Source organism: Undibacterium sp. Jales W-56, assembly GCF_025548535.1.
Lineage (GTDB): Bacteria > Pseudomonadota > Gammaproteobacteria > Burkholderiales > Burkholderiaceae_D > Undibacterium.
This window is the reverse complement of record NZ_JAJLQW010000007.1, coordinates 173,015-221,901: the sequence shown is the minus strand read 5'-3', so window position 1 is coordinate 221,901 and position 48,887 is coordinate 173,015. Positions and strand designations below refer to the sequence as shown.

General features: G+C 51.6%; 46 protein-coding genes, 2 tRNA genes and 1 riboswitch (1 of these 49 cut by a window edge). Of the genes, 26 read left to right on the top strand and 22 right to left on the bottom strand.

The genetic code is table 11. The features are described from left to right. Window positions 1-188 precede the first annotated feature (188 nt). The 7 genes from LPB67_RS17960 (at window position 189) to LPB67_RS17925 (ending at window position 7,433) form a co-directional block, all read left to right on the top strand. Window positions 189-776, top strand: coding sequence for a GspH/FimT family pseudopilin (locus LPB67_RS17960; protein WP_262838681.1), 588 nt, complete (start codon window positions 189-191; stop codon window positions 774-776). A gap of 139 nt (window positions 777-915) precedes the next feature. Next, window positions 916-1,485: a GspH/FimT family pseudopilin gene (locus tag LPB67_RS17955; RefSeq protein ID WP_262838680.1), complete on the top strand. Its 570-nt coding sequence runs from the start codon at window positions 916-918 to the stop codon at window positions 1,483-1,485. A gap of 15 nt (window positions 1,486-1,500) precedes the next feature. Further along, on the top strand, window positions 1,501-2,058 hold the full coding sequence (gene pilV / locus LPB67_RS17950; RefSeq protein WP_262838679.1) for a type IV pilus modification protein PilV: 558 nt from the start codon (window positions 1,501-1,503) through the stop codon (window positions 2,056-2,058). Beyond that, window positions 2,055-2,972 carry a PilW family protein gene (locus tag LPB67_RS17945; protein WP_262838678.1) on the top strand — a complete coding sequence of 306 codons (918 nt, stop codon included), beginning with the start codon at window positions 2,055-2,057 and terminating at the stop codon, window positions 2,970-2,972. Before pilV ends, LPB67_RS17945 begins: the two co-directional genes overlap by 4 nt. Before the next feature lie 22 nt (window positions 2,973-2,994). After that, a complete protein-coding gene (locus tag LPB67_RS17940) occupies window positions 2,995-3,507 on the top strand; it encodes a PilX N-terminal domain-containing pilus assembly protein (RefSeq protein WP_262838677.1) in 513 nt (170 codons plus the stop codon). A gap of 20 nt (window positions 3,508-3,527) precedes the next feature. Then, window positions 3,528-6,986: a pilus assembly protein gene (locus LPB67_RS17935; RefSeq protein ID WP_262838676.1), complete on the top strand. Its 3,459-nt coding sequence runs from the start codon at window positions 3,528-3,530 to the stop codon at window positions 6,984-6,986. A gap of 24 nt (window positions 6,987-7,010) precedes the next feature. Further along, window positions 7,011-7,433: a type IV pilin protein gene (locus tag LPB67_RS17925; protein ID WP_316685289.1), complete on the top strand. Its 423-nt coding sequence runs from the start codon at window positions 7,011-7,013 to the stop codon at window positions 7,431-7,433. A 291-nt stretch (window positions 7,434-7,724) separates the two neighbouring features. On the opposite strand, the gene nrdR is transcribed toward LPB67_RS17925, so the two are convergent. Together nrdR and glyA are read right to left on the bottom strand one after the other, a co-directional pair. Then, on the bottom strand, window positions 7,725-8,201 hold the full coding sequence (gene nrdR, locus LPB67_RS17920) for a transcriptional regulator NrdR (RefSeq protein ID WP_262838675.1): 477 nt from the start codon (window positions 8,199-8,201) through the stop codon (window positions 7,725-7,727). A gap of 260 nt (window positions 8,202-8,461) precedes the next feature. Then, complete coding sequence (gene glyA, locus LPB67_RS17915) at window positions 8,462-9,712, bottom strand: serine hydroxymethyltransferase (RefSeq protein ID WP_262838673.1); 1,251 nt, start codon at window positions 9,710-9,712, stop codon at window positions 8,462-8,464. Window positions 9,713-9,825: 113 nt separating this feature from the next. Then, window positions 9,826-9,961: riboswitch (ZMP/ZTP riboswitch) on the bottom strand. Window positions 9,962-10,401: 440 nt separating this feature from the next. On the opposite strand from glyA, the gene LPB67_RS17910 reads away from it, so the two are divergent. The 14 genes from LPB67_RS17910 to LPB67_RS17845 all read left to right on the top strand — a co-directional run bounded on the left by LPB67_RS17910 (window position 10,402) and on the right by LPB67_RS17845 (window position 26,280). Further along, window positions 10,402-11,154: an SDR family NAD(P)-dependent oxidoreductase gene (locus tag LPB67_RS17910; protein ID WP_262838672.1), complete on the top strand. Its 753-nt coding sequence runs from the start codon at window positions 10,402-10,404 to the stop codon at window positions 11,152-11,154. A gap of 119 nt (window positions 11,155-11,273) precedes the next feature. Next, window positions 11,274-11,672: a tol-pal system-associated acyl-CoA thioesterase gene (gene ybgC, locus LPB67_RS17905; protein WP_262838671.1), complete on the top strand. Its 399-nt coding sequence runs from the start codon at window positions 11,274-11,276 to the stop codon at window positions 11,670-11,672. Window positions 11,673-11,796: 124 nt separating this feature from the next. Continuing rightward, on the top strand, window positions 11,797-12,492 hold the full coding sequence (gene tolQ, locus LPB67_RS17900) for a protein TolQ (RefSeq protein ID WP_262838670.1): 696 nt from the start codon (window positions 11,797-11,799) through the stop codon (window positions 12,490-12,492). A 6-nt stretch (window positions 12,493-12,498) separates the two neighbouring features. After that, window positions 12,499-12,939 (top strand): ExbD/TolR family protein, encoded by a 441-nt coding sequence (locus LPB67_RS17895; protein WP_262838669.1) that lies wholly within the window; start codon window positions 12,499-12,501, stop codon window positions 12,937-12,939. Then, window positions 12,939-14,921, top strand: a complete 1,983-nt coding sequence (locus LPB67_RS17890; RefSeq protein WP_262838668.1) for an autotransporter assembly complex protein TamA — start codon at window positions 12,939-12,941, stop codon at window positions 14,919-14,921. The genes LPB67_RS17895 and LPB67_RS17890 overlap by 1 nt, the downstream gene beginning before the upstream one ends. A 30-nt stretch (window positions 14,922-14,951) precedes the next feature. Beyond that, window positions 14,952-19,286 (top strand): translocation/assembly module TamB domain-containing protein, encoded by a 4,335-nt coding sequence (locus LPB67_RS17885; protein WP_262838667.1) that lies wholly within the window; start codon window positions 14,952-14,954, stop codon window positions 19,284-19,286. A gap of 151 nt (window positions 19,287-19,437) precedes the next feature. Beyond that, window positions 19,438-20,343 (top strand): cell envelope integrity protein TolA, encoded by a 906-nt coding sequence (gene tolA / locus LPB67_RS17880; protein WP_262838666.1) that lies wholly within the window; start codon window positions 19,438-19,440, stop codon window positions 20,341-20,343. A gap of 6 nt (window positions 20,344-20,349) precedes the next feature. After that, on the top strand, window positions 20,350-21,621 hold the full coding sequence (gene tolB / locus LPB67_RS17875) for a Tol-Pal system beta propeller repeat protein TolB (RefSeq protein WP_262838665.1): 1,272 nt from the start codon (window positions 20,350-20,352) through the stop codon (window positions 21,619-21,621). A gap of 94 nt (window positions 21,622-21,715) precedes the next feature. Then, window positions 21,716-22,252 (top strand): peptidoglycan-associated lipoprotein Pal, encoded by a 537-nt coding sequence (pal, locus tag LPB67_RS17870; RefSeq protein ID WP_262838664.1) that lies wholly within the window; start codon window positions 21,716-21,718, stop codon window positions 22,250-22,252. Between the two features lie 170 nt (window positions 22,253-22,422). Further along, window positions 22,423-23,193, top strand: a complete 771-nt coding sequence (ybgF, locus tag LPB67_RS17865; protein WP_262838663.1) for a tol-pal system protein YbgF — start codon at window positions 22,423-22,425, stop codon at window positions 23,191-23,193. A 91-nt stretch (window positions 23,194-23,284) separates the two neighbouring features. After that, window positions 23,285-23,360 (top strand) — tRNA-Lys (locus tag LPB67_RS17860). Window positions 23,361-23,483: 123 nt separating this feature from the next. Further along, a tRNA-Lys gene (locus tag LPB67_RS17855) sits at window positions 23,484-23,559 on the top strand. A gap of 121 nt (window positions 23,560-23,680) precedes the next feature. Next, window positions 23,681-24,610 (top strand): class I SAM-dependent methyltransferase, encoded by a 930-nt coding sequence (locus LPB67_RS17850; RefSeq protein ID WP_262838662.1) that lies wholly within the window; start codon window positions 23,681-23,683, stop codon window positions 24,608-24,610. 212 nt (window positions 24,611-24,822) lie between these two features. Continuing rightward, window positions 24,823-26,280 carry a Ppx/GppA phosphatase family protein gene (locus LPB67_RS17845; RefSeq protein WP_262838661.1) on the top strand — a complete coding sequence of 486 codons (1,458 nt, stop codon included), beginning with the start codon at window positions 24,823-24,825 and terminating at the stop codon, window positions 26,278-26,280. Between the two features lie 18 nt (window positions 26,281-26,298). Here LPB67_RS17845 and LPB67_RS17840 read toward each other — a convergent pair whose 3' ends face one another. The 11 genes from LPB67_RS17840 to LPB67_RS17790 all read right to left on the bottom strand — a co-directional run bounded on the left by LPB67_RS17840 (window position 26,299) and on the right by LPB67_RS17790 (window position 36,136). Next, on the bottom strand, window positions 26,299-26,871 hold the full coding sequence (locus tag LPB67_RS17840; protein ID WP_262838660.1) for a GNAT family N-acetyltransferase: 573 nt from the start codon (window positions 26,869-26,871) through the stop codon (window positions 26,299-26,301). 314 nt (window positions 26,872-27,185) lie between these two features. Then, window positions 27,186-27,800 carry an alpha-ketoglutarate-dependent dioxygenase AlkB family protein gene (locus LPB67_RS17835; protein WP_262838658.1) on the bottom strand — a complete coding sequence of 205 codons (615 nt, stop codon included), beginning with the start codon at window positions 27,798-27,800 and terminating at the stop codon, window positions 27,186-27,188. Between the two features lie 23 nt (window positions 27,801-27,823). Beyond that, the gene (locus tag LPB67_RS17830) at window positions 27,824-28,333 is read right to left on the bottom strand and encodes a DUF1993 family protein (protein ID WP_262838657.1); all 510 of its coding nucleotides are present in this window, start codon (window positions 28,331-28,333) and stop codon (window positions 27,824-27,826) included. A 238-nt stretch (window positions 28,334-28,571) separates the two neighbouring features. Further along, window positions 28,572-29,360, bottom strand: coding sequence for a head GIN domain-containing protein (locus LPB67_RS17825; protein WP_262838656.1), 789 nt, complete (start codon window positions 29,358-29,360; stop codon window positions 28,572-28,574). 149 nt (window positions 29,361-29,509) lie between these two features. After that, window positions 29,510-30,334, bottom strand: coding sequence for a DUF2726 domain-containing protein (locus LPB67_RS17820; protein ID WP_262838655.1), 825 nt, complete (start codon window positions 30,332-30,334; stop codon window positions 29,510-29,512). Between the two features lie 272 nt (window positions 30,335-30,606). Continuing rightward, on the bottom strand, window positions 30,607-31,503 hold the full coding sequence (locus LPB67_RS17815; RefSeq protein WP_262838654.1) for a neutral zinc metallopeptidase: 897 nt from the start codon (window positions 31,501-31,503) through the stop codon (window positions 30,607-30,609). 242 nt (window positions 31,504-31,745) lie between these two features. Continuing rightward, a complete protein-coding gene (locus tag LPB67_RS17810; RefSeq protein ID WP_262838653.1) occupies window positions 31,746-32,084 on the bottom strand; it encodes a single-stranded DNA-binding protein in 339 nt (112 codons plus the stop codon). Window positions 32,085-32,099: 15 nt separating this feature from the next. Then, window positions 32,100-32,471 (bottom strand): hypothetical protein, encoded by a 372-nt coding sequence (locus tag LPB67_RS17805; RefSeq protein WP_262838652.1) that lies wholly within the window; start codon window positions 32,469-32,471, stop codon window positions 32,100-32,102. 67 nt (window positions 32,472-32,538) lie between these two features. Further along, window positions 32,539-33,270, bottom strand: coding sequence for a flagellar brake protein (locus LPB67_RS17800; RefSeq protein ID WP_262838651.1), 732 nt, complete (start codon window positions 33,268-33,270; stop codon window positions 32,539-32,541). Between the two features lie 207 nt (window positions 33,271-33,477). Next, the gene (locus LPB67_RS17795) at window positions 33,478-34,761 is read right to left on the bottom strand and encodes a sensor histidine kinase (protein ID WP_262838650.1); all 1,284 of its coding nucleotides are present in this window, start codon (window positions 34,759-34,761) and stop codon (window positions 33,478-33,480) included. Next, window positions 34,751-36,136: a sigma-54-dependent transcriptional regulator gene (locus LPB67_RS17790; RefSeq protein ID WP_262838649.1), complete on the bottom strand. Its 1,386-nt coding sequence runs from the start codon at window positions 36,134-36,136 to the stop codon at window positions 34,751-34,753. Before LPB67_RS17790 ends, LPB67_RS17795 begins: the two co-directional genes overlap by 11 nt. Window positions 36,137-36,486: 350 nt before the next feature. Between LPB67_RS17790 and LPB67_RS17785 the strand changes: the two genes are divergently transcribed. From LPB67_RS17785 to LPB67_RS17775, 3 genes are all read left to right on the top strand, one after another. Continuing rightward, window positions 36,487-37,773, top strand: a complete 1,287-nt coding sequence (locus LPB67_RS17785) for an efflux RND transporter periplasmic adaptor subunit (protein ID WP_262838648.1) — start codon at window positions 36,487-36,489, stop codon at window positions 37,771-37,773. A gap of 133 nt (window positions 37,774-37,906) precedes the next feature. Then, window positions 37,907-38,452, top strand: a complete 546-nt coding sequence (locus LPB67_RS17780; RefSeq protein ID WP_262838647.1) for a GNAT family N-acetyltransferase — start codon at window positions 37,907-37,909, stop codon at window positions 38,450-38,452. Between the two features lie 63 nt (window positions 38,453-38,515). Next, window positions 38,516-39,037, top strand: a complete 522-nt coding sequence (locus LPB67_RS17775; protein ID WP_262838646.1) for a WbuC family cupin fold metalloprotein — start codon at window positions 38,516-38,518, stop codon at window positions 39,035-39,037. Window positions 39,038-39,056: 19 nt separating this feature from the next. Here LPB67_RS17775 and LPB67_RS17770 read toward each other — a convergent pair whose 3' ends face one another. From LPB67_RS17770 to LPB67_RS17750, 5 genes are all read right to left on the bottom strand, one after another. Beyond that, window positions 39,057-39,278: a hypothetical protein gene (locus LPB67_RS17770; protein WP_262838645.1), complete on the bottom strand. Its 222-nt coding sequence runs from the start codon at window positions 39,276-39,278 to the stop codon at window positions 39,057-39,059. Window positions 39,279-39,364: 86 nt separating this feature from the next. Continuing rightward, window positions 39,365-39,799, bottom strand: coding sequence for a hypothetical protein (locus LPB67_RS17765; protein ID WP_262838644.1), 435 nt, complete (start codon window positions 39,797-39,799; stop codon window positions 39,365-39,367). Window positions 39,800-39,929: 130 nt separating this feature from the next. Continuing rightward, window positions 39,930-40,604 carry a TonB family protein gene (locus tag LPB67_RS17760; protein ID WP_262838643.1) on the bottom strand — a complete coding sequence of 225 codons (675 nt, stop codon included), beginning with the start codon at window positions 40,602-40,604 and terminating at the stop codon, window positions 39,930-39,932. Window positions 40,605-41,011: 407 nt separating this feature from the next. Further along, window positions 41,012-41,368 (bottom strand): TfoX/Sxy family protein, encoded by a 357-nt coding sequence (locus LPB67_RS17755; protein WP_262838642.1) that lies wholly within the window; start codon window positions 41,366-41,368, stop codon window positions 41,012-41,014. 45 nt (window positions 41,369-41,413) lie between these two features. Then, window positions 41,414-41,797 carry a glutaredoxin family protein gene (locus LPB67_RS17750; protein ID WP_262838641.1) on the bottom strand — a complete coding sequence of 128 codons (384 nt, stop codon included), beginning with the start codon at window positions 41,795-41,797 and terminating at the stop codon, window positions 41,414-41,416. A 305-nt stretch (window positions 41,798-42,102) separates the two neighbouring features. On the opposite strand from LPB67_RS17750, the gene LPB67_RS17745 reads away from it, so the two are divergent. Beyond that, window positions 42,103-42,834, top strand: coding sequence for a flagellar brake protein (locus tag LPB67_RS17745; protein WP_262838639.1), 732 nt, complete (start codon window positions 42,103-42,105; stop codon window positions 42,832-42,834). Window positions 42,835-42,986: 152 nt separating this feature from the next. Here the strand turns inward: LPB67_RS17745 and LPB67_RS17740 are convergent, their stop codons facing one another. Then, a complete protein-coding gene (locus tag LPB67_RS17740) occupies window positions 42,987-43,439 on the bottom strand; it encodes a DUF4124 domain-containing protein (protein ID WP_262838638.1) in 453 nt (150 codons plus the stop codon). Window positions 43,440-43,480: 41 nt separating this feature from the next. Beyond that, on the bottom strand, window positions 43,481-44,962 hold the full coding sequence (locus tag LPB67_RS17735) for an aminoacyl-histidine dipeptidase (RefSeq protein WP_262838637.1): 1,482 nt from the start codon (window positions 44,960-44,962) through the stop codon (window positions 43,481-43,483). A gap of 276 nt (window positions 44,963-45,238) precedes the next feature. Here LPB67_RS17735 and LPB67_RS17730 point away from each other — a divergent pair, with 276 nt between their 5' ends. After that, entirely contained in the window at window positions 45,239-47,437 is a 2,199-nt protein-coding gene (locus tag LPB67_RS17730; RefSeq protein WP_262838636.1) for an OsmC domain/YcaO domain-containing protein, read from the top strand. Between the two features lie 54 nt (window positions 47,438-47,491). On the opposite strand, the gene LPB67_RS17725 is transcribed toward LPB67_RS17730, so the two are convergent. Together LPB67_RS17725 and LPB67_RS17720 are read right to left on the bottom strand one after the other, a co-directional pair. Further along, window positions 47,492-48,031, bottom strand: coding sequence for an REP-associated tyrosine transposase (locus LPB67_RS17725; protein ID WP_262838635.1), 540 nt, complete (start codon window positions 48,029-48,031; stop codon window positions 47,492-47,494). A 489-nt stretch (window positions 48,032-48,520) separates the two neighbouring features. After that, window positions 48,521-48,887 carry the 3' portion of a retron Ec67 family RNA-directed DNA polymerase/endonuclease gene (locus LPB67_RS17720; protein ID WP_262838634.1) on the bottom strand. Its footprint extends 1,481 nt past the window's final position, so 367 of the gene's 1,848 nt are visible here — the last part of the coding sequence; its start codon lies beyond the right edge, outside the window; it ends in the stop codon at window positions 48,521-48,523.

Here is a 48,887-nt window from a genome sequence, read left to right as displayed (position 1 = left end):
CGGGGGCTTTTGCTTTTACAGAACGGCAATCTCCGGACTTCTATACTGTCCATCCAGTCCAGAAGTGACATTGATATCTTGTGCGATCAGACTAATCAGTTTGTTTCAGTCGTTTGATTAATTAATTGATAGAAAGAAAACTAAAGGTTATCCTAAGCAAATTGTTTATAAGATAAAGGGATGTCGAAATGATTCATATCAAATTAAGCATGTCTAAACATGCATATGTGAAATCTGGCTTTACATTGATTGAGTTGGCTATAGTCATCACAATAATAGCGATTCTTTTAATGATTGCAATCCCCGCCATGCGTAATATTTTGATTGAAAATCGTCTCTCTGGTAACGTCAATGAATTTATAGCGGCACATAATCTGGCTCGGTCAGAGGCCATTAAACGTGGTCGATTAGTTACCGTTTGTCGCAGCATCAATGCCGAGTCTGGAAGTAATGCTTGCCATAAAACCGCCAGCGGGGATAGAGATGGGGATGACTGGGGCGTAGGTTGGTTGGTGTTTGTCGAGAATAGTACCGCAACCGGAATTGGAACTGTGAATGCAGGTGAAGAAATTTTGTTGCGCCAAGGCGCCCTTCCCGACAAAACCTATAGCCCGGCCTCTGCTAAATCGATCACCTATAACACAGCAGGAGAACCTCTTGGAAGCATGGCGGGTAGTAATTTTAGATTCAATGTCGATGGCAAATTTGATCGAACGATTTGCATTGCACGTACCGGACGAATTCGTGTAATCCGCGACGCTGTCGCTTGTGTCTGAACAAATTTATCAATAATCAGCCGCAGAATGATTAAAAGTACCACTCATCCCAAGCAATCGACACTCCATCGGCTCAATATTGCCCAAGTTGTATGTTTGGACTAGCCTACATCCAAGTTTTCAGCCTCTAAGCCATCAAATGCAAAATCCGAATTGCTTTCAATTAAAGAAAATTCTAAAAAATCAAGGGTTTACCTTGGTTGAGTTGATGGTTACGATAACTATCGCGGTGATTTTGCTGGCGATAGCCGTTCCAAATATGACTTCATTCATAAATAATAATCGCGTCTCAACTGCAGTCAATGAATTCGTCGGTGCGACAACATTAGCTCGATCTGAGGCGATCAAGCAGGGCAAATTGGTGACTATCTGCCGTAGTACAAATGCCATGTCTTCTACTCCAACCTGCGATGCCAGCGCACTTGATTGGACCTCCGGTTGGTTGGTCTACGTAGAAAATAGTACTAGCACTAACATCGGTGTCTATCAGGCAACTGAAACAATTCTTTCTCGTCAAGCCGTGTTTCCCAATACAATTTTGATCCCATCTAGCGTGACCAGCATCACATTTAATAGCAGTGGTCAGCCTATTACGACAGCAACCAGTACATTTAATTTTAGTTTTAATAATTTATATGGGCGAGAGGTTTGTATGGAGCGAACCGGTCGCGTGAAAACCATTCCGGGTGGTAGCGCAACGAATTGCTAAGACATTAAAAACATGATGAATATCTCTTTTCAAAAAAAAATGAGTCCTATTTTTTCACATCAACTTGGTGTTGGCATGATCGAAGTACTGGTCGCACTGGTGATTACCTCTTTTGCCATGCTGGGTCTGGCCGGTCTGCAAGTCACCTCATTACGCTTCCAAAAAACTGCGCATTATCGTTCGCTCGCCAGTTTAAATACGGCAGACATCGCCGACAGGATGCGGGCTAACGTGGCGGGAGCCAAGGCAAATAATTATGTGACGACGGATCCTTATCTTGCAAACCCAAGTTTAGCGGCCGGAGCATGTCCCACAAGCTCCGCCACTATCGCGGACGTGGCGACCAAAGATTTGTGCGAATGGCGACTCAATCTGAAAAATACGGTCAACGGTGGCTGGGGAGAAGTCTCTGGCGACGTACTCAAAGGTTTTACGATTACGGTGTATTTCAAAGAACCCAGTAAAAATGACAAAACAACTGGCGGAATAGTGCAAGAAAGCACTCCTGATGCTAATTGTACCGCTTCAGTCGGGATGGATGTACGTTGCTTTAAAACGGTATTTTTGCCATGAAAAAAAACATTCTACCTTCGCCTGATTTTTGCCGGCAACAAGGTTTCACCTTGATTGAGCTGATGGTCTCCATCACTGTAGGACTAATCATTCTTATATTTATCAGCAGCATGTTTGTCAGTAGTAAGGGTAGCTACAATATCAATGATGACAATTCTCGTCTGCAAGAGGATGGGCGTTATGCAATGGGGCTGATTGGCCGTAGCATCATGCAAGCCGGTTACGGCAGAATAGTCACCGCAACAACGACCGATTTTGTAAAAGCAGATGGTAGTCCGGCACAGGGATTATTAGGTTGCAATTTCGGCTTTAATATCCCTACCGATACATCCTTGGCTCCGGCTTGCGCAACTACAGCGAGTACGCCGGGAATTCAAATCAGGTATAGGACCGACGATCAATACGATGCAAACACGGGTACAGGTGCTGATTGCAACGGTCAAAACGCCGCTAAAAAAAATGCTAACGGATCAGATAATAAAACGGCGACCGATCCTGGCATTGTTACCAATCGTTTTTACCTGGATAAAAAAGCGGGTGAAACGACAACCTCTCTTTATTGCAATGGCAGCGGTAACTTTGCCAATCCCCAGCCCATCCTTAGCAATGTAGAAAACATGGTTATTACCTATGGCGCCGATACTACTGGCAACTTTACACCTGATCAATATACGACCGACGCCACGGTGATCGATGCATTGCCTGTTAGTGCTCAAAACAGCAAAGATAGCTGGAATCAGGTGATCAGTGTCAAGGTTTGTTTGCTGGTAGCCAGTGCAAACAATGTTGCCCCAAGCTTTCAAACCTATACCAAATGCGATGGAACTTCACAGACAGCGACTGATAAAAAATTGCGTTCGACGTTCACCAATGTTTTTACTATTCGCAATAACGCCACCCCAAGTTTGAAATGATCAGAAGTCGGTGAAGAATATGATGAACACGAAATTTAAAAAAAGATGGATTCAAACAGGGATTGCTTTACCAGTCGTCCTGATTTTTTTGATTGTCATGATGCTACTGGGAGTTACCGCGATCCGTAATGTCACCTTAGGTGAAAAAGTGGCCGGTAACCAAAGGAATCAGCAATTGGCTTTTCAAGCGGCAGAGCAAGCATTGCGTTTTTGTGAGAATCAGTTGCAAACCACACCTATTGGCGTGCCGCTGATTCAGCCAGCTACTACTGGTCCTGAGGATTGGGAAGTCGATAACAACTGGAAGGGCACCAATAACGGAATATCAACGGAGATTATTTCGATAAACGATGCTAATAAACAAGGTCTGGTTGCGCCGCCGCGATGTATGGTGGAAGACGTATCCAAGACCCTGGCATTAGACGTGGGTGAAGAGGTCAGGGATAAAACTGTTCGCGCCTACCGGATTACTGCGCGTGCCAGCGGCGGTGCTGATACAGCGGTTGTGATATTACAGAGTTACTTAAAATTTTGATTGAGATCGGAGAAGCCTCCATGTTGCAATTACTACCTTCGAAGCGTGCCAGCGTGCGCTCATTGCTGAGGCAATTGTTGTCTGGATTTTGCATCAGTATCTTGGCGGTATCCGGCACCGCGGTCGCTGCGGTATCGCAAACGCCATTATTTCTGGTGATTCCAGCCAAGCCGAATATTATGTATACGTTGGATAATTCCGGGAGTATGTCTTGGGGTGATTTGACTGGGAATGACGGTCTTACCAATTATGATAAAGCATCGATGTTCTATTCAACCACCAGGGCTTTTTATTCCAGTGCCTATAATTTAATTTATTACAATCCTGCGACGACCTATACGCCAGGAGTGAATTATAAAGGTGTCTCTCTGGGTAACAGCACGCCATCGTCTGCCATTAATGATCCTTATACGGCGCCAACAGGCGGCACGTTAGACTTGACCACGATTTGTTATGTGGCTCCGGCATCGCCTGTCGCGCCGCGTCAGTGCAATTCCTATACCGCTACTACAAAATATACGCAAAAAGTAGCGAGGTATGCGTACTATTACAAATGGGATGGAACGACCACGATATTCACCACTGTCGGCCCAGTGAGCTACAGCAATCCTGAAACAACTAATGATGCTGCTTTTCCCAGCCGTGTAGATATCCTGCCTGGTAACACCTACTCGAAAGCGACGACGCGTACGGATTGCGCTGCCAACTTCTGTACCTATGCGGAGGAAATTCAGAATTTCGCGAATTGGTATTCGTATTACAGTACCCGCATCAAGATGCAAAAATCCGTGATGTCCCAGGTGTACGCCATTCTGGATCCGGTGCAGACGATTCCTTACACGCCGCAATATCGGGTTGGATTCAATACGATTAACCCCATAGACAACGCCGGCAACGTTGGCTATAACAACACGGATGTGACCGACGGCGCTGACTGGCTGACCATCCGCGATTTTGATGAGACACAGAAGCAGAAATTCTACAATACCTTGTTTGCCATTCAACCCAATCAAGGTACGCCGTTGCGTACGCAAATGGATCGTATCGGTAAGCTGTTTGAGGGGACGCTGTCAGGTTTTGATTACACCAATGATGATCCCTACCGCACTAGTACAACGGACGCGACGTTACTAAGCTGCCGCTCCAGTTATCACATCTTGTCTACCGACGGTTATTGGAACGAAAGTAATACGGCAGCCGGCTTCCCAACCGTCGGCAATACCGATGGTGTGGATAGCGGGTTTTCAACCAGGGCCATCGGCGCCTACGATGCCTTGGGTTCCAGTAATTCTCTGGCCGACGTTGCGCTGTATTACTACATGACAGATCTGCGTCCGAGCTTGCCAGATAATTTGCCGGGCAGTCCTACGGATCCGGCCAAATGGCAGCATGTGCAGACTTTTACCATTGGTCTGGGTGCTAATGGCACGCTGAAATATCAATCTAACTACGCCACGGCGACGACCGGCGATTTTGCCGATATCAAGGCTGGCAAAAAGGATTGGCCTATCCCCGTGGCTAACGATCCGACCGCGGTGGATGATTTGTGGCACGCTGCCGTGAATGGTCGCGGCCAGTATTTCAGTGCGGGTGATCCGACCACGCTGACTTCAGGTCTGACAACGATCTTGAAGCAAATTGCCAATCAAACCGGAGCTGCTGCCTCCGTGGCGACTACCGGTAGCTATGTGGGCGGAGCGACATCGATTTATGCCCCCGGCTTTGAGTCGGCAAAATGGACCGGGCATTTGGTGTCCTACGGCATTAATCCTGCTACGGGTGTGCAAGGTGCAAAAAATTGGGACGCCGCCGATCTATTGCCAGTATGGAATACTCGTAATATTGTCACTTGGAATCCTACTAGCAAAGCCGCCGTGACATTTGATTGGGCGAATTTAACGTCGGGAGTTGGAAGTCAGCAATCTGCGTTGGGTAATTCTGACGTATTGGATTATCTGAAAGGTAACGGCGCCAAAGAACAAACTGCAGCAGGACAAGGTCCGGGGATTTATCGCTATCGTGAAAAAAAATTGGGCGATATCGTTAACTCAGCACCGCAATTTGCTCAGGATGAGGATTTCGGTTATGCAACGGTACCTACGGTTGGTGCCACTTATGCGGCTTACCTTACTAGCAAATCGTCCAATACACCGATGTTGTATGCAGGGGCGAACGACGGCATGCTGCATGCATTCAACGCCAATACCGGTGTCGAGACATTTGCGTATATTCCCAATTCGGTCTACGGCAACCTGAAAAGCCTCAGTGATCCAACTTATGTGCATCAATATTTCGTCGATGGTCCATTAACGGTAGGCGATTATCACAATGGTACGAGCTGGAAGACGGTGCTGGTAGGTTCTACCGGAGCCGGCATGACCAGTAGTATTTTTGCGCTTGATATTACAACGCCTGGCAGCCTTGGAACCGGCAGCGTCATGTGGGAAAAGACCGCAGCCGATATCGGTCTGGCCGATTTGGGCAAGGTGATGGGTAAGATGGTGATTGGACGTCTGCCAAGCGGTGATTCAGTCATTATGCTCGGTAACGGATATGACAGCGCGACTGGTAAGGCTGCGCTGTTTCTGATCAAGATGGCAGACGGCAGCGTATTGAAAGAATTTGATCTGGGCGGTACGGTAGCCGCGCCAAACGCATTATCGGCGCCGGCTCCCTTGTTTAACCGTAATCATGAATTGATTGGAGCGTATGCAGGTGATGTGAATGGGAACCTGTGGAAATTTGGTTTTGTCGATCCCCCTCCTGCTAGCCAAACTACTCTGTCCTATCAAAATCCCGTCACATTATTCATCACGAATAAGGACGCGACGAATACGAAAAATATTCAACCTATCGCCCAAAAGCCGCATATCCAGGTTCATCCCAAAGGCGGTTATCTGGTCAGTTTCGGCACCGGCAAGTTTGTCGAGAATGCGGACAAGACAAGTACTGACATCCAAAGTATTTATGGGATTTGGGATAAGCCAGGTGCCGGTGCTGCAGGACACGCAAATCTGGTGCAGCAGACCTTGACGGCGGCGACTGGCGGACGCACCTTGACTACCAACACCATCGACTGGGCTAGCAAGCGCGGCTGGTATATCGATTTACTCACTTCAGGTGAACGCGTGGTAGGTGATCTGTTATTCAGGGATAGTACTATTCTACTGGAGACGACCTTTGTGCCTACGAGCGATTCTTGCCAGGGCGGCGGAACATCGCAAATCATGGGCTTCTATGGCTTAACCGGTGCTGCGTCATCTACGCCTCTATTTTATAAAAATGACGGCGTAACACCGTACAGCAATCTCAGCTCGGTTGCAATTTCTGGAACACAAGCGAATCCAGTCGCCATCAAATTGACGAGCGGTACGACTGTTTTGAAATTTAATAATCTGGATGGAAGCCAGGGGCAAATTATGTATCGCTCCAGCGTGCCTCCGTTCAGAACCTGGCGTGAAATTATTTTCAAGAATTGATTTTGCACAGTTTAGGAGAGAAATATGCAATACAAAAAGCAAGATGGATTCACCTTGATTGAAATCATGATCGCGGTCGTGATTGTGGCGATTCTTGCTGCAATCGCAGTGCCAAATTACGCTGCTTATGTCAAGCGCGGCAGACGCGCTGACGCAATGGCGACTTTACTAAAAAATGCCAATTGGATGCAGCAGAAATTTACCATCGATAATGCTTATCCGGCCAGTGCAACTGTCTTACCTTTTGCACAATCACCGGAAGCTGGGACCGCGAAATACAACCTCAGCATTGTGGTGCCGGCAACCGCAAACACTAGCCAATACACACTGCAAGCGGTTCCTGTCAGTACCGACGAATGCGGAACCTTTACCATCGATCAGACCGGCCTGCGGGGACAGACGGGGACTGCCAATAAATCTGTAACGGATTGCTGGGCGGGTAAATAAATCGCTCTTTGTTCTAGGCGAAGAAGGGGTTGAGTTGGATGAAAGTCTTGAGGCAAAGCGCAATAAGCATGCGCTTTGCAGGGTATTAATGACTGGAAATGGGCATCAATACTGCGAATGAGCATTTGATCAGATTGATTTGAGTTCGACCTGAATACCATCTGGCATTCAGGTCGTTTTGTTTTGGCTTGTCATTAATAGAGCTATGTCAGATGATTCAAAGTCTTGCGCCATGGTCAATATGGGTTTTGCGGGCATCCTGCTTGCTACATTTTCTTAACGCTACCGTATTTACGATTTCTTCAAGGGCTTGCGTTCGTTAGTTTTAAACTCTTCTATGACATTCTGGAATTCCGCGAGGTCTTCAAAGCTTTTGTACACCGAGGCGAAGCGGATGTAGGCGATTTTATCGAGTCGCTTTAGTTCGCGCATGACCAGCTCGCCGACGTAACCGGAATTGATTTCGCGCTCTCCGGTGGACAGCAGTTTCTCTTCGATATGCTGGATTGCGGTATCTACGGCTTCAGCGGAGACCGGGCGTTTGCGCAGCGCCAGCGTCAGGCTGGCACGTAGCTTGGCTGGTTCAAATTCGGTTCTGCTGCCGTTCTTTTTGACGATTGATGGCATGATCAGTTCGATGCGCTCATAGGTGGTAAAACGCTTGTCGCAATTGGCGCAGCGGCGGCGGCGGCGGATGGTGTTGCCGTCTTCCGGGACGCGGGTGTCGATCACCTGGGTATCATCGTTGTGGCAGTAGGGGCATTTCATGGTTCTGATTCCGGATGTTGAAGTAACGGTGTAATGCCATGTATTTTATATACTCCCTTGCAATCATACATAAAACGACTGCTTCCGCGCCAAAGTATTGCGTTACTTCTAAATACATGGTGGGAGTATGTTGCTATTTGGTACGCTTGTACCGGTAACAATCGCTCTGGTCTTTCCTGATGTGTGCAATTTGAAATGATTCATCGTCATATACAAAAATGCCACTCGATCGAGTGGCATTTGGATATAAACCTCAGGTTTTACGCTGCGTAGACGGGGAAAGCGTCAGTCAGTTTTTTGACTTCGACTTTGACCCGTTCTATGGTCGCTGCATCGTTCGGATTATCCAGCACGTCGGCAATCAGATGGCCGACTTTGACGGCTTCCGCCTCTTTAAAACCACGCGTCGTGAAAGCCGGGCTGCCGAGGCGGATGCCGGAGGTGATCATCGGTTTTTGCGGATCGTTAGGGATGCCGTTTTTGTTGCAGGTCATGTGGGCGGAACCGAGGATGGCTTCGGCTTCTTTACCGGTTAAACCCTTAGGACGCAGATCGACCAGCATCACGTGCGATTCGGTACGGCCGGAGACGATGCGCAGGCCGCGCTCGGTCAGTGTCTGTGCCAAAGCGGCGGCGTTTTTAACGACTTGCTGCTGGTAGGCTTTGAATTCCGGCGTCAGCGCTTCTTTGAACGCGACGGCTTTACCAGCGATCACATGCATCAACGGGCCGCCTTGCAAGCCTGGGAAAATCGCGGAATTGATTTTCTTGGCAATCGCTTCGTCGTTCGACAAGATGATGCCGCCGCGTGGGCCGCGCAGGCTCTTATGCGTGGTCGATGTGACTACGTCGGCGAACGGCACCGGGTTGGGATACACGCCGGCAGCGATCAGGCCTGCATAGTGCGCCATGTCGACCATGAAATAGGCGCCGACTTCTTTGGCGATTTTGCTGAAGCGTTCGAAATCGATACGCAGTGCGAAAGCGGATGCGCCGGCGATGATCAGCTTGGGCTTGGTTTCGCGTGCGAGTTTTTCCATCGCATCGTAATCGATATCTTCTTGTGCGTTGAGTCCGTAAGAAACTACCTTGAACCATTTGCCTGACATGTTCAAAGGCATGCCGTGGGTCAGGTGGCCGCCTTCTGCCAGGCTCATGCCCATGATAGTGTCGCCTGGATTCAGCAGGGCGAAGAACACGCCCTGATTGGCCTGGGAGCCGGAATTCGGCTGCACGTTGGCGAAATTCGCGCCGAACAATTGCTTCAGGCGGTCTATCGCCAGTTGCTCGACGACATCAACGTGTTCGCAGCCGCCGTAGTAGCGTTTGCCCGGATAGCCTTCGGCATATTTGTTGGTGAGTTGCGAACCTTGCGCCTCCATCACGGCAGGCGAGGTGTAGTTTTCCGAGGCGATGAGTTCGATGTGCTCTTGCTGGCGGTGATTTTCTTGTTGAATCACGGCATACAAGTCGGGATCAATATTGGCGAGAGTATGATTTTTTGCGAACATGACAAGCTTCCTGTTGAGATAGAAGGTGAATCAGTGAATGTAATGGATCAGGCGCCAGTGCCAGATAAAGCGCAAAGACAAATGGAGCGGGCAGCCTTGATCGTTCTTACCATCCAGGCTACCCAGGCGCACGGCTATTGAAATCTCACGCTTCCCGATGGATCTCCATCTTCGCCGTTAGTCGCTGCCGGTATGCCAGAGGGCAATGCAGATGCAATTAAGACGTTTTCGCCAGTCACGTGAGACGAAATGGTCCGCAAATTTTACGTCAAGCCTTCTGATTGAGCAAGAATAGCCTGCGATCTGCGTAGATTAAGTGAATTTTTGACTGAGGGCTTACGCAAAAACCAAAACCTCTCACCACAGAGGCGCGGAGACACAGAGAAAAGCAAGAGGAAAGACTCCATGGCGTTTCGATATTCAAATGAACCCGCAAGCCGGGTGCGTCTGCTGGCACGAAATGTCTCTGCAAGCCGCATCCAGCCTGCGGTTTCAAACTGAGTTGCGGTAGACAGCGGGTCGTTTTGCGTCAGTCCTCATTTAGACGGAGATTGCTTTCAGGCAGGGAAATCTGGTGACGCTAAACGGACTGCGTCCGGTGCCGTCAGACGGATGCAGCAAAACCGCATAGAATAACGCCTGATGTTAAAAATTCAGCGTACCCATTCCAATAACGATAAGAGGCAGTCATGATCGTCTTAATTACAGGCGCCAGCTCCGGCTTTGGCGAAGCAATGGCAAGAAAATTCGTCAGTCACGGCCACAAGGTGATTGCCGCCGCCCGTCGTACAGACCGGCTGGCGGCATTGCACGCTGAACTGGGCGCAGCCTTATTGCCGGTCACAATGGATGTCACCGATACAGGGTCGATTCAGAACGCCCTGGCGCAATTGCCGCTTGCCTGGCAGCAGATCGATGTCCTGGTCAATAACGCCGGACTGGCGCTCGGCACCGAACCGGCACACCAGGCCAATCTGGAGGACTGGGAAACCATGATCGATACCAATACCAAGGGTTTGGTCCGGGTCACGCGGGCGATTTTGCCGGCAATGGTGCAACGCGGCAGCGGTCTGGTCATCAATATCGGCTCTATTGCCGGTTCTACGCCGTATCCAGGTGGTAATGTCTACGGCGCAACCAAGGCATTCGTGGATCAATTCACCTTGAACTTGCGGGCCGACCTGGTTGGCACCGGTGTGCGTGCGACCAATATTGCGCCTGGTCTTTGCGGTGGCACCGAGTTTTCGAATGTGCGCTACAAGGGCAATGACGATGCGGCAGCCAAAGTCTATGAAGGCACCGTGCCTTTGACGGCGCTAGATATTGCCGAATCCGCCTATTGGGTGGCGACGCTGCCGCCGCATGTGAATATCAACTACATCGAAATGCTGCCGACTTGCCAGGGCTTCGGTGGCTTTAATATCAAACGTAACGCGATATAAACCATAATCTGCCATTGCATCATACTGACCAGGAGTATTTTTATTTACCGTTATAAATAATGCGCAATCGGCATTAAAAATAAAGATACTCCCTTATTTATATCAAATTACCTATTTCTATGCTGCGAGAATTCAACTGGTTTGTACGCGTCTATTACGAAGATACCGATGCAGGCGGGATCGTGTTTTATGCGAATTACCTGAAGTTTTTTGAACGTGCCAGGACCGAATGGTTGCGCGCTGCCGGCATTAGCCAGCAAGTCATGAGTGCGCAGCATCAAGTGATGTTTGTCGTCAAAGGCACCGCCGTCGAGTATCATGCTCCCGCCAGGCTGGACGATGAACTCAGGCTCACCGTTGTGGTCGAAAAGCTGGGACGTGCCTCGGTGCAATTTATCCAGGAGGCCTGGTGCGGCGATCGCTTGCTGGCGAGCGGCAAAATCAAAGTCGGCTGCGTGAGTGCCAGCGCGGTACGTCCGGCACCGATCCCGCACGATATTCTGGAAAAAATCGCTTGAAGGAATAGTTAAAACCGGTGACGAGTTGGGCCACCCTTAAGCCACACATAAGCCATGCCTGAGCCGCCCGGCATAACGCAACACCGTACTGACAATTTTTGTACAAATCCAAAGTAAAGAAACCATGACTGTTACTCAAGACTTATCGTTCATTACCCTGATTGCCAATGCGTCGATTCTGGTGCAACTGGTTATGCTGCTCTTGCTCGGCGTGTCCGTCACCAGCTGGAACTATATTTTCAGCAAAATGTTTGCGATCAAAAGAGCGCGTAAGCAGACCGAAGAATTTGAACGCAACTTCTGGTCCGGCGGCAATCTCGGTGAACTCTATCAGGTCGCGACATCGAACCGTCGCTCCAGCGGCGACAAGACCGGTGCGCTGGAACGTATTTTTGAGGCCGGCATGAGCGAATACCACAAGGTCAAGGCCGCCAATAAAGCCACCCTCGACGCCAGCGCCATGCTGGACGGTGCACGCCGTGCGATGCGCGCTGCGTATCAGCGCGAGATGGATCATCTGGAGGCGCATTTATCGTTTCTGGCATCGGTCGGCTCGGTCTCTCCGTATGTCGGCCTGTTCGGTACCGTGTGGGGGATCATGAATGCCTTCCGCGGCCTGGCGAATGTGCAGCAAGCCACGCTGGCAGCGGTCGCGCCCGGCATCGCCGAGGCGCTGATTGCGACTGCGATTGGTTTGTTTGCCGCGATTCCGGCGGTGCTGGCCTACAACCGCTATTCGCACGACATCGACCGGCTGGCGATTCGCTTTGAAACCTTTATCGAAGAGTTCTCGAATATTTTGCAAAGACAATCCCGTTAAGCATTCATGAGTTCTCTGCGTGGCGAACGTAAACGCAAATTCAAGGCAGAAATTAATGTCGTCCCCTACATCGACGTGATGCTGGTGCTACTGGTGATTTTCATGGTGGCAGCACCGATGACGAATCCCAGCGTGATCAATCTGCCGACCGCGGGACAATCGACCCAGCCGCCATCGGACTATATAGAAATCACTCTGGACACCAATAAATACGCCATCAGTATCAATACCAGGGGCAGCAGTAACGGCAATAGCAAGCGAGAGTCGCAAGAAACTGCGGTGAATCATCAGCAGTTGATGCAGAAACTCAAGGAATATCACGATGCCAAGCCGGAGTTATCCGTCATGGTATCGGCGGATAAAGAAATGAAGTACGACGAAATCATTCAAGTCATTTCCGAAGCGAAAAAACTCGGCATCAATCGGGTTGGTCTGGCGACCAAGTGATGCCTGTGCGTTCCGTTGTTGTCTGTTGCAGCTTGGTGGTATGGAGTGCCGGGTTCAGCGATTGCCTGGCATCGGAGCCGCCCGCGTTCAGCGCAGTAGCCGACGTGGACTTGCATCCGGTAAAAACGCCATCAGAAATTCCGCCAAAGAATTTAGAAAAAATATCAGAAAAAGCGCTAGAAGAAACATCCGCGACTGAGCTCCAGACTAACGCTTCCAGCCCGGCAAAAAGCGATGAACCGCTAGCTGAATTTGCAGAAGATGCCAGCGTCGTTTCGGCATCCGCACAACGTTTCCAAATCGGTGACGCCAGCGGCGATTGGCTGGCCCTGATCAAGCAGCACATTCCCGAGCTTGCATCGAATACCGATCCGCAAAACGTAACCCCGACCTTGCTGCGCAAATTGCGGCTCGATATCGGCAATATCCTGGCCACGGAGGGTTATTTTTCTCCTGTCATCTCATTCGATGCGCGTGACAAGCTGAACGGCGGACATTCAAACCAGAGCATGGTGATTTACGTGAACATCGATGCCGGTAGCCGGACGCTGGTAAAAGACGTCAAGCTACAGTTTTCCGGAGCACTGGCTGACGCGGCCAAAGCGGGCCAGGCGGATGCGCTCAAACGTCAGAATGAATTGACGGCAGACTGGGGCTTGGCGACAGGAGCGGCGTTCCGCGATGAAGAGTGGGACAACGCAAAAACCGCACTCACTGAAACACTGCGCGCCGACGTCTATGCCGCAGCGTCCATCGTTAACAGCAACGCGACGATTGATGCCGATAGCAACTCGGCGACGCTGGCAGTGGAGATCGACAGCGGACCGCCATTCACTCTGGGCGAGATCACGGTGACGGGCTTGCAGCGTTTTCCTGCCTGGTTGCTGGAGCGTTATCAGGCACCCAAAAAAGGCGAGGCTTATTCGCGTTCACGTTTGCTCGAATATCAGCGCGCCTTGCAAAACTCCGCTTATTTTTCCACGGTTACCGTGAATGTCGATACCGATCCCGCCAAGGCAGACAGTGCGCCTGTCGAAGTGAGTGTCGTTGAGCGCAAGGCAAGGGATCTGGGCTTTGGTGCCGGCTATAGCAGCAACACCGGTTTTCGTGCCGAAGTGTCTTATCGTGACCGGGATATTTTGAGCAAGGCATGGGACTTGCGCAGTGCCGTGCGTATCGAACAAAAACGTCAGCTTGGTTATGCCGATATCTACCTGCCGCCGCGAGATGCGCAATTTTTAGATTCCTTTGGCGTGCTAGCGGATCGACAAGATATCTCAGGATTAGTGTTAACCCGGACGGCTTTGGGCATCAAGCGTACCAGCACCCGCAATCATCTGGAACAACGCATCGGTGTCAATTTATTGCGTGAAAAAGTTGAAATCGATGGCGGCCCGCTCCGCTTTAATAAGGCGCTGGTGACCTCAGTGGGGTGGACCTGGCGCGATGTCGACGATAGTTTCGCACCGCGTAAAGGCCAGATCGCACAACTCGACCTGGCGTTTTCAGAAAAAGCTTTGCTATCGGATCAGCGTTTTATCCGTACCTATGCGAAGTATCAGCGCTGGATCCCGGTAGCACAACGCGACAGCATTATCTTGCGTGCGGAAGTGGGCCAGGTGCTGTCGCAAAGTCGTGATGGTATCCCTGAAGAATATTTGTTTCGCACCGGCGGTAGCAGCACGGTTCGCGGTTACGCCTATCAAAGTCTAGGTATCCAGAATGCCGGAGCCGTTACTGGCGGCAAAGTCATGGGCGTCGCGAGTGCCGAGTATGTGCATTGGACTAAATCAAACTGGGGCGCAGCCGCTTTTCTCGACCTCGGCGATGCGGCCGATAATTGGCGGGATCACAGCGCCAAGCAAGGTTACGGCATAGGCGGGCGGTATAAGACTCCTGCGGGACCGGTGGCGCTCGATCTGGCCTATGGAAAAAACATCAAAAAATTCCGCCTCGATTTTTCGATTGCGATTGCATTTTGATGATGCAGATAATGTCACTATGAATGCGCCATGAATCAGGATGCTCCACAGTCAGAACGAGACCGGCAAGCCAGTGCGGCGCATACTGCCGAGGCATCTGCCATGCAAGGCAAGGCGGATGGCGGCGCCGTGAAAAAAAATAAATCAGCATGTTTCGGTCGCCGCTTATGGTGGCTGGCGCTCTTGCCGGCTTTATTGGCGATAGCCGCGGGATGGGTTGGCTGGACACAATCGGGCACAGCAACCTTACTGAATCTGGCGCAAGTGGCAAGCGCAGGGCAGCTCAGTTTTACCGATGTCAGCGGCCGCCTGCTGGATGAACTGCGCATTGGCGAGCTGCGTTATCAAACCGCGACACTGCATGTGAAGGCGGGCGGAGTTGCCATGCGCTGGCAGGCTCCGGCACTGCTGCGCGGCAAGCTATCCGTGCAAAGCCTGCAAATCGCGGCGCTGCAAATTGAGACGCTGGAAGATAAAACGCCGGCCAGCCTGCCGGCAAATCTCAATGCAGGTATCGATATCGCGCTTGAGCAGGCGGCGATAGGCAGATTAAGCATTGCCAGTTTTGTGGTCGATGGCCGCAAGTTCAAAGTCGCACCTGTCATCACGCTGACAGGAATTACTGCGCTGTTGCAATCGAATCAAAGCCAGCATCACTTGCAGGCCAGCGTTAAAACGGATTTCGGCCAGGTCGGCACGCGAATGACGATTGCGACCCAGCGCCCTTTTAAAACGCAGGCAGAATTCGATTATCGCGGGCAACCGGATGTACAACTGCCGGAGATCGGCGTGGCTGGAAGTCTGTCCGGATCTCTAGAAGAATTGCGGGTGAATGCCAAAGCGAAATTGAGCGAGCCGCTAGCAAGCACAGGCGCTAATGCCGTAGTCGGCAAGGCAAAAATGGCTTCTACCTTGCAAGGCGAACTGAGCGCGGTGCTCGCGCCTTTTTCCAGACAGGCAGTGCGTACTTTACGCGCGACTATCTCGGGCTTTAATCCGGCTGAGTTTGCGGCGCAGGCACCGGTGGCGCATTTAAATATTGCCGCTGATTTGCAGCCAGTAGTTTTATCCGCGGATTCGAAATCGACCACGAAAAAATCTGTCAGCGCGGCATCAAGCACCTCAACCGAGCTGAATTTGGCTGGCAAGATCCAGGTCAGCAATTCGCAGCCCTCTCGATTTGACCAGAACGGTTTGCCATTCACAAAATTGACTTCGGCTATAGCCTGGAGCGGCGATCATTTTTCGCTCGATCAGACGCAGATGCAATTGGCCGGAAAAGGGCGAGTGGCCGGCGCTGCGCAGGTACAGTTATTGTCATCAGGCCTGCCTTTGATCGATGCACGTTTCGATGTATCAGATGTCGATCTGGCGCAATTGGACAGACGTATCCAGCCCACGCAATTGAAGGGCCATATCCAGGCGCAATCGAAGCCGGATCATCGAATTAACTTCCAGGCACAATTGAGCGATCCGCGCGCCAGCCTGAACGCCGAGGCCAGCTACCAGCCAGAATTAAAAACAGAACCCAAAAAAGTAGGGACAACGACAGAGCAAGCCGCGCTGGTGCGTTTAACCAAGTTCGATCTGACCTCCGCCGGTTCGCGCTTGCAAGCGCAAGGCGAGATCGTGTTAAGCGGCGCGCTGCGATTTAATGCCAAAGGCAGCATGCAGCATGTGGATCCGGCACGCTGGGTCAAGGTGCCAGCAGGGAATATCAATGCCGATTTTTCCGCCTCCGGACAACTACAACCAAAACTTGATGTAGCGCTGCATCTAAGTGCTTTGCAAGGGCAATATGCCGGACAGAACCTGGCTGGCGTGATTGATGGCCGCTGGCAGCAAGATCTTGCTTTGACCATCAACCAGCTTGATCTGCATTGGGGTAAAAACACCTTGACCGGGCAAGGCATCTGGGGCAATGACAAGGATCAGTTGCAACTGGCGATCGAGATGCCGGATCTGGCTGCGATCTCGCCCTGGTTGCCTGCGCAGCAGACCCTGGCGGGCACTGTGAAAGCGCAACTGCGCTTGCACGGCACAATGACTGAGCCTGCCGGCATGCTCGATGTCAGCGCGCAGCGACTACGCTACGGCCGGCAATGGGAGATCGATAGCGTACAAGCGAAGGTCGATTTGGCACGCGGCATTCAAGGTGCATTTGATGGCGATGTCCAGGTCAAAAATCTGCGCAGCGATCTCGCCAGACGCACTGCCACCGATACGCTGAATGCGAATAAAGACGCGGGTTTGCCAATGTTGGCCGAGCAAATCAGCTTGCTGTTAAAAGGGACGCGCGCTGCGCATACGATCGATCTGAATAGCCGCTTTACGGCAACGCGCAGCCTGAGCGTACGGGCTGCCGGCAGCCTGGGTGGAGCGATAAATCCGGCAACAAAAAATAACGATGAACCATTGCAATGGCAGGGACAGATTCTCAGCGCGAATTTGACCGGCAAGCCCGACCTGAACTTACTCGCACCAGTCAAATTGCGTGCATCCAGTCAGGCCGTGAGTTTAAGCGATGTTGCCTTGTCGGGAACGATGGGTCGTTTGAATCTGACGCAGTTCGACTGGTCGCCCGATGGAATCAAGACGCAGGGTAAATGGGCCGCAATGGATGCGATCGCCTTGGCGCACCTGATCCGCCCGCAATACGCGGTCGAGGGCGATTTATTGCTCGATGCAGCATGGAATCTGCAACTCAAGAACCATCTGCAGGGCGAGCTTCACATGCAGCGCCAGAGTGGCGACGTGCGTATCAATGATGCCGACGGTACCGGTAAAGCGATTCCCCTGGGCATCCGCGATCTGCAGATGCAGCTTGCTTTAGGGGGCGTCGTTGCCGGTAGTGACGCCACCAGACTAACGCTGAATGCGAGTGCCGACGGTGCGCGGCTGGGGCGCTGGCAAATTCAGGCAAGCTCCGCCATCGGCAAGCAATCGGGCGGCTGGACCCTGCCTCCTGATGCGGCTCTTGCCGGTCAGGTGAAGGCCGATATTCCTGACGTGCAGTGGCTGGGTCCATGGATTAATCCCGGCCTGGCATTGAAAGGCAAGTTGCTGATCGATGCGCAACTGGCGGGGCAGATCAGGCAACCCAAGTATCAAGCCAGGCTCAGCGGACGCGAACTCGAAGTCGCCTTTGCCTCTGAAGGCTTACTCTTGCCAAACGGTATTTTGGAAGCGGTCGTCGATGAAAGTCATGTACGGCTGAATCGCCTGGAATTTTCGAATACGGTATCGATGATGCCGCGCCACGCGCAATTTCAGGGGATAAATTGGATAGGGCAAAAAGGCCAACTCAGCGCCAGTGGTGATATCGATATCCGCAATGAAAGCGGCAATATTCAGGCGCAAATGAAGCAATTCCCGCTGTTGCAGAGAAATGATCGCTGGCTGGTGGTCAGCGGCGAAACCAATATAGTGAATGTCAAAGATGTCTGGAACCTGACCGGCAAGCTCAAGGCCGATGGCGCTTACTTCAAATTGCCTAAATTGCCGCCGCCGAGCTTATCCGGCGATGTGGTCGTGATTCGCAATAAGGACAAGGCGGCGCAACTGAAAGCAGCGGAGGATGCGAATAAAAAAGCCCTCAAATCCCGTCTCGACATGAGCTTTGACATGGGGCCGCGCTTTGTGTTTGTTGGCCGCGGACTGGATACCGCGCTGGCCGGTACGATACGCTTACGCGCCGCCGACGGCAACCCTATGCAGGCCAGCGGCTCGATCCGCACTGTCGGCGGCGCTTATGAAGGCTATGGTCAGCAATTGGCGATCGAGCGCGGTATTTTAAATTTTCAGGGGCCGCCGGGAAATCCGGGCTTGAACATACGCGCCTTGCGTCAGGGGCTGGCGGTTGAGGCCGGGGTCGAAGTGGTCGGCACGGTGGCTGCGCCGCAGGTGCGGCTGGTCTCTGAACCCAGCGTGCCAGACGCGGAAAAATTATCCTGGCTGGTACTCGGACGCGGCTCAGACCAGATTGCAGGCAATGATGCGTCTCTGCTGATGTCGGCTGCCAGCGCTATATTTGGCGGAGACGGCAGTCGCAATATCCCGCGGGATGTCGTCAACGGCTTGGGTTTTGATGAATTCTCCATGGGAACCGCCGATACCGGCAATGGCTCCAAATTACCAAGCCAGACCATTGCCGGCGCTACTTCATTGGGATCAAATTCCGGCAATCAGGTGGTGACGATAGGTAAGCGACTGGCGCCCGGCATTGTGTTATCGGTCGAGCGGGGGTTGTCGGATGCCAGCGGTGCGATCAAGTTAAGCTGGCAACTGACCCGGCGCATCAGTATTATCGGCAGGACGGGCAATGAATCTTCGGTCGATGCTTACTATACGTTTTCATTTAACTAAGAGACTATTTAGCCGGCGATTGCCGACTTCATGCAGCGATCCCGCTTATAATTTTGCTGGCAGTGCAGTACCAAGCTAAAAATAGCGTGCAGGCAATCATTTATTCTCAAAATCAAGAAACTAAGCTGCGATTGATGCATCATATAAAGTCATGAAAGAATTTCCCCTGAATATCCCTGCAGACAGATTTCCACGCGAGCCGGGTCAATGGCGCGCCGTCAGCCTGGCGGCATTGGTTCATTTGCTATTGCTGGCTTTCCTGTGGGTCGGCGTGCAATGGCAAAACAAAGAGACCATGGCGGTCGAGGCGGAAGTCTGGGATATGACGACCAGGGACGCCGCTCCCAAGCCGGTGCCGGTCGAGACTACTCCCGAGCCGGAAAAAATGGTGACTCCGGAAAAGCCGGTCGTTAAGGTGGCGCCGCTTGAAGATCCCGAGATCGCCCTGGCGCAAGAAAAAAAGCGCAAACTCGCTGAAAAGAAAAAACTCGAAGACCAGCAAAAAGCAGAGCGCGAAGAGGTCAAGCGTAAGCAGGAACAAGAGTTGAACCTGAAAAAAGAAAAAGAAAAACTCGCGGAGCAAAAGAAAAAAGTGGACAAACTTGCCGCAGAAGAAGCTGACAAGAAAAAACTTGCGGATAGCAAGAAACAGCAAAATAAAGAGCAAATTGCCCGTGAAAAAATGCGCGAGGAGGATATGCGCCGCTTAACCGGGCAAGCCACGGCGACCGGTAGCGGCGGCACAGGCGACGCGGCGAAATCAACCGGCAACAACCGCGGCGACCCAAGTTATGCCGCCCGCATAGGCACTAAAGTACGCTCGAATACCGTATTTAATGCGCCTGAAACGTCTGGTAACAATCCTACCGTAGAATACCGGATAGAGTTATTGCCCGATGGTTCTCTGCGTGGTCCAATACGCAAGTTAAAATCCTCCGGCATTCCGGGTTTTGATGAAGCGGTAGAAAAAGCGATCGAAAAATCCGCGCCTTTCCCCAGAGATAAATCCGGTGAAGTGCCATCGAGTATTGTGTATGTTCATAGAATGAAAGAATAAATCGGAATGAAGATTGTTTCCTTGATTAAAGCCTTGGGATTGAGCGCTGCATTGGTGACGGGTTTGGCGTATGCGCAATTGCGGGTTGAAGTATCCGGCGTAGGCTCAACGCAAATCCCGATTGCGATCGCCAGCTTTGCCGATGAGGGATTAATGCCGCAACAAATCACCGCGATCATTAAAGACGATTTGACACGCAGCGGCTACTTCCGTTTGATCGATGTGGGCACGGTCATCACCGAAACCAGTCCAGTGAATTTTGATAGCTGGAAGTCGCGCGGTGCAGAAGCGCTGGTGGTCGGTAGCGTACAAAAATTAAGCGACGGTCGTTTTGATGTTCGCTATAAATTATTGGATACCATCAAATCGTCGACGCTGTCCGGCTTCGCGCTGGCTGCACCGCCTGCGAATACACGTCTGACCGCACACAGAATCGCCGACGATATTTACGAAAAACTGATCGGTGTGCGCGGTGCTTTTTCCACCCGTATCGCTTATGTGACTAAAGCCGGTAATGAGTTCCGCTTAGAAGTCGCGGATGCAGACGGTGATGGTACGCAAGTTGCGTTGCGCTCGAACGAACCTATCATTTCACCAGCCTGGTCGCCGGATGGCACCAAGGTAGCCTACGTGTCTTTCGAAGCGAAGAAGCCGGTGATCTATGTACAAAACCTGATCACGCGTGAGCGCACTGTGATTGCGAACTACAAGGGCAGTAACTCGGCACCGGCCTGGTCGCCGGATGGCAGTAAATTGGCGCTGGCTTTATCGCGTGATGGCCTGACGCAGATTTATCTGGTGAATGCGAATGGCACGGGTTTGCAGCGTCTGACGCAGACTAGCGGTATCGATACCGAGCCACAATTCTCTGCCGACGGACAATACATTTACTTCCTCAGTGATCGCAGCGGCGGTCCGCAAATCTATCGCATGAGCGCTAATGGCGGCGACGCTAAACGCGTCACCTTCGGCGGCAGTTATAATATTACCCCGAGGATATCGCCAGACGGAAAAACCCTGGCCTATATTTCCCGTCGCGACGGTAAGTTCCAGTTGTATTCACTGGACCTGGCCAGCGGTCAGGAGCAGCGTTTATCCGATACGGTAAAAGACGAGTCGCCGAGTTTTTCACCGAACGGCAGATACATCATGTACGCTACTGAATCCGGGCGGCGCGGCTCATTGGCCGTGGTATCGGTCGATGGCAGGGTGAAGCAAAAATTGACGGTGCAAGCCGGAGATATTCGGGAACCCACTTGGGGTCCTTTCATGAAGTAATAGTTCAAGAGTTCTATGTGATTTTAGTTCGTTGGATTTACCAAGGTTTTTAAGTTTATTTCAATTTATTTCAGTTTAAAAAAAGGGGAATTACATGCGCTCACCGATCAAATCAAGCACTTTGGCCTTGCTGTTATCCAGCATCGCTTTGATTACCGCTTGCAGCACGCCAGTCAAATTGGACGCGCCTGCAAAAGTAGAAGACAAGTCTGCGACAACGACTACCCAACCTGCTGATACGCGCACTGTCAGCACCGTCGATACAGCTTCCGTCGATCCTTTGAATGATCCAAAAGGTGTATTGGCAAAACGCAGCGTGTATTTTGACTATGACAGCTATGTCGTTAAAGATGAGTACAAATCCCTGGTTGAAGCACACGCTAAATACCTGGTCACCAACAAGGGTCGCAAGATTCTGATCCAAGGCAATACCGATGAACGCGGCGGTCGCGAATACAACCTGGCGCTGGGTCAAAAACGTGCAGAAGCAGTGCGTAAAGCATTGGCATTGTTAGGTGTGCCGGAAGCGCAAGTTGAAGCGGTTTCTCTGGGTAAGGAAAAACCAAAAGCAATGGGTAGCGATGAAGCGTCCTGGGCAGAAAACCGCCGTTCCGACATCATTTATCAATAATCTGTGAAAGCGGATTGCACCATCATGCAATCCGCTTAATGTAGGGCAGCGGTGATCGACCAAGACGATCAAGTGCTAGTTTGCTTGGCGTACGTCTGGCCACCCATTTAAAGCGATATGCGCTTTTCTCGCTTTCCGGTCTGCTGGTTTAATCTTTTATTGCCAATCCCATGAAATTGTTTACATTCTCCCAACCGATGCGGGCTATTGCCTGTGCGATGCTGCTGGTGTCTGCGTTGCCATCGAGCGCATCCGCTGGTATTTTTGATGATGATGAAGCGCGTAAAGCGATTCTGGATTTGCGCGCCAAAGTTGATGCAGTCAGCACCAAGCTCGACAACAAACTCGATACCAAGGCGGATAAAAGCAGTGCATTGGAACTGGCGAATCAGATCGAACAGCTACGCGCCGAGATCGCAAAATTGCGCGGACAAGTCGAAGTGTTGACCAACGATCTGTCGAACACACAACGGCGTCAGCAAGATTTTTATGTCGATCTGGATAACCGCGTGCGTAAATTAGAGCCGAAGAAAATGACGATCGATGGCAAAGAAGCGACTGTCGATATCGGCGAGCAACGTGCTTACGATGCGGCGCTGTCTTTGTTTAAAGCGGCAGACTATAAAAATGCCAGCGCTGCATTTACCGCCTTCAATGTGAATTATCCGCAATCCGCTTACGCCGGATCCGCACAGTATTGGCTGGGTAATTCCTGGTACGCGCAACGCGATTGCAAAAATACGATTTCATCCTTGCATCTGCTCGTGAAGAATTATCCCGAGCATCCCAAAGCACCGGATGCGATGTTGAATATCGCCTCATGCCAGCTTGAATTAAAAGACAAATCGGGCAGCAAAAAAACGCTGGAAGCCGTCATTGCGCAGTATCCGGAAACCGATGCAGCGCAAGCAGCAAGGAGTCGTCTGGCCGCCACAAAATAAGTCTAAGATCGGAGAGAACCGGGCTTTGCAGGAAAAAATCCGGCAAGCTCGTTGACAGGGATTATGGAACATACTATAATTTCGTTCTTTCGGGTCGTTAGCTCAGCTGGTAGAGCAGCGGACTTTTAATCCGTTGGTCGCAGGTTCGAATCCCGCACGGCCTACCACGAAATTCGAAAGACTTAGGTGAAAATCTAAGTCTTTTTCATTTATAAGCACCGGCGTTATTGAATTTGCATTCCCTGTAGTGGTTTTTGCAGTTCACGCCTTGTTTTTAAATCGCAGTCTTTGGGTCGTTAGCTCAGCTGGTAGAGCAGCGGACTTTTAATCCGTTGGTCGCAGGTTCGAATCCCGCACGGCCTACCAAAGTTACACGCAAATAGTAAGGACTCAGGTGAAAGCCTGAGTCCTTTTTGTTTTTTCTGGTGTGGAGAAGTGTCTATACTTGTTGCACTATGACGCATTTTTACCTATTCAAGGATGCCTGATGAAACATCAACAGGATAAAAGCAAGCCCATGCCAGCATCAAAGAGTGCATCGAAACCGCCATCTCAGCCCGTCGTTAAGTCCGCTGCTAAACAGGAACAGCACCACGAGATTCGTCCTGGACAATCGATTGAGCTGCTCAAGGAGTTGCACATACTGACGCGTGACGGCAAGATGAATCAGGATAGTCGCCGCAAATTGAAACAGGTCTATCATCTATATCAATTCATCGAACCTTTGTTGCAGCAATTGCGCGAGGATCATGCCGATCTCAGCTTGGTTGATCACGGTGCCGGTAAGTCGTATCTCGGCTTTATTCTATATGACTTGTTTTTTAAGGCCAGCGCAGATCAGGATCGCTCCCACATCTATGGCATAGAAACACGGGATGAATTGGTGAGTAAATCGACCGAATTGGCACAGCGCTTAAACTTTCCCGGCATGTCATTTTTGAATTTATCGGTTGCAGAATCGATTCATTCAAAACAATTACCGGATCAGATCGATATCGTTACGGCCTTACATGCCTGCAATACCGCGACCGATGACGCCATAGAATTTGCCTTGAAAAAGAAAACCAGGTTCATGGTGCTGGTACCTTGTTGTCAGGCTGAAGTCGCGGCTGAATTGCGCAAGCACAAAGGCGATGCAGTACGTGACAACCCTTTATCGGAGATGTGGCGTCACCCAATTCATACGCGGGAATTTGGCAGCCAGATCACCAATGTCTTGCGTTGCCTTCAACTGGAAGCCCACGGCTATCAGGTGCGCGTGACGGAATTGGTCGGGTGGGAGCATTCGATGAAGAATGAATTGATTATTGCCGAATACAAAGGCTTGCCTGCCAAACGTCCGGCGGAGCGCCTGGCAGAAGTGTTAAAAAGTACAGGCCTGGACTCCATGCGCAAACGCTTTTTCACACCCGCGTGACATCGCAAGACGGTATTCATATTTGCCGCGGATAAAGTCATTCTGAGGTCATAAATAATGATTAATATCATTTATCAGAATACATGATGGGCTAAAAATCTAACGGTACTCACGCTTAGATTTATTATGTTGGGATAAAAACCTGGAATTGGTTTTTTCTAAGGTCTGCATGATGCATTTCGTATCGATACATCTTATTGGAGAGTCGCAGTATGTTTGCTGCCGTTGATCTTGGTTCAAATAGTTTTCGCTTGCACATAGGACGTCACGAGGGCGATGTGATCCGCGTCATCAAAAGCGCGCGTGATCCGATTCGCCTGGCCGCCGGTTTGGATAGCCAGGGGAATTTGTCGCCGGCAGCGATCAAGAGCGCGGTCGATAGCCTGGCCCGTTTCAAGCTTATTCTCGATGAATTCCCTATCGACGCGATGCGGGTGGTCGCGACCAACACGATACGTATTGCAAAAAATGCGGGCGAACTATTGCCAGCTGCCGAGGCGGCGATCGGTCATCCGATTGAAGTAATTTCGGGCGAGGAAGAAGGTCGCCTGATTTATATGGGGGTCTCGAATTCGATCGCGGTGCCCGGCGAACGTCGCCTGGTGCTGGACATTGGCGGCGGCTCGACGGAAGTGATTTTGGGTCGCGGCCACGAAATCGTTAGAGTCGAATCCTTCAGCATCGGCACGGTCAAACACAGCGCTACTTTTTTCCCGCAAGGGAAAATTACTGAAACAGGTTTCGAGGCGGCGATCCTATCGGCACGATCCTTGTTTGAAGATGCGGCACCGCCATACCAGCCCGAGCATTGGCGCAATGCCTATGGCTCGTCCGGGACGATCCGCGCGATCTCTGACGCGATTGCCAAGAACAGTCTGGGCGATGGTAGCATTACCTTGCAAAGCCTGACCACTCTGAAACAATATTGTGTGCAATGCGGTCAGGTAAGCCAGCTGGAATTAAATGGCATCAAGCCTGAGCGTATTGCGATGGTGGTCGGCGGACTGGCGATCCTGATTGGTTTGCTGCAAGAATTTAATATCGACGTGCTGCGTCCGATTGAAGCGGGTTTGCGTATGGGCGTCATGTGGGACCTGTATTTGCGTTCCACCAAGCGCGATCGACGTGAGCAGGCTGTGCATAATGCGACGACTTTATTTCACACGGATGTTACGCGCGCCAATCGGGTTGCCGATATGGTCAAGTCTTTGTACGCGCAACTGAGGCCTGCATCCGATACCTATACCCGTCATCTGCATTGGAGTGCCATGTTGCATGAAGTGGGCATGGTCGTCTCGCATACGGGTTATCACAAGCACGGTGCCTATATGATAGAGAATGCCGACATGGCGGGATTCACCACGCGTGAACAGCGCGTGATGAGCAAATTAATTTTGAGTCAAAAAGGCAATCTCAGAAAAATCAGCGACAGTTTTGCCGATCTTGATTTTGCCAAGGCAGTGTTGGCATTGCGTTTGTCCGTGACTTTCATGCATTCGCGGGTAGAGCTCGATTACGCCGATTTTCGTCTGAAAATGAAAAATAAAATCGAACTCGAAATCCGCCAGGACTGGGTTACTTTGCATCCGACGGTCGCGTTCTGGCTGCAAAAAGAAATCGAATGCTGGCGCGAGGTGGGTGTGGAATTTGTTGTGAAAGCGAATATCTAGGTGATTCAAATCCGTACTTCAGGGTTTGTTAACAGGTTCTAGTAAAGCGTAATAATCCATATCGACATAACGCTGATGCTTCCAGGCGACTTCCCGGCGCCGTCCCTCAAACTGAAATCCCAGCTTCAGTAACAGATCGCTGCTGGCATCGTTGTCAGGTTCTACTTCGGCTTCTATCCTGTGTAATTGCCGGGTGCTGAAAACGTGCGCCAATACGCTGCGCAGACATTCCTGCATGACACCCTGACGCCAATAATCAGGATGCAGCCAGTAACCGAGGTCGGCATTGTGATTGTCTTTATCCCATTCATACAATCCGCAAGCGCCGATCAATTGATCCGGTGCGGCAATCGGGCATATCGCCCACCAGCGCCCAGTCTGTTCCTGCTCCAGATGGCGATACCATTCAATTTGTTCTTGTGTGGCTATCAGGCTGTCATAAGAAATGCCGTAGTAGGCAATTACCTTGGGATGGGACAATCCTTTAAAAATATTCCCGATATCCTCTTGCACGATTTGCCTGAGGATAAAGCGGCTCGTGCGTAATTCCGGGAAATGGTCGCCAGATTTTTTTTCGGATGAGGATGTCATGCCAGATGAGTGGGTAGCCGATGCGTCAGTGTATTCCTAATTTTTTAAGCCGCGTATCGATTTGTAAAACAGTGCTTAAGTTTTGTATCGCTTAAGTATCACGACAGTGCCATCCCGTAAAAAAATGTAATAGTCCTCAGCACTTTTTTATCGCTGGACTATATTGACGGTGTTTCATTTTACTTTTCTTGATCCCACTCCCAAAGTGGTTTATAGCTACGTCTTATATGGCGTAGCTTTTTTTTGCCCATGCTGGATAAAATGAAAAAGAATCTAGTATTGAAGTGCCGGAAAGCCGCATCAACTTTGCATGCTTAACGAAAAATGCTTCTGAAGGTGAGGTTGATCCTGGCCGCATGGAATCTACTCTCTTTCGGAACAGCATGTTCCCAATAGCGTTGCAAATCACCGGCCATGAGCAGCACGCTGCCATTGGTCAGCGCGATCGTCAACGGTTTTTGTGCGGGTTTGTTTTTGTGCCGTAGTTTGAAGCGTCGCGTCTCGCCGAGACTGAGTGAGGCGATGACCGGTGATTGACCGAGCTCCGGTTCATCATCGCTATGCCAGCCTACGCTGTCGTACTGATCGCGATACAGGTTCAGCAGGACGCTATTGTAACGATGCTGTGTCAGATCTTCTATCGCCTGTTTGATCGATAGCAGGGTTGGGGGCCACGGGAAGGGATCGAGCGCCAGACCTGAATATTCGTAGCTGCTGTTGTTATCGCCATACCAGGCGGTCAGGCGCGGTTGCAAATGCGTTTTGCCCCACACCGTGATGGGATCTTGCCGCCACGGTGTGGTATTGAGCAGTTCATGAAATAAATCCGTGGCCTGCTCTGCAGTATAGAATTCATGCGCAAATGCCAGCTCACCATCGCTGATTGCGAGTTGCTCCAGGCTATTCGGTGCAGAAAAAAGATCCGGCATGGCGGCTGGCAAATTGACTGGTGTTAGAAATTACCCATATAGTCTTTTTTACCGATCTCAACGCCGTTATGACGCAGCAGCGCATAGGCCGTTGTGACATGGAAGAAGAATTGCGGCAAACCATAGGCCAATAAATAATTTTGACCGCTGAGTTTTTTTTCTTTCGGCGTGCCTGGACGTAAAACGATGTCCAGTTCTTCACTGCCTTCAAACTGTGCCGGAGTCAGGCTATCGAGCAGCGCCAGGGTTTTGGCGATACGCGCTTGCAAGTCGGCGAAACTTTGCTCATTGTCTTCATACGAAGGAACATCAATGTGAGCGAGGCGGGCGGATACGCTTTTGGCGAAATCGGCTGCGATCTGGATCTGGCGCGTGAACGAGAGCATGTCTGGGAACAGGCGCGATTGCAACAGCGCTGCCGGTTCGATATTTTTGGCCGTAGCATGGGCTTCGGCTTTGTTTAAAACATCGCTCAAGCTCAGCAGCATTTGGCGGAACACGGGAACAGAGGCGGCATACATAGAGATAGTCATGAAAACTCCTGATAGGTGAGTGAAGCGGGATGGTATTGCGATGATCGACCTGCAGTCATCAAGTGTTTCGTCACAAAGCAGAGTGATTATAGTGAGTTACCGGAAACCGCGTATGAGACCGGAATTGTGCCGGCAGCCAGTCGTGCGGCATGCAAATCGGCCGGGCTAAAAACCCCAAAAGCGCTGAAGCAGGCTTGCCTCAGCGCTTTGGTAAAACAGAATCAATAACTAAGGCATGCTATGAAGGGAAATTCCCCGCACGTACCACACTGCCAGAACCGCCTATGCTTTTGCTTACCTGCGGATCGCCGTAATAGGTGACAGTGCCTGAGCCACCGATACTGACTTTTAAATTGTCTCTGGTTGTGGTGCTGATTCTGCCCGAGCCGCCTATGCTGATCTTGGTGTCATTGGCTTTTAATGCCGCACCGTCAATCGAGCCGGAGCCGCCTATGTTCATCGACACTGTGGATGCCGTGCCGGCGACTTTAAAGCTACCGCTGCCGCCCACCGACAAAGCCAGGCTGTCTGCATTCAAGCCCTGCAAAGTAACTGCGCCGGCGCCACCCAAGGTAACGCGTAATTTAGCTGCCTGCAATTTGTCGGCATGGATAGAGCCGGAACCACCCACGTCAAGCTCATCGATCTGCTTTAATCGGATCACGATCTTCATGGTTCTGGTATCGAAATTCGTGTGCTTTTCGACGGGGCGTATTTTGAGAGTGCCATTATCGACGACGGTTTCTATCAGTGCGAGCAAATTATCGTCGGTTTCGATCGAAATACCTTCGCTCGTCCCTTGCTGCAATTCAACATTGGCTGGCAGCCCGATGCTGATCGCATTGAACTGGCTGACCGCCCGATTTTCCAGTTGCACCTTGCCTGAGCCTGCAATATGTTTCCCTGAGCCCCAACTCCAGCTCCAGTCCGCGGCGCTGGCCACAGGGGTATAGGTTACCAGTCCGATTGCACCGGATGCCAGGCCGATGACGCAAATACGATGTGCAAAACGAGTCAAAGTAATCATGCTGTTTCCTTATCAATGGAGATCAAACAATGCTGTCGCAGTATGCGGAAATCCGCAGCGAGGTGCGAATGGTTTGCGATGAAATGGTTTTATGCTGGAATAGAACGTCTCCGCTCGGGATAGACGGCAGCGCCATGTGCCGTCGATTTCTAGCGATTGATGAATGCCGTATCCCAAGTGGTGCGTGGTGCCGCTTTTTCCAGGTGGCGCTCATTTTCTGCCTGGATACTGGCTATTTCAAGCAGGATTTCGTTTGGGAAGCCGACTCTGTTTTCGCCTGGCCCTTGAATCACCAATGCCGTCAGATAGCGTTTGAGGTGCATGGGCTCATTGCAGAACAGGCAAATCCGCTGCCACAAATGGGGATACGCCGTTTTGATATACTGTTTAGGGGTTAGCCGCTCAATATCATGGATCGACATCGCAACGATATTGCTGGGTGTCGGACAGGACGAATAGATGGCCTGCACCGTATCTGGATTGGCGGATGCGTTAGTAGCTGGCGCCTGCTGGGTGCGCATTACCGTGCTTGCAGCGATATCTGGTTTGGGAGCGGCGATCGTCGAGAAGGGCGCCAGTATGCGCAAGATCTGATCGAAAATTGGCAGCGCCTGTCTTTCCCAGCGTATCGTTTTAATGCCTGCCGTTTTAAAAAAAGCTTCATTGCTCAGGTATTTGCCATCATCGTCAAGTTCTTCATTCAACTCGATTACACAGAGCAGATTCATGCTGGCATCAAAGATCGCGTAATCGACTTTCCTGCCTTCGAGATCGGCTTGTTCCGCCCGTCTCAGTTTGGGATCGCTACTCATCGGTTCGAGCAAGTCGTTCAGGTCCACTTTCGGAAAGATATAGCAAGTCGGTACAGCGCGGCGTAAGCGCCCGAAAAAAACCTGTTCTTGTTTTTCAAAGAAAGGCTTTTCTTCATAGGCTGCAGTCGTACTTTTATTTTTCTTGAAAGGGAAAGAAAACATCAATCGGCCTTATCTCCAAAGTGGACAGGTACATAGTTACAACGCATCAAATGAAGAGTCGCTCCACCGGACTGTTGACTCAACATGCCGCCATGATTGGCTTTCATATGCCTTACCTTCAAGCTGAGTGTTGATACTCGCCCATTGAGACTACGCGATGTACTGATGGCGTGTCGGTTTGCCGCAAATAGTGACAATAATTCTGATCTTTATTTGCAAAAAAGGCAAGCTTTATGCAATTCGAGCCGCATCGATCAAACAAGATATTCAGCTTATAGCTGTTTGGCTTGGAATGTATCGCATTGCTCCATTTTTCCGCTCTCCAGGCCGCGACTAAACCAGCGAACTCGTTGCTCGGAGCTGCCATGGGTGAATGAGTCCGGCACTACCTGTCCCTGCGCTTTGCGCTGCAAGGCATCGTCGCCGATGGCGGTGGCGGCATTCAAGGCAGTTTCTACATCGCCTTTTTCCAGAATGCTGCGCGCCTGATTCGCATGAAAAGCCCAGACCCCGGCGAAGCAATCCGCCTGTAGTTCCATTTTTACCGACAAGGCGTTTCCCTGTATGAGTGAAGCGCGCACCCGTGCATCATGCACTTTGTCGGATATTCCCAACAGGTTTTGTACATGGTGCCCCACCTCATGCGCAATTACATAGGCTTGCGCGAATTCGCCGCTGACATGAAAACGATCGCGCATCAATCGATAGAAGCTCAGATCAATATACACTTTGCGGTCGGAAGGGCAGTAAAACGGGCCTGTCGCCGATTCTCCTTTGCCACATGCAGTGGATGTGAGCGTGTCGAAAATGACCAGATGGGGCGCTGTATATTGCGCGCTGCTGGCACTGAACAATTCTTTCCAGACATCTTCCGTATCTGCCAAAACAGTACGCACAAACTTGGTTTCCCTGTCATTGGCGGCAGGGCGGACCTGATGGTTGGATTGATTGGTCTGGCTGGTCGATACTTGCCCCGAACCGCCACCGCTCAGCAAACTCAATACCGTCAGGGGATTCACCCCGAAAAAATACGATGCGACCAAAGCGATGACGATGGAGCCAATGCCGATATGCCGGCCGCCGATTCCACTGCCGCCACCGCCGCCACTATTATCGTCACCGCGACGGTCTTCCACATTATCGCTTTCGCGATTGCCTTCCCATTTCATATTGTTTCCTTCACTGTAAGGATCATATCGCTGTCATGTAGCAAGACCTACGCAAAACGCTAAGCTGCTCATCACTGTTCATATTGAACCCGCAGGCTGGATGCGGCTTTCAGAGGTATTTCGTGCCAACAGGCGCACCCAGCTTGCGGGTTCGTTTTAATTTTCACACCTCAATGAGTCAGTTCTTCTTGCGTGTCTCCGTGTCTCGGTGGTGAGCGTTTGTGGTTTTTGCGGTGTCCTGGTCAATTCAGATCATCGACTTGTAAGGCGTCGCGCTTCTTTTGTACGTCGTACACCGTCAGGATCGCATGCGCAATCAAGTCAACTGCGGGACGGGTATTGCCTTGCTTGTCTTCCCATATTTTGGGTGTCAAAGCACCTGAAACAGAAACAGCGTCGCCGTCGCCTAAGGCCAGCAAGGCTGCTTGCAGCGTATCGTCGAACGCGATTACATTACAAAAAATCGTATCGCCGCCAGCCAGCGCGACGCGCAGCTTGCAGGTGACGTAGTGGCTAGCTGCCTGGCCTTGCCGTTGCTGCGCCTGGCCATACATCCTGCCGGCAATGAGTGCATCTATCACATGAGCCTTTGTGCATTATTTGAGTAATTGAAAAAAATATTCCGACTTCCTGACAATGCGCTTGGACGCCGTTCCAAACAGGTCATGCGTCTCTTGCAGCACATATTCATTGATGTCTTTCAGGTGGAAAAGTATGCCGCGAAAATTGGTTCCCAGATAATCGAATGGAGCAAGTTTGGTTTTGACCGGATCGTCACTCGCTAATAATCCGCGTAATTTGCGCTCCAGATCGTATAAGGATTTTTCGTCAAAAGAAACGCTGGTTCCCTTAGGTGTAGGGAAATTCGTGGAAAACGATGAATTTTGCCCCATAGGATTTTTGACGGTAATTCTGATGCCGAGTTTTAAGAATTTCGCTATCGCAAAAAAATCATTATCGTCGTACATGCAATCTCCTCGTTCATATGGATTGGATAGAGGTTTTTTCTGTCATCGAGTTCACTGTTGGCAAACTCTAAATCATCAATAATTTACGTCGCTCATATTCGGTTTTGATAATATATCGCTGAATCGCAACTTCCATCGCATGCGGCAATTTAAAAAATTTTACGCCAATCCGATAACGTCGATGACCATCCCGGCTAATCAGCGTCACATGCCTTACCTGGCCGGAACAGATCAAGGTCGTTTTATCCGATAAGGGAATTTCGAGATGCCTGATTTTGTCGTCTGCGCGCAGCGAAGGCAGTCCGGTCACTGTCGCCCCAAAGCCGCCGACACTCAAATCATGCAAGACCATATCATTGATTCTCGTACCATCTTCCATCCATAGTGTGACTTTGAGCGGATTCGCTACCGGCAGGATATTTCTGTAAGTTTCGCGCCTTTGAAGACGGATAATACGTTCGGGCAAAGGTACCCAGAATGCCTGGCTCTCGCCCCACATAAACCGGTTTGGCTTGACTCCGGTAAATTGCACGCGGATACCGTCGGGCATTGCAACAAACGCGCAAGTGGCGCTTTTAGGCAAGAGTTTATTGGCCCTCTGGTCGCCACCCAGATCAAAAATCAAGGCTTCGGAACGCGCCTCCAGGAGCATGCTAAGGATAAATTCTTGCCCGCCATTGAAATAGACGGTGACAGGCTCCCTGCGGTGGATGAGATCATTGAGTATGTTCAAGATCTCCATCTTACCGAGCAAAAAATAGCGATCCTCAATTTCATCGTTACTTAAGGACGCCGACATGAATTTGTCTCCAAAAAGTGATGTATACGAAAATACTCTCTGGGAGTAAGGAGGTCAATACCGTTTAGCATCATATAAGCCGGGAGAGTGGCTATCGGGCATCTATTTGCGTCATTATTGCCGGAGTCATCGTTGGGCGGGATCAAGCGCATCCGGCGAAGGATATGGCAAGACAGTGCTGACGCTGAATAAGCTTGGGTACCGGGCTCAGATAGTCAGGATAAACCGTGCGCCGTGTTGTACTGCATGGGCATAACGTACGGTACCGCCGTTACCCTGTATTAACTGCTGCACCATAGCCAGCCCGATGCCGCTGCCTTTTTCTTTGGTGGAAAAGAAGGGCGTAAAAATATGCGGGATAAATTCTTCCGGCACGCCAGGCCCATTGTCGCTGATTTCGACGCGCAAGCGTCCGCCGCGACTGAGTTTGGCGCGGATCACGACTTCGGGTTTGCTAGTGCCGGCAGTGGCTTCTTCGGCATTTTTGATTAAATTGATCAGTGCCTGCTCGAATTGTGCGGGATCGATCATCAATTCTAAAGAGTCGGGCTCTGCCAAAAAAATAGCCCGCCCGCCGCGTGCGGCCCAGGCGGGGGCGGTCAGTGCCGACAAACGGTCAAATAAATTATTCAGATGGACGCGTTCAGGATGGGCTGGCGGGACATTCGATAAACTGCGATAGCTGCCGACAAAATCGGCCAGACCGTGGGCGCGGCGACTTATCGCATCGAGTGCCATGCTGAAATCCTTGACACTGTCGGCAGGCAAGTCCGGCTTCAGATCGTCCAATAAATCATGGGCCGTGCGCGACAGCGACGCCACCGGGGTGAGCGAATTCATGATCTCATGTGTCAGGACATGGACTAATTTTTGCCAGGCTTGTTGCGCCTCATATTGCAGCTCCGTTTCTACCGGCATCAAGGCCACCATCATTGCAGTGCTGCCGTGCAGGGTGACGCTGCTGGTCGCCAGCAAGGCACGCTCCAGCCCTTGTTCGGTTTCAAACAAAATCATGCTGCGCTTGCCTACTGCCTGTGCTCTGAGCAAATCAAATAATTGTTCCGGCTTGGCTGTACGGCCCGGTGCCAGCAGGCGGCGGGCATTGCCATTCATGGCATGGACTGGATGAGGGAGGGTATTTTTATCGATGGCAAACAAGGCAATCGGCGCATGTTCCAGGCGCGTTTCCAATGTCGTAATACGGTCTTGCATACCGCCCGGGTCTTGCGGCAATGGCGGCGTGACATCCGGCACCAGGACCACTTGCCGCGTCGCTAAATCTGCCAGGCCGAACCAGAGCAGCCACCAGCCGATCAACCCCGTCAATCCGCATAAAGTCAGCAGGCGCGCGGTTTGCAGGAGGTGCGTTGCATTGGCTATATAAACGGCGCTCGCAGCGGCAGCCATCAAGATCAGCGTACCGAGCAGACAGAATAATTTTCGATGCCGGTAGCGCTGTCCGGGCGCAGACGCCGACATATCAGATGTCATGTTTTTCCAGCTTGCGATACAAGGCGGCGCGGCTTAAACCCAGAAGTTTCGCCGCCTGGCTGATATTGCCGCCTGCCTGCGTCATGGCGCTGGCGATGGCGTCACGCTCCAGGGTAGTGAGTTTGAATGTCTCGTTGAGCGGCAGAAGGCGCTGCTCTGACTTGAACTCTGTCGCTGCATCGGCTGCAGGATCGAGCGAAGTCATGCCGAAATCCTGAAATGCATATTCGGCTTGGGTACCGAGTATCACTGCGCGTTCACAGGCATGCCGCAGTGCCCGGATATTGCCTGGCCAGCGATAATCGCATAAGGCATTCAAGGCCGCATCATTGATGGCGCGTACCGGGCGCTGATATTGGGCTTGATACAAAGCCAGATAATGCTGCAACAACGCGGGGATATCGTCACGCCGCTCACGCAGCGGCGGCACCCGTAATACGATCGTGTTCAGGCGGAATAACAAGTCGGGACGGAATACCGACGGATCGAATAATTTGAGCTCGCGGAGATTGGTAGCGCTGACGATGCGCACATCGATTTTCTCCGCTTTGTCCATGCCCACCGGCGTGACTTCCCGGCGCTCCAGTGCGGTCAGCAACTTCGCCTGCGCACCCAGAGGCAGGTTGCCGATTTCATCGAGAAACAAGACGCCACCGCGCGCCGCCTGAAAGCGCCCGGCACGGTCGCTACGCGCATCGGTAAATGCGCCTTTGCGATGGCCGAACATATCACTCTCAAACGTGGTCTCGGGTATCGCTCCCATATCGACGGCCAGGAAGCCGGCGTGCTGCCGTGGCGATGCCTGGTGAATGGCGCGCGCCACTAATTCTTTACCGACGCCATTCTCACCCAGCACCATGACATTCGCCTCGGTCGGCGCGACATTGCAGATCATGGCCTTGAGTTCGCGCATACAGGCGGACTCGCCCATTAAGGCCGCAAGCGCTGAAGACGCATTATTTGCGACATGACTGACGGCTGAGCCGGCTCTCCTGGCGAGCGCGGTTTCTACCGCAGCCAGTAGCCGTGCATTATCCCAGGGTTTGGTGATGAAATCGCAGGCACCGCGTTTCAGCGCTTCTACCGCCAGCGGTACATCGGCATACGCCGTGACCGCGATGACCGCAGGGGCCGGGTGCTGCGCACGCAACAGATCCAGCATTGCCAGGCCTTCGCCGCCATCCGTGCGGCCAGCAGTCAAATTAAAATCGAGTAAAACCAGATCGGGAAGGTGTTGCGCTAACACGCTGGATACTTGTGCCGGATCGTTCACCACGTTCACTTGCCCGTAACGGCGACGCAACAACATCTGCGCGGCACATGCGACATCGGGATCATCGTCGACGATGAGTAAATTAGGTAAGCTAGTGGACATGAAACTCGTTCTTGATTGAAATAGGCAGTCACTCGCCACGACCGGCAATCGGCGCTAAGCGGGCTACTGGTCCAATCCACTCGTCGAATCTATCAGGCCAGTCCGCTGCAGGGCATTTTAGCTTTGAAGTACCGCGCTAGCAATCATTCTCCCGCCTATCTGCGAGGTCGCATCAGAACTGTCCGATATCGGACAGTCGCCTTGTTCAGTAGCGGACAGGCATTCCAAAAAAAGACGATTTGTCTCGATTTTTCACCGTGATGCCAGCCTTAAAGTCGCTGGCACAAAGCTTGCGGCTGAGGATAAATGAAGATAAGTCCCCAACCGATGAAAACCTATCCGCTTTACCCATGAAAGTATCGACACCTCATCTGGCTGTGAGCGGCGCTGCCATGGATGTCATCGTCCCGCAGACCCACACCAAAAAAATCGTCAGCGGCATGCTGCTGTTGCTGTGCATTGCCTTGATGGCCGCAGGACTCTGGCGCTTCATGCCGAGAGGCTTGCAGGTGTCGCCGGACGATGTGCGCATTGCCAATGTCGAGAGCGGGATTTTTTTAGATGACATTGTGGTACGGTCCAAGGCAGAAGCACTGCATTCGGTGATTCTGGATTCAGTAGAATCCGGCAGGGTAGAGGAGGTGTTTGCGCGTGACGGTGCGATTGTCAAACAGGGCGAAGTATTATTCCGTATCTCGAATCCGCAACGCAATCTGGAGTTGTTGCAGCGCCAGTCTGAGCACACGCAGCAGATTTCTAATCTGGCGAATTTACGCGTGAATTTTGAAGCGGCGAATACCGATCACCAGCGCCGCCTGTCGGATCTTGAATTCAATTTGATGCAAGCCAAAAAGAAGCATGCGCGGAATGTGACGCTGGCTGCGCAAGGATTTATTTCCGCGGTCGCATTGGACGAATCCGCCGACACCCTGGAACAGCAGCAGCGCGCCTATAACGAAGAGAAAAAACACAGTTCCAGCGAAACCGCAGTCAAACGCGATGCCGTCGCCCAGATGGAAAGAGCGATCAAAAATATAGAAGGCGGCCTGACACTGGTGAACGCTACGGTAGCGGCATTGGTAGTGCGTGCGCCAGTTGCCGGGCGGCTGACCGACTTCCGTTTACAAATCGGTGAGACCGTCAAGACCGATCAGCACATTGGGCGGATCGACGATCCGCTTAAATTTAAACTCAGCGCCCAGGTCGATGAATATTATCTGAATCGTGTCGCGATTGGCCGTCAGGGCTGGCTCAAACAAGACGCCAGAGACTATGTAGTTGAAGTCAGCCGGGTCTATCCGCAAATTAAGGAGGGGCGTTTTTCGATTGAATTAGTATTCAAGAATCAGCAACCAAGCAGCTTGAGTCCGGGACAAAGTCTGGATGCCCAGATTACCTTGGGTGAGCCGAAAGCCGCGCTGTTGTTGCCGAATGCGGCCTTTGTAACGGACAGCGGCGGCGCCTGGGTATTTGTGGTCGCCGACAACGGCATCGATGCCGAGAAGCGCATGATAAAAACAGGACGTCGCAACAACCGTCAGATCGAGGTGTTGTCGGGATTGAAGGAAGGAGAAAAAATCGTGGTGTCGAGTTATGCCGCCTTTGGCAATGCGACGCGCTTGCAGATGAAGAAATGAGGCAGGTTGACGGACAGGTCTTAAGTGTGTTGGACGATTTTAGATGGAAATGACGGTGTGGGCTGCTACACTGTCGTAAGCGCAGAGAATCATTATTTCCCCGCTTATTGCTCTTACACAGGAGACTACCAGCATGATCAAAGGCAGTAGCTTTCATTTACGTCACGTTCGCAAGGACGATATCCCTCAACTGATTACCCTGATGAATTCGCCGGAAGCCAAAGGTGAATTCTTGTCCCTGGAATTGATGTTGCCCGGCGTCCTGGAAAAAAAGTTTGAAGCCGAATCGCAGTCCAAAGAAACCAGCGAAACCTTCCTGATCATTGACGGGCATGAGGTGAATCGGGGCGCGATACTCGGACGGGTATTTCATTTTAAAACGGTGCCGTATTTCAATTCGCGCGAAATTGGCTACGGCATGTTCACCAATGAGATGCGCGGCAAAGGCATCATGACCGAGGCCGTGCGCATGCTGACGGATTACCTGTTCAAGACCACGCTGATCAATCGCTTGGAAATCCACATGAAGGTGGATAATATCGCCTCGGAAAAAGTCGCGATCAATTGCGGCTATCTGAAAGAAGGCATCGCCCGCGGCGCTTCATTCAGTCGCGGCAGGCATATTGATATTGCGATGTATGCCTTGTTGCGTGAAGAATGGGAGCAACTGGCTGGCTGAGCGCAGGGCGTTCAGACATCCTCAGCTTGATTCATTGCCAGATGCTATCCGAGAGACCATTCAATGACCAATTTAATTACCCGACAAACCCTGGCAGAGCTGACCCAGGCCGCCAAAGACAGTCCGCGACTGCGCAAGAACCTGAATTTCCATACCGCGAATGACAGTGCTTGCCATCGCTTGCTGAATGCGCTGGAGCCTGGCACCTATATTGCACCGCATCGTCACCTGTCTGTGGAAAAGGACGAAACCATCATCGTCATGAGCGGGCGTTTTGGCGTGCTGCTATTTGATGCGCAGGGATCGATTACTGAAACCGTCGTGCTGTCGAACAGCCAGGAAAATCAGGACAGCCTGGGCATTACGATACCGGCGGGGGTGTTCCACAGTATGGTGGCACTGGAAAGCGGCTCGGTATTTTTTGAAAGTAAAGCCGGACCGTATGCTGCTTTCACTGAGGAGGAGAAAGCGCATTGGGCACCGCTTGAGGGCGATCCTGCTTGCGCGGCGTATCTGCACCATATGATGGCGCAGTTTGATGGCTCAGTTCAGCTAACAGTCAGGGCGGCAATGCCGTTCCGTTGAGGAAAAAAGTACGCATTCGTCATCCCTGCGCAGGCAGGGGACCGGTGTCTTGCCCGGTGCCGCGCTGGAGCGACCCGTCGCTTGAGTTTGGTGCTGAACTGAACGGCATCAGATCCGGCGCAGGGATTTTTTCTATCACGATGAGATGCGTATTCACCGGTGCAGGCGCTTGTGACTTGACGGTTTGCTCGGCGACTGCCTTACGCGGACGCACGGGTTGTGGATGATGCAGCCAGAACATGGAATCTCCTTTGTCTCATGAGCGTCTGAGATGGGGCGTTCATGCTGGAATGCAAGTCAGCCGGGAGATCAACAGCCTGCGGCTATTCAATGATCAGGTCTGGTCCGCTCGATGAAATCGGCGTGCGGGTAATCCTCAGGCGTGAAAGGGAAGCCCTTGGCGGTTAACCATGCACAAGCCTCTGCCATATCGGAAAAATAGCGCACCAGGTTGTCCGGCAAATTGCCGGTCTGGCGCTGGTGGATGGTCATGCGCATCTGGTCCGGCACCACGACTGCCAGGCAGACGCAACCATGCTGGAAGGCCCATTCGCGCATTTGCGGAAAGGCTTGCAGGGAGCGGGCGCTGGACATTTCCCAATGGGCCGCGTTGGTTAAGCCCGCCCAGGGAGTGCCGACCGGCGCCTTCTTTTGCGTATCGCGAAAGCAGGCCAGAGTGCCTTGCTCATTGAAGCTGCCAGCGGTGGTGCGAACCAACACGTTACCAACGAGGGAGATCTCCCATTCACCATGTATTTTCATTGGTTTAAAAGTAGCTAGTACAGAATTTGATTGGTGCGGCGCAAGTCACCATTGTACTCAGTTTGCGCTCCGGGTTGTCGTTGATGACCGCAGTTCAGATGGCCGAGGTCATGGTGTGGCAAACAGAATCTTATTGCGTGATTGTCTTAGGAAATAAGCGCAAAGAAATCGGAGCGCTGCGTTTTTTCAGGTCGCGCCTGGCGGCTTTGAATTTGCAGGTTTTGACCAGCGCCACACTGGCTCTGTCCAACTCTATTTGGCCGCTGCCCCATTCCAGCGAAAAGCGTCCCGGCATGCCCAGGTCGGAGATGTAGGCACCGACCACGATACCGCGGCCCTGTTCCTTGTCATCGGCAAAGCGCACCAGCTCGGATTCTGCACAGCTTGCGGGGATGAGTTCCGGCTGATATTCAATCGCGCCGCTGGTTCTCCATTTGTAGACCGCGCTCCTCGTCAGTTTTTTAAGCGGTGCCTCGGTCATCAACTGGCAACCGATGATCGTTTTACTGACGGCATCGTCGAGAATACGCCAGCCACTGCTTCTCAACACACTTGTTCTTTCGATTTTGCCGTTCTCATCGATACCGAGACTGATAACAGAATCACCTTGAAACTCATTTTGCAGCGCGACCTTGGGATAGTCCGGCTTGGGGCAGCGCTCGGCAATATTATTATCAAAGTGTGCAGGCGGCAGTTCCGCCGTCGCTGCGGGTGATGGTGCGGTGATGGACAGCTCTTGCGCATATGCCAGCGTTGCGACGCAGGCCAGAGCTATACCCAGCAGTTTTTTTAAAGGACCCGTCATTCAGTGCTTTCCAATTTCCGTAGGGGGGATTATTTAGCGGACTCTTCGTTATGTACTAACAATGCAAAGAGCGAGAGTGTGATTGATTAAAAACTAACATCAACCATATTCTACAGAAATAGTGCAATTAAGGCATGCATCTAACGCATGTCCTTAAATAAGCAGGGCTGACGCAAAGCGACAAGCTGCTGACCGCACTGCAGATTGCAACCGCAGGCTGGATGCGGCTTGCAGAGACATTTCGTGCCAGCAGGCGCACCCGGCTTGCGGATTCATTTGAATATCAAATGTCATGGAGCCTTTCCTCCCTTGCCTTTTTCCTGCGTCTCTGCGGTGAGAGGTTTTGCTTTTTGGATGTGATTGGCCGGCGAAGCGCTGGCTATCGCAGGTCAGCTGCCCGGATGTAATCAGGTCGCAGCGGTGCTCTTTGGAGCTTTGGGTTTTTTGATCTTTTTCACCGGGACGGGCAGGGCTGCCGCGGTGCAGAGCGCGAGCTGGCAAAGGCGCTCGCGGTCCTCCCACATCTCGGTATCAAGCAAGAACCAGGGTTTGGCAGAGGGATAGGGCGGCGCTTCCGTTACCTCGCCGAGCAAGGCGCGTCCGGCATCGGTAGGCTTGATGAATAACTGATCGTCGCACATCACGGCGAACATTTTTTCCGACAGATACAGGCCGTATTCGCCAAACATGCGTTTCGCGGTAACCTTACCGCAGCTACTCAGTTGATCGACAATAAATTCAACGCTGCTTGCCTGGCTTGCCATGATTTCCCTCCCGGTCTTGGTTGGATGTCGGCCTGATGCCGCAAGTTATTTTGCCGCAGAAAAGCGCTGATCTAAATACGCCATGATGTCGCGTGACTCATAAAGCCATTGCACGCTGCCATCTTCCCTGGTGATTCTCAAACAGGGGACTTTAGGGCTGCCACCCTGTGCCAGCAAGGTATCGCGATGCTCTTTTGATCCTTGCGCATCGAGTAGTTCTATGTTCAGCGAGAGACGGCGCATTGCCTGACGCACTTTGATGCAGAACGGGCAGGTGTTGAACTGATACAGCGCCAGCTTGGCGCAAGCCGCATCGACATCTCGCTGTGCGGCCGGATTGCGTTCCACCCCTTTGGGACGCATCAGATATTCTTCAAGCAGCAAGAATGGGCCCAGGATGGTGCGGATAAATCTGAAAAAATATTTCATCAATTCTTTCGGTAACGAGTGGAATCTGGAACGAGTAAGCCGGCATTGTAGCCGAGATCGCGTGGCGTTTAGATGCGGTTTACAGTTTTGCCAGGGACAGGCGCAAGCCCTATGTTCTCAAGCGCGGTTTCGCCAGCATCGGCATCTTGCTTGCGTCGTTAAGTTTCACTTGTGATAAGCCTTACCTTGAGTAATACTTTATGCCATGTGCAACGGTAAAGCATCGACCCGCTCAGTCACGCTGTTCGAGCATTCACCCGCAAACTTGTCATCCTTCTGATCACGTTCTATCAACTAACGACATAATGAGTTCGGATACCCAACCAGACGCCAGCGAGCATGAACTTAAATTCACCTTTCCCGACATGCGCTTGCGTGTCGGGGATAGGGTCCAGTTGCAATTGCCGTCCTCATTGGGCGACGAGCGGGTTTTTTCTAAAGTGGTGGGCTATCTCGATAACGTCAGCCTGTTGGTGAGCACGCCGCTGACTAACGGTTACCGTGCACTCTTGCGTGAGAACGATAAGATCGTGGTGCGGGTTTTTTCCAGCCAAAAGGCGTTTGCTTTTGACTGCTATGTTATCAAGGTCAACAGCGTTCCGTTCTCGTATCTGCACCTGTCTTATCCCGAAAAAATTCAAGGGTCGGTAGTGCGCAAAGACCCGCGCATCAAGGTGCGCATCATCGCTTCAGTCAAGAAAGCCGGGAGCACTGATCCCGATGAAAAGTTCAGCGTCGTCGTCACCAACCTGAGCGCCGCAGGCGCCCTGATCACCACGCCTCGCCCTTTGTTTGAAAAAAACCAGCAACTGTTATTGTCGTTCCAAATCAAGCTACATCATGTGGATATGCTGATGACGATCAACTGTATCGTGCGCAATATCAGTGAAGACGAGCACAAAAATCCGAACGACCCGCACGGCGCTCCGACGATCAACCACGGCTTGCAGTTCATTGATGTCGAACCGAATAGCACCATCTTGTTGCAAAGCCTGATCTACCAGCAAATGATTGAACAACCGCAGACCGTGATTTAGGCGGCAGCCTGGTTTCGCAAAAACTCAAAACCGATACCGCAATCCCCATGCGCCTCGTGGCACGAAAGTGCCCGGAAAGGCGCATGGGGATTGCGGTATCGGTTTTCGATCGCAGTTTGCAGCATACCCACCATCTGCATTAGCTACGACTATTAATGGCAATACGTCTTCACGTCACGCTCGGCGATCATGCGGTCGTTGGCATCGGTCTTGGCGCCATTCGTATGCACTACAGTGCCGTTGTTGATGCTGCGGGCGAGATCGCAGCGCGAGGCGTCGGTTTCTGGCTGGTTGCTATCGTAGGTCGATTTATTGCGTGCGGGTGCTGATGGCCGGCTTGCCTGCTCGCTTTGTTGTTGCGCCTGGCGTTGCTTGTATTGTTCTTCTTGTTCGCGCCAGCTCGATGTAGACGAGATCGGTGCCGGTCTGGACGTGATTTTTACCTGTTCCGCCTTGCCCTTGGCATCTTCTTTATTTTCTGAGTAATGCGTTTTGCCATTGGCATCGACCCACTTATAAACCTCTGCCCGGGCCACCGCACTGAGGCCCAGGACCAGGCCGGCGCTCAGTGTGCATTGTAAAAGGAGGGAATATTTTTTATTCATATCAATGGTAGCTATGGGTTGCTCAAAGCAGTGCGATGGGACTACATTGACTTCGCCGGAATCCGCTCCAACACCGCCAGCAGCAGCGTCCAGTATTGGCCGACCGTCGCGATGTTCACCATCTCATCGGGGCCATGCGGGAAGCGGATCGTCGGGCCGATCGAGACCATGTCCAGATCGGGATAATGCTTTTTAAACAGGCCGCATTCCAGACCCGCATGGATCACCATGATCGTCGGTTCTTTGTGATAAATGCTTTCGTAGGTATCCTTGACGATCGCCATCACCGGCGAGCCGGTGTCGGGCTTCCAGCCCGGGTAGCAGCCGCTGAAGGCAATATGTGCGCCCGCCAGATCGCTCAAGGAGCGTAAAGTGCTTTCGATATTTTCACGACCGCTATCGATCAGTGAGCGCAGCATGCAGACGATGTTGACGCTGTCCTCGTGGGTGCTGATCACACCGACGTTGAGCGAACTTTCGGTCACGCCGATGATTTCATCGCTCATGCGGATCACGCCGTTCGGGCAGCTATTGATCAGGTTGATCAGCATTTTTTGCGCGGCTGCCTGCATGGTGCGCAGCGGCGTTGCTGGTGCCGCCGATGCGGCGACGGTGAGTTTGAGGTCAGGCTCTACCTTGGCTAGTTCGGCTTGCAAGATGTCCAGGTATTGCGCGACGCGCTGTTGCAGCAGGTCGGCCTTCTCCGTCGGTATCGTAAAACTGCATTGCGCTTCACGCGGGATCGCATTGCGCAACGAGCCGCCTTTGAACTCACTCAGCGCCATCCCCAGTTCCGCCGCATGACCTGCTAAAAAGCGCACCAGCAGTTTATTCGCATTGCCGCGACCGAGATGGATGTTCACACCGGAATGCCCGCCCTTCAGGCCAGAGATGCTCAGCGTGAAAGCGAGGTGATCGGCCTGCGCCGCCTGCCATTGCAGCGGCAAGCTGATCTCGGCATCGACGCCCCCTGCGCAGCCCATGTAGATTTCGCCTTCCTGTTCAGAGTCGGTGTTGATCAGAATCTCGGCATCCAGCATGCCCGCCTGTAAGCCAAACGCACCGGTCATGCCGGCTTCTTCATCGACCGTCAACAAGACCTCCAGCGGGCCGTGTTTGATATCGCCAGAGCCCAGGATCGCCAGCGCCGACGACATACCGATGCCATTGTCCGAACCCAGCGTGGTGCCGGTTGCCTTGACCCACTCGCCATCGATCCACGGCTGAATCGGATCGGTCACAAAGTCATGTACCTTATCGGCGTTCTTCTGCGGCACCATATCCAGATGCGCCTGAATCACTACAGTCTTGCGATCTTCCATGCCCGCGGTGGCCGGTTTACGGATGATCAGATTGCCGACATGATCGACCACCACCGGCAAGCCGCGCTGCTTCGCCCACTGCTGAATATGTTCGCTCAATGCGGCTTCATGTTTAGAAGGATGCGGGATAGCGCAGATTTGTTCAAACCATTGCCACAGTGGGCGAGGAAATAACTGATTGATCTCAGATGCAGTAGTCACGATAAGTATCCTGTAAGACCCGTATTGCATGGATAACGCGGTGCGGGCAGAGGGCGGCAAGTTTATCATACCGTTATCCGGGAATCGTTCCCTGCATTTCTCAGATGTTGAGTCGTTGACAGAATCAGGCGACGTATCCGCTATGCCGAATGCGCTCAGCGTGACGAAGCGGGCGAGTGGATTTGTGCTGCCGCCTATCCTGTACGACTAAAAGAACGGATAATGGCGGCTAATTTACTTTCAACGCGCTTTTGGCCGTTTTTTTGGAACACTCTCATGGAAATTAAGGTCAATTTTCTCGATAAGCTTCGTCTGGAAGCCAAGTTCGATGATTTCACGGTGATCGCTGATCAGCCTATCCGCTATAAGGGAGATGGCTCAGCACCCGGACCTTTCGATTATTTTCTGGCATCGTCCGCCTTGTGCGCAGCGTATTTTGTGAAGTTGTACTGCAATACACGCAATATTCCAACCGAGAATATCCGCCTTTCGCAAAACAATATCGTCGATCCGGAAAACCGCTACGCGCAAATCTTTAAGATTCAGGTGGAATTGCCCGCCGATATTTCTGATAAAGATCGCCAAGGCATTTTGCGTTCGATTGAGCGCTGCACGGTAAAGAAAGTCGTGCAGGAGGGGCCTGAGTTTGTGATCGAAGAAGTCGAGAGCCTCGATGCCGATGCGCAGGCTTTGCTGACACTAAATCCAGATGCGGATGCTGCCACCTACATCCTCGGTAAAGACTTACCGTTGGAAAAAACCATCGCGAATATGTCCGGCTTGCTAGCGGGCCTCGGCATCAAAATTGAAATTGCGTCGTGGCGCAATATCATTCCGAATGTGTGGTCATTGCATATCCGCGATGCGCATTCACCGATGTGCTTTACCAACGGCAAAGGTGCGACCAAAGAAAGCGCTTTGGCGTCAGCCTTGGGCGAGTACATTGAGCGCCTGAGTAACAACCATTTTTACGCCGGTTCGTTCTGGGGCGAAGACATCGCCAATGCTGATTTTGTGCATTATCCGAATGAAAAGTGGTTTAAACCGGGTAAGAAAGATGCGCTGCCAAAAGAGATTCTGGATGCATACAGCCTGGCAATTTACAACCCCGATAAAGAACTGCGTGGTTCGCATCTGATCGACACCAATTCTGGCAACGCAGAGCGCGGCATCTGCTCGCTGCCGTATGTGCGCCAATCGGATGGCGAGACCGTCTATTTCCCATCGAACCTGATCGAAAACCTGTTTGCCAGCAATGGCATGAGCGCCGGTAATACGCTGGTCGAAGCGCAGGTGCAATGTCTGTCTGAGATTTTTGAACGCGCGGTGAAGCGCGAAATCCTCGAAGGCGAAATCGCCTTGCCCGATGTGCCGCAAGACGTGCTGGCGAAATATCCCGGCATCTTGGCCGGCATTCAGGGCCTGGAAGAACAAGGCTTTCCGGTGCTGGTAAAAGACGCCTCGCTAGGCGGGCAATATCCGGTCATGTGCGTGACCCTGATGAACCCGCGCACCGGCGGCGTGTTCGCTTCGTTCGGCGCGCATCCGAGTTTTGAAGTCGCGTTGGAACGCAGCCTGACAGAATTGCTGCAAGGCCGCAGTTTTGAAGGCCTGAATGATTTACCGCAACCGACGTTCGTCAGCCAGGCAGTGACTGAGCCGAATAACTTTGTCGAACACTTCATCGATTCCAGCGGCGTCGTATCATGGCGCTTTTTCAGCGCCAAATCCGACTATGAATTTGTGGAATGGGATTTTTCCGGTCAGGGTGAAAACTCGAATGCCGACGAAGCCGCGACCTTGTTCGGCATCCTCGCCGAGATGGGCAAAGAAGTCTACATGGCGGTATACGACCAGTTAGGCGCCACCGCTTGCCGCATCCTGGTGCCGGGTTATTCAGAAGTCTACCCGGTCGAAGATCTGATCTGGGATAACACCAACAAAGCCTTATTGTTCCGCAACGATATTCTGAATCTGCATCAGCTCGATGATGACGCGCTGGAAGCGCTGCTCGATCGTTTAGAAAATAACGAACTCGACGATTACAGCGACATCGCGACATTAATCGGTATCGAGTTTGACGAGAACACGGTCTGGGGACAACTCACCGTGCTGGAATTAAAACTGCTGATCCATCTCGCCTTAGAACAACTCGACGATGCGCAGGATTTGACGCAAGCCTTCCTGCAATACAACGACAACAGCGTCGAACGCGGCTTGTTTTATCAGGCACTGAATGTGGTGCTCGAAGTGACGCTGGACGATGAACTGGAACTGGACGATTACGAAACCAATTTCCGCCGCATGTTTGGCAACGAGCGTATGGATGCAGCGATCGGATCAGTCAACGGCAGCGTACGCTTCTACGGCTTAACGCCGACGAGCATGAAACTGGAAGGACTGGATCGCCATCAGCGTCTGATTGATAGCTACAAGAAATTGCACGCCGCGCGGGCTAAGGGAAGAGATCAATAAATTATCATTAGAGGTAGGGTGCGCCATGCGCACCAATCTATCCTCAGCAAATAGTTACTCTCCAAAGTCTCCGGCAACATCGGCATCAATCCCCCAATCCTGCGGCAACATCTGTTGCGCCACATATCGATGAAATGTCGAATGTGGCCAATCACCCGCACGCGCAACCAGACCATGTTTTACCGGGTTCCAATGAATATAATCGACATGCCGTGCAAAGTCCTTGTCGTCACGGATTTGATGTTCCCAGAAACGTCGTTGCCAGATGCCCGATTCATTTCTTTGCGTTCGTGAAGCGGACAAATCGCCCACGCCAAATTCCGCCGCGCAAGCTTGCGAGACCATGCGTTTGATCATAGACCAGCGCACAGAAAAATTCGCATCATCCTGCGGCAGCGTCCAGATGCAATGCAAATGATCCGGCAACAACACCCATGCATCAATTTCAAACGGATGTGTCAGGCGCGTTTTTTGTATCGCCAAACGCAAAGCATGACGCAGCGATTCGGCAGTCAAAATCGGTCGCCGCCGAAAACTATTCACGGTAAAGAAATACGTGCCGCCAGCGATATTCGAACGTCGATAATTTGGCATGAGAAAGGCGCGAGAAATAAAATCACAGCCTGCCTTGAACACGATGATCCGTCAATATCCATAAAAACCATACCGCAACAAAGACGCGCCTCGTGGCACCAAAACACGCCACAAGCCGCACAGACATTGCGTAGGGTGCGCCATGCGCACCAATGATGGAAAAACGAACAGCGTAAAAAATGAGGATATCCGGTGAAACGGTGCGCATGGCGCACCCTACCGAGGTAAGCACGCTACGCTTGCTTGCCGCCTTGAACACGATGATCTGTCAATATCCATAAAAACCATGCCGCAACAAAGACGCGCCTCGCGGCACCAAAACACGCCACAAGCCACACAGATATGACGTAGGGTGCGCCATGCGCACCAATGATGGGAAAACGAACAGATTAAAAAGTGAAGATATCCGGTGAAATGGTGCGCATGGCACACCCTACGGAGGCACGCACGCTACGCTTGCTACAGACGTACGCACGCTACGTATGATTTTTATTTGGGCAAATTATGGTGCTCAATTGCCATTGTGATTCGATCGAGTATCGGTTTTAAACCATCAAAATTAATTGTAGTTTTTTGTGCAGAAATAATGTGATTTGCAAATGAATCTTTGCTCAAATTTATTTCGTCTTTTCGGTTTTTTTTGGTGTTGAAACATTTGCCGTTATGTTGTTTTAATCTATCGGCATCAGTAAAAAATGCTTCGATATCGCTTTTGGTTTCTCCAGCTAACAGTGGCGTCATTACCAGGTATAAGTTGTGAGTAACGTGAATAAAATCTGATTTTCTAATATCGCTTTTTATAGTCAACGACGTTGGGAAAATTTTTGCCGATCCCATTTTCGAAACTGCATTGATA

Coding starts and splice junctions, on each gene's coding strand:
- LPB67_RS17850 (WP_262838662.1), top strand. CDS start 23,681: ATGAAACATCAACAGGATAAAAGCAAGCCCATGCCAGCATCAAAGAGT.
- LPB67_RS17755 (WP_262838642.1), bottom strand. CDS start 41,368: ATGGCAAGCCAGGCAAGCAGCGTTGAATTTATTGTCGATCAACTGAGT.
- LPB67_RS17780 (WP_262838647.1), top strand. CDS start 37,907: ATGATCAAAGGCAGTAGCTTTCATTTACGTCACGTTCGCAAGGACGAT.
- tolQ (WP_262838670.1), top strand. CDS start 11,797: ATGACTGTTACTCAAGACTTATCGTTCATTACCCTGATTGCCAATGCG.
- LPB67_RS17825 (WP_262838656.1), bottom strand. CDS start 29,360: ATGATTACTTTGACTCGTTTTGCACATCGTATTTGCGTCATCGGCCTG.
- LPB67_RS17770 (WP_262838645.1), bottom strand. CDS start 39,278: ATGTTCTGGCTGCATCATCCACAACCCGTGCGTCCGCGTAAGGCAGTC.
- ybgC (WP_262838671.1), top strand. CDS start 11,274: ATGCTGCGAGAATTCAACTGGTTTGTACGCGTCTATTACGAAGATACC.
- LPB67_RS17955 (WP_262838680.1), top strand. CDS start 916: ATGCAAAATCCGAATTGCTTTCAATTAAAGAAAATTCTAAAAAATCAA.
- LPB67_RS17835 (WP_262838658.1), bottom strand. CDS start 27,800: ATGCCGGATCTTTTTTCTGCACCGAATAGCCTGGAGCAACTCGCAATC.
- tolA (WP_262838666.1), top strand. CDS start 19,438: ATGAAAGAATTTCCCCTGAATATCCCTGCAGACAGATTTCCACGCGAG.
- LPB67_RS17750 (WP_262838641.1), bottom strand. CDS start 41,797: ATGAAATATTTTTTCAGATTTATCCGCACCATCCTGGGCCCATTCTTG.
- LPB67_RS17945 (WP_262838678.1), top strand. CDS start 2,055: ATGAAAAAAAACATTCTACCTTCGCCTGATTTTTGCCGGCAACAAGGT.
- pilV (WP_262838679.1), top strand. CDS start 1,501: ATGAATATCTCTTTTCAAAAAAAAATGAGTCCTATTTTTTCACATCAA.
- LPB67_RS17885 (WP_262838667.1), top strand. CDS start 14,952: ATGAATCAGGATGCTCCACAGTCAGAACGAGACCGGCAAGCCAGTGCG.
- LPB67_RS17765 (WP_262838644.1), bottom strand. CDS start 39,799: ATGAAAATACATGGTGAATGGGAGATCTCCCTCGTTGGTAACGTGTTG.
- LPB67_RS17795 (WP_262838650.1), bottom strand. CDS start 34,761: ATGACATCTGATATGTCGGCGTCTGCGCCCGGACAGCGCTACCGGCAT.
- LPB67_RS17740 (WP_262838638.1), bottom strand. CDS start 43,439: ATGAATAAAAAATATTCCCTCCTTTTACAATGCACACTGAGCGCCGGC.
- LPB67_RS17840 (WP_262838660.1), bottom strand. CDS start 26,871: ATGACATCCTCATCCGAAAAAAAATCTGGCGACCATTTCCCGGAATTA.
- LPB67_RS17760 (WP_262838643.1), bottom strand. CDS start 40,604: ATGACGGGTCCTTTAAAAAAACTGCTGGGTATAGCTCTGGCCTGCGTC.
- LPB67_RS17805 (WP_262838652.1), bottom strand. CDS start 32,471: ATGTACGACGATAATGATTTTTTTGCGATAGCGAAATTCTTAAAACTC.
- nrdR (WP_262838675.1), bottom strand. CDS start 8,201: ATGAAATGCCCCTACTGCCACAACGATGATACCCAGGTGATCGACACC.
- LPB67_RS17925 (WP_316685289.1), top strand. CDS start 7,011: ATGCAATACAAAAAGCAAGATGGATTCACCTTGATTGAAATCATGATC.
- LPB67_RS17745 (WP_262838639.1), top strand. CDS start 42,103: ATGAGTTCGGATACCCAACCAGACGCCAGCGAGCATGAACTTAAATTC.
- LPB67_RS17815 (WP_262838654.1), bottom strand. CDS start 31,503: ATGAAATGGGAAGGCAATCGCGAAAGCGATAATGTGGAAGACCGTCGC.
- LPB67_RS17830 (WP_262838657.1), bottom strand. CDS start 28,333: ATGACTATCTCTATGTATGCCGCCTCTGTTCCCGTGTTCCGCCAAATG.
- LPB67_RS17935 (WP_262838676.1), top strand. CDS start 3,528: ATGTTGCAATTACTACCTTCGAAGCGTGCCAGCGTGCGCTCATTGCTG.
- glyA (WP_262838673.1), bottom strand. CDS start 9,712: ATGTTCGCAAAAAATCATACTCTCGCCAATATTGATCCCGACTTGTAT.
- LPB67_RS17960 (WP_262838681.1), top strand. CDS start 189: ATGATTCATATCAAATTAAGCATGTCTAAACATGCATATGTGAAATCT.
- LPB67_RS17775 (WP_262838646.1), top strand. CDS start 38,516: ATGACCAATTTAATTACCCGACAAACCCTGGCAGAGCTGACCCAGGCC.
- LPB67_RS17820 (WP_262838655.1), bottom strand. CDS start 30,334: ATGTTTTCTTTCCCTTTCAAGAAAAATAAAAGTACGACTGCAGCCTAT.
- pal (WP_262838664.1), top strand. CDS start 21,716: ATGCGCTCACCGATCAAATCAAGCACTTTGGCCTTGCTGTTATCCAGC.
- LPB67_RS17800 (WP_262838651.1), bottom strand. CDS start 33,270: ATGTCGGCGTCCTTAAGTAACGATGAAATTGAGGATCGCTATTTTTTG.
- ybgF (WP_262838663.1), top strand. CDS start 22,423: ATGAAATTGTTTACATTCTCCCAACCGATGCGGGCTATTGCCTGTGCG.
- LPB67_RS17940 (WP_262838677.1), top strand. CDS start 2,995: ATGAACACGAAATTTAAAAAAAGATGGATTCAAACAGGGATTGCTTTA.
- tolB (WP_262838665.1), top strand. CDS start 20,350: ATGAAGATTGTTTCCTTGATTAAAGCCTTGGGATTGAGCGCTGCATTG.
- LPB67_RS17785 (WP_262838648.1), top strand. CDS start 36,487: ATGAAAGTATCGACACCTCATCTGGCTGTGAGCGGCGCTGCCATGGAT.
- LPB67_RS17890 (WP_262838668.1), top strand. CDS start 12,939: ATGCCTGTGCGTTCCGTTGTTGTCTGTTGCAGCTTGGTGGTATGGAGT.
- LPB67_RS17895 (WP_262838669.1), top strand. CDS start 12,499: ATGAGTTCTCTGCGTGGCGAACGTAAACGCAAATTCAAGGCAGAAATT.
- LPB67_RS17725 (WP_262838635.1), bottom strand. CDS start 48,031: ATGCCAAATTATCGACGTTCGAATATCGCTGGCGGCACGTATTTCTTT.
- LPB67_RS17730 (WP_262838636.1), top strand. CDS start 45,239: ATGGAAATTAAGGTCAATTTTCTCGATAAGCTTCGTCTGGAAGCCAAG.
- LPB67_RS17910 (WP_262838672.1), top strand. CDS start 10,402: ATGATCGTCTTAATTACAGGCGCCAGCTCCGGCTTTGGCGAAGCAATG.
- LPB67_RS17790 (WP_262838649.1), bottom strand. CDS start 36,136: ATGTCCACTAGCTTACCTAATTTACTCATCGTCGACGATGATCCCGAT.
- LPB67_RS17845 (WP_262838661.1), top strand. CDS start 24,823: ATGTTTGCTGCCGTTGATCTTGGTTCAAATAGTTTTCGCTTGCACATA.